Genomic DNA, 57671 nt, shown 5'->3' with positions numbered 1-57671 from the left:
CGCCCGCCCTGGGCCGTTACAGTGTGGACTATCTGATCGCAAACAGGACCTGGCCCACCGAGTGGCCCCTCTACAGCATTTTGGCTGTGCACGATGCCTGGATGCACACCGGGGATCTGACTCAGGCAGCGGCCCAGTACGAACGGCTGATGGGACTGCTGCCGGACAGATACCTGGACAAAGACAGCGGGTTGATTGTCAAGGACCCTGGCACTTCCAGCCAGATGGATGGAGACCTGGTCGACTGGCCGCCCGTTGAACGCGATGGATATGTCTTCGGTCGTGTCAACACGGTCATCAACGCACTGGCCAGTGCCGCCTATAAAGCCATGGCTCGTCTGTCACGGGCCTTGGGCCGTCGCAGCAGAGCTGCCCGTCTGGCAGAGGTGTCCCGAAAAATGCAGGAGGCCTTGAATGAGCGGCTCTACGATCCAGCGGTCGGCGCCTACCGGGATGGCCTGCTAGACGGTCCCGACGGGCCGGCCATCGATCACTGTGCCATTCATGCCTCGGCCTTTGTCCTGGCTTTTGCGCCTCCCTCGGATCCCGCTCGTCTGGAGGCGGTCGGTGCCTATCTGCGTAGTAGGGGGATGGCCTGCAGCGCCTATGTGGCCGCCGTGCTTTTGGACGGACTTTATCGATCAGGTCTAGGGGCTGATGCTCTGACTCTGCTCTCGGCAGGGGAGGGTATGCGCACCTGGAAGCATATGCTGGACCAGGGTGCTGGAGGCACCATGGAGGCCTGGGACCCATCGATCAAATCCAACACCACCTATTCGCACCCTTGGGGGGCCTCGCCTGTCTGGCTGATTTCCAGCGGGCTGATGGGGCTGCGGCCTTTGAAACCCGGGTACCGAGAATTCGTTGCCGCGCTCCAACCTGGAGGTCTGGGCAGGGCCGAGCTGACCATGCCCGTGCCCACTGGGGACATCCATATCTCCTATAGGATTACAGGAAAAGTGGATAGCAGGCCAGGGTTTGTCCTCCTGCCGGATATCGATCTGGACCTGGTGGTGCCGCAGGGCTGTCGGGGTCATTTGGTCCTCCCGCCTATATGTGGTGTCAGGCCGGGGGGTCAGGTCGAGGCCTTGCTGGACGGGTCGCCAATCATGCTGAAGGCCTTGGATGCCGCCAGTCGGGTGGCCGGTATTCGTTGCAGAGCGGGATCGTTGCTTGCGGATGCGCTGCCCTGCGGCCATCATCATCTGGTGCTGCCGCGCGCTCAGGCTTGACAGTCTTTTCTGATCTGTGTATTGTTAGCCCTTGCATACCAAAGACCGTTGGTCGGGACCTTGGGTCTCCTAAGTTCGGTTGATCGAGCCAGCACAGGTTGAGTTTCAAATCGGTCCTCGCGACCTGCTTTCTGCTCTGCCTGTCGGCAGGGTTTTCTTTTTGCCTGCCATGCTCAATCGTCCGGTTCCCTCCAGAGGTCTGTCTAGGAAGGAACGCCATGAAAAGGCCCGAAAAGGAAGAGGCTGTCGCCAGGCTGACGGACAAGTTCCGTGATGCCGATGCCATCATCCTCACCGAGTACCGCGGGCTCAGTGTTCCGCAGGTCGCCGATCTGCGGAACAAGCTAGGCCGCGATACTTCCTACAACGTGGCGAAGAACACGCTAGCCCGGATTGCGGCCAAAGAGGCTGGAATCGAGGGTCTCGATGAGATGCTTGCCGGCCCCTGCGCCATCACCTTCGTCAAGGGTGATTACGTCAATGCCGCCAAGACGCTGCGTGATTTCGCCAAGGACAACCCGGCACTGATCGTCAAGGGCGGCTTCATTGATGGAGCCGTTGCTGACGCGGATGCCATGGAGAAAATCGCGGATCTGGAATCCCGCGATGTTCTGCTCTCCCGGATGGCCGGCGCGCTCAAGGGCACCATGTCCAAGGCCGCCAACCTGTTCGTCGCTGTGCCTACCAAGGCCGTGCGCACGTTCGACGCCCTGCGCGAGAAGCAGGAAAAGGCCGCCTGAATTCACGGCCATCGGCCCGGATTCATACGGTAAACACAAAAAAAGATGTTCGGTGATCGGCCTACCAGTCAATGCCGGTCGCCACAAATGAAAGGAAGCCATTATGGCCAAGCTCTCCGCTGACGAGCTCATCGACGCGTTCAAGGAAATGACTCTGGTCGAGCTGTCCGACTTCGTCAAGAAGTTCGAGGACGAGTTCGACGTCGAGGCCTCTGCCCCTGTGGCCGTGGCCGCTGCCGCCCCCGGTGCCGCTGCTCCTGCTGAGGAGGAGAAGACCGAGTTCGACGTAGTCCTGTCCGCCATCGGCGACAAGAAGATCCAGGTCATCAAGGCTGTCAAGGCCATCACCAACCTGGGCCTGGCCGACGCCAAGGCTCTGGTTGACGGTGCCCCCAAGGCCGTCCTGGAAGGCGCCAAGAAGGAAGACGCCGACAAGGCCAAGGCCCAGCTGGAAGAGGCCGGCGCCACCGTCGAGCTCAAGTAGTCATCGGCTCTTCTGAGCCTTTCTATGTTGAAAAGCCCCAAACCGTTGATGACGGTGAGGGGCTTTTTCTTATACATCTTGTCGACCGTGCGTGCGGGGTGATCGCGCTGCTCTGAGCTGAGTTGCGCCGGTATGTATGGGCACATGCGCTCTGCAGTCGGGACCGTAGGGATGACCCTACAATTGCAATGATCGAAGTTGATCGAAACAGTTTGTTCATGATTGGATTCGCTGCTAAGCTAAGCCCTGTCCTATCGACCACGACGCCGATGCCCAGATATGACAATGAGAGAGCAATCATGACTATCACCTTCACCAACCAGTTCTGGACCGTGACCTCTGGTGACCTGACCGATCGCCGCCGGCCTCTGCAAGCCCCTCCAATGGGGGAGAAGCCCAAGGACGCCAGGCCCATCGTCATTGATCCCTGCCAGCGGCATCAGCCCTGGCTCGGGGCCGGAGCCGCCATCACTGATGCCGCGGCATCGCTGATTTGGGGCAGTCAATCCGCGCAGCAAAGACATGCCCTTCTGGACGAGATGTTCAACCCTGACAAGGGCGGCTTTTCGGTCATCCGCATTCCGCTGGGCTCCTGCGAGCCGTCCTCCCAGCCCTACTACACTTATGACGACATCCCCTTCGGCGAGCAGGACAGGGATCTGACCAGGTTCTCCCTGGGCGAGGGCGAGCCGGGTGCTCCGGACGCCACCAAGGACTACAAGTACATCATCCCCGTCGTCCAGGAAATTCTGTCCATCAATCCTGCGGTAAAGATCATCGCCTCACCTTGGAGCGCCCCGGCCTGGATGAAGAACACCGGCCATCTGTGCATGGGCGGTCATCTGCGCTTCGGCGAGTGGACCGGCAACGGCTATGATCCGCTTGAGGATTCCATTGAGGGCGTCTATGCCCGGTACTTCGCCCGCTACATCGACGAGATGGAAGCCATAGGCATCCCCATCTGGGCGGTCACTGTACAGAACGAGCCCTCCAATGCCGCCCCCTGGCCGGCCATGCTCTGGACGCTGGCCCAGCAGGCCGACTTCGCCCACCGCTTCCTGCGGCCTGCACTGGACCGTCGGCACCCCCAGGTGCGCATCTTCATCAACGATGACTCGGCGCATTGCCTGACCGGACCGGTCGACAAGGATGTCACCGCAGAGCAGGCTCGGTCCATCGACGGTCTTACCTTGCATACCTATGACAACGACTACCCGCATCTGGATTATGCCAACCGGGTCTATCCGCAGTGGCTCTATGGCATGACCGAGCGTCGCTGCATGCTGAACCAGACCCCGGAGGATGCCGCACACATCATGTCTGGCGTTATCGGCAACTGGCTGGTTCGGCATGGTTCCTCCTTCATCACCTTGTGGAACATGGCCCTGGACGAGCGTGGGCTGCCCAATCAGATCGGTGCCGACGGCAGACGCGGGGTGGTCACCATCGACCATGGCAGCGGCAAGGTTCGCAGGAACCTGGAGTATTTCATGCTCCGCAGCTTCGGCCAGGACGTGGAGCCGGGCTCAGTGGTGATCGACTCCAGCAACTACACCCCGGACGGCTGGAGTGGTTCGTTGGGCTCCGTGGCCTTCCTGGCACCGGACGGATCCATCGCCGCCCACATCTACAACCCCACAGGTAAGCCTGTCAAGGCAGCCGTCACCGTCAACGGCTGGGGGGACCGCTGGCAGAGCGTGACCGTGCCCGCCTGGGGGACCGTGACCATGCATGCGACGACGAGTGAGCGAATCAATGATTCGGCCGTGCCCGAGGATGAGGACTTCGCTCTACAGCTGCCTGCGCATACTGTGGACGACAAGGCTCCAGGACAGGACTGAGGCTCAGATTCTGCAAACCGGGAAAGAGCCCGGCGGAAGGAGAAATACGATTATGAAGGAGATTTGGACCGCGACGGCAGGGGATCTGTCCCAGCGGCGAGAACCTATAGCGACCCCGGAGAAGACGACTGGGCCCGAGGCAGCCGTTCCCATTGTCGTTGATCCCACCAGACGCTACCAGGACTGGGAGGGGGCTGGCGCTGCTCTGACGGATTCCAGCGCCTACCTATTCATGACGGCTATGGATGCCGACCAACGGCATCGGATTCTGACTGAGCTTTTTGATCCGGCTCAGGCGGGCCTGTCCACCTTGAGGATCTCCATGGGGTCCTGCGACTTCTCCAGCCAGCGCTACTACTCCTATGATGACCTGCCCGAGGGAGTACTGTCGGATGCGGGTATGTCCTACTTCTCCATTGGGCAGGGGAAGCCAGGCTCGCCCGAAGCCACCAGGGACATGAAGTACGTGGTCCCCGTCCTTCAGGAGATCATGGCCATCAACCCGGGCGTGCGGATTCTAGCCTCTCCCTGGAGCGCACCCGCCTGGATGAAGGACAGCGGCCGGCTGGACGGGGCTGGTCGTCTGCGGCTGGGGCAATACTGCGGCAACGGCTATCGTCGACAGGACACGGTCGATGCGGCCTATGCCCGCTATTTTGTCCGCTTTATCGAGGCCTATCAGAAGCTGGGGATCCCCATTGCAGCAGTGACCATGCAGAACGAGCCCTCAAACAATCCACCCTGGCCTATGACGATTTGGACCCCTGAGGAGCTGGTGCGCTGGGGTGTGGACTACCTGCGTCCGGCACTGGATCGTAGCTTCCCCGAGGTGGAGATCTTCTTCGGTGATGACGGCCTGAGGTTCTTCAGCCGTCCGGTCAGCGACTATATGACCCCTGTCGAAGCTCAGAGCTTTGCCGGTACGGCTATGCATACATATTCCGGCCTGCCCAAGTGGGTCGTGAATGCCACCAGGCAGTTCCCCGGATGGCGCTCGGTCATGAGTGAGCGGCGCTGCATGCTGGACGAGCAGGTGGACGAGGCCAGCCATGTCATGTTCGGAGAGATCGGCATCGGACTGGTCCGCCAGGGCGTGGGCATGATTGACCTGTGGAATCTGGCTCTGGATGAGCAGGGTCTGCCCAGCTGGGCGCGGACTATGGGCCGGCGCGGGGTCATCACCATCGATTCCCAAACTGGCGGTGTCAAGCGCAATCTGGAATACTTCATGCTCCGTAATTTCGGGCAGGATGTGCCGGTCGGCGCTCGCAGGGTGGCCTCCACTAGCTATACCCGCGACGGCCGGACAGGCGGTCTGGGCTCGGTCGCCTTCGTTCGCGACGACGGCGAGCTCAGCATAATCCTCTACAATCCGACCGGAGAGCCTATCCGGGCGGCCCTGACCGTCAATGGCTGGGGCGCCAGCTGGCGATCGGTGAGTGTACCGGCTTTCGGGACGGTCTCCTGTCATGTGTCAGACTCCGACCACGTAAACCGCAGTAGGGTGCCGGAGGATGACCAATTCGTTGTCCGTATGACTCCGCACCCAGCTGATGACCACGATGAGGGAGAGGACGACCAGGGCTGATTCGATGATGACGGCCGCTGATTGACTCTGATGGTTTTATCCGGAGCCAGGGCGGCCGCCATTTTATGCGGTTCACTTCGATGCCCAAGCCTTGCCTGCAGGGAAGGCTCACTGCTTCGGCATGTCTGCCAGTCCTTCATGTGTCCTTTATCAGTTAATTCGGCACGCAATCAATCCTATCTCTGGGTTTCATGACAGAATAGGCGATAGTACCGAGTGAAGGCGGCTGCAGATTTGGGAGGTCGAAAACGTGAGTGACGATCGGCGACCGGGGCAGGTGTGGATAATCAAGTTCAATGGGGTGGAAGAGACCCGGCTCAAGCCTGGCGAGACCGTCGAGATCGGCCGCAAGCCTCTGCGTCCGCTGCCCGATGACGGCCGGCGTCGTCTGGAGGTGACCGATCAGACTAAATCCATGTCAAAACGACATGCCATTTTCACCGTCGATCAGGACGGTTTGGCCACCCTGCGCGACATGGGTTCCACCAACGGGTCCTATCTGATCCAGTCCGACGGATCACTGGTCAGGTTGCCTGTGGATGCCGCTTACCCCCTGTCCAGCACCTCGGCTCGTTTCCAGTTCGGTGATGTTCCTGTCGATTTCGTGCGCATCAGCAATCCCGAAGAAGACCAGACCGATCCTTCGCTCCGAGTACCTGACCTCTTCTCATACTCCACACAGCCCCGTGGCACGGTGGAGCCTGATGCAGCTGACATGTCCGTTGACGACATTCTGGACATGCGCGCCGGCGAGCCCACCGGCATCTTCAAGGCCGACGGGGTCCGCAACCGGGTCACCGCCCTTCATGATATGGCCCTGGGTGCCGCCAAGACAGCCGATTCTTCCCAAGAGGCGGACGGAATTTCACAAGATCGTCCCAGGCCTGCCTCAGTTGCTCGCGACTCGGAGGATAGCGCGTCGCCGCCTTTCTCCGGAAGATCAGCGTCTGCGAATACGCGTGACTCGCAAGCGCGGTATTATGACGATCCTGATTCAGCAGAGCATGGCCAGACTGACAACGGATCGGCAGGTACTGGCTCGGCAGATGGGCAGGTAGCTGACTCTCGCAGAGCCTATGCCGACCAGCCGGATGACAAAGAATTCGAAGACCGCGAGGGTGGCCGGCGTGAAGGGGACTTCCAGGCTCAGGACTCTCGTGACGAAGACCGCCGACCCCTGCCGTGGCAGGAGGACGAATCCGAGCAGGGTCTGCCGCTGGTCGGCACCCAGGAGGAGGACAGGCAGCCGGTCGACCGTGACCTTTTCGCTGATGCTCGTCGCTCGCGTTCCGCTGAATCCGCTCCTGATCAGGAACGCTATGGCCAGAATGCTAGTGATGATCGTGGTCAACAGGATGAGAGCGTCTCTTCCGACTACAAAGGCCATGCAGACGGCCAGCCCAGACAAGGCCGGGGGGGCGAATCAGGCTCAGCACAGGGGTTCACCCCGCTGGGAGCTGTAGAGCTGGCACGCCTGTCCAAGGAGGAACCGGATCAGTCCCGGCTTCCTGATCCAGCGGAAAAGCCGGATGATGACCATCAATACCAGCCGGCCTTTGAGCCCGGATCCGTCTTCGAACGGGTTTCGAAGGGCGACTATGACCGTGGCCAGGAAGCCATAGAGGTGGATGGGATGAGTTCTGATGATGCCAAGCGAACCGGGGACTTCGCCATGCAGTTCGCCATGGCCAAGCATCGGCAGCTGCTGCCTTTCCTGGCCATGAACCCGGCCCTTTACGACGATCTTTACGCCTGGTTGGAGGCCCAGGGCGACCGGGACATCGATGCGGCCCTGCAAAACAATGAGGGGTATCACGAATATCTGAACGCCGTGCGGAAGTGAGTAGACGGATGAGCGAGACGGTAATGAGCACCGGGGGATCGGAACAGGGCAAACGTACCGAGGATGCACAGGCATCAGTGGCCGAATCCTCCCCCGACCGTGCGGCGGAAGAGGTCAAAGCTCCGCTGACTCCTCTGGATCGAATTCGAGGATGGCGCCAGGAATACCAGAACCAGGTGGGATTGACTCCTCTGGAGAGCGTATCGCAGCTGGCCGCGCAGATGGACCTGTCACATGCGCATCCTTCAGGCATTGCACAGCTTTTCGCCAGCGGCCAGGTCCATCTGGATGCACTCTTCCGAGACCGGGGCATGCTGCGCGCGGCCCACCGGCGCATGGAGCGGGTTCTGGACGATCAAGCCGCCAAGGAGCGTGCCAGCGGCTTTGCCCAGCTCTCCATGGTGGTAGGAGTGGCTGCCTGGCAGGGGCGCGACATGCCTGTTCTGCTCTACCCCGTGCGTATTGATGAGAGCACACAGGGAACCTCCAGAGCCTCCATCAGATTCACAGGCAAGGTGGATCTTAATCCTGCCTTGATATCGGCCATGCGCGAGCGAGGCATCACCCTGGATCCTGACCGCCTGTTTTCCGCCTCCCATTATCAGGGCGGCACGCCAGAAACTTCATCGCTGTTCAAGGACATGACGGCCCTGATCACGCCGCATATCAGCGACTTCACCATCGAACGGAAAATTGTCCTGGGGTGTTTCATCGAGCCATCGGCCCAGCTGCTTGGTGAAAGCCTCCGGATTCTGGACCGGATGACTGTCGGGTCCACCGGTAACGATCTGCTGGATGCTTTGGCAGGCGACCAGGCGGCTTCCGAGCGGCTCAAGGGCGGATCCGTGCCCGACTACAGTCCCTTCGATGCGGATCCTCACAGCGAATTCGAGTCCGGAGATGTGGCCAACCGGGTCCGTTATGCAGCCCAGCTGGTGGCGACCGGGCATAGCGTGCTTGTGGATGAACAGACCGGCCGCCACAGCGCCGACGATGCTTTGGCCATTGCCTCGCGTTGCGTCACCGCAGGCAGGACAGTGCTCTATGTGCCCTGTGTGGTGGAGGAGAAGCGGCGCTTCCAACACCGTCTGGAAGCTGCCGGGATGGCTGGCATGGCCCTTGACCTGACCGACGACCAACTGGGCCGCGTCCTGGATCAGCGTTTGATCGATGCGGTAGGCTTCAAACCCGGCAAGGCCAGCGAGCATTTTGATCAGGTGGCTGACGAGCTTGTGGGTGTCCGTTCCCGGCTGACCCGTTACCTGGGCGATCTTCATGGAGTGGATTCGGGCTGGGGAGTTTCGGCCTACCAGACGATTCAGAATCTGGCCAACATTGCCAACATGCCTACGCATCCTGCCACCCGTGTCCGTTTGGGTGCGGCCACGGCCCACAACCTGCAGCCCGAGTTGGATGCCTGGGCGGACAAGCTGGAGAGGGCTGCCGAGCTGGGCGAATTCGTCATCGGCCCCCAAGACACTCCCTGGTTCGGTGCCACACTGATCAACGATAACGAGGCCGTGGATGCTTACTCCCGTGTGGTTCGTCTTCTGCAGCGGCTTCTGCCGGACACCCGTGAGCAGGTCAAATCTACTGTAGAGACCTGTGGATTCCCCGTGCCGGCCACCGTCAAGGATTGGGGACGGCAGGTGGTGGTCCTCAAGAACCTGCGCCGTGTTCTGGATGTCTTCCAGCCCTCCATCTTCGAACGCGACATTCCCGCCATGATCGAGGCCACCAAGTCCAAGGCCGATCGCAAGGCTGATGGCACGAATCTGGGGTTCTGGGAGCGTCGACGTCTTGTCAAGGAGGCTAAGAGCCTGCTCAGGCCTGGTGCGCAGGTCGAGGATCTGCACGAGTCGCTGGTGGTGGTCTCAAAGCAGGCCGAGCAGTGGCGGACCTTCGTCCCCCACGGCGGCTGGCCGGTCCTGCCACCCAAGCTGGACGTCATCATTGACACTCAGGAATCTCTGATTCGTGACATGACAGCTCTGGACACCGTCCTGGACTCAACTCCGGCTGGCGGTGATCTGGAGACCATGGACCTCAACAAGGTGGAGGAGCGGCTCAAGGCCCTCTTTGACGACCATACAGCCCTGGATACTTTGCCTGAACGCTGCGCTTTGGAGGGTGAATTCAACAAGGCGGGTCTGGATGGCCTGGTCCAGGATCTGCGCAACCGACAGGTTGAAGGTAAGGCGGTACGGGCCGAACTGCAGCTGGCGTGGTGGACCACGGTCTTTGACGACATCATGCGTTCCTCGCAGATCATCTCCAACCAGGACGGTTCCGCCTTATCCAACGCGGCCGACCGCTTTAGCCAGGTGGATGCACAGCACGTGGCCAGCATAGGGCCCATGGTTGCCCAGGAGAGCGAAAAGCGTCTGTCCGAGCTGCTCTTCTCGCGCACACAGGAGGCCAATCAGCTGCACACCATGCTGGCAGGCAACCCTGGTGCCTCCCTTCCGGTCTTCCAACAGGCCCATCCCAGCATACTGTCGGCGGCCAAGCCCATCATCATCGCGACTCCTGCCACGCTGGCGACCAGAACCAATCCGACACAGCTGGCCGATACGGTCATCATCGACGCCGGGGCCCATATGCCTTCCATCCAGGTCCTGACTGTGCTGGCTCGGGCCCGGCAGGTGGCAGTCATCGCCCACCGGCCGACCGTAACCTCGGATGGCCTGTTGCAGCTGATCGACCGTCTGGTTCCGGTCACTGTCAAAGCCCGGCCTTCGCGCCGCTCGATTCGTCTGGACGCCTTCCTGAAGGATCACGGCTATGGGGATTTGTCGGCGCCTGTGCCCGATTGCCGGGAGCCTGGCAGGGTGACCCTGACCAGGGTGGAGGGTGCTGGCGTCCCGGTCATGGCCACGGGTCTGGTCGAGTCCAGCCAGCAGGAGGTCGCTGCTGTCGTCGACATGCTCAAGCGCAAGGCCGGATCTTTTTCCCTGGTACCGAACAGTTACCTGCTGACTGTGGTCACCCTGTCAGCTACCCATCGCTCGCGGCTGGGCGCTGAACTCAAGTCGGCAGCCGCCAAGGACAGGGTTTTCGCCAAGTTCCTGCGGCACGTACGCATTGTCGGCATTGACGAGGTCTGCGGTGCCCGGGCTACTGACGTGATCCTCACTCTGGGCTTTGCCAAGACCACCCACGGCCGTCTCCTGCAGCAGTTTGGCGATCTGGAAGGCGAAAGGGGCAAGGGCATGCTGCTGGATGCTCTGGTCTTGCCTGATCGGAATCTGGACATTGTCGCAGCTTTCTCTGCTGAGGATATGGAGGATGACCGTCTTCACCAGCCCGGGCCGCGTCTGCTCAAGGATCTGTTGACCTGGGCTGAGCATCCTGACGCGGAGCCGGTCCGGCCCGAGCAGGCCGAGCAGTCCACCAATGTGCTCTTCCGGGATTTGGCCCAGCGGCTGCGGACCCGAGGGTTGGATGTTGCCCTGGATTACGGTTATGACCAGGCACCTCGAATTCCATTGGTGGTGGGGCTCAAGAACAAGCCCTATGCCTTGGCCGTGCTGACCGACGATGCCGAGTTCATGCACACTCAGTCCACCAGGGAGCGTCACCGGTTCACCACCGAGGACCTGCAGTATCTTGGCTGGTCGGTCATGACGGTCTGGAGCGTTTCGGCCTTTGTCAACCCTGATAAGGAAGCCGATAGGATCGTCGCTCGCCTTGCCGATATCTACCATCAGGCGCGTTGATGGCGGATAATCAGCAAGACCGGGGAAATCAGGCCGGTAATCCTGCAGCTTCACGCCGACGTCGGCATCGCCGAGTGGTTCGCCCAGGCACGGAACGGTTCGATGTTGATGGCATCGAGGAGGATCCTCAGGATCAGGTCTGTGCCCAGGATCGTCTTGACGGGGATGACCGGCGGATCCTGGGTGAGCTGCCGCCGCATTGGGGACTCTTCCCCAATGAGCGTGGCGACTGACTACTGGTTCTAATTCTGTCCCGTCGGCAGACCGGTTCCGGCATCTTGACTGTCTGCACCTGTTGACTGGTGGATGTCGGCGGCGATCTGGCGCAACAGCTGCAGGCTCTGGTCCTGGGGGCTGGGTGCGTTGGGCTGGTCCTTGATGCCCGAGGCGGCCCTGCTCAGTTGCCGCAGCTTGTTGATGGGCATAATGATGCAGAAGTAAACAGCGATGGCGATCAAGAGGAAGTTGAGTAGGGCCGTCAGAATGGCACCGAAAGAGATGGTGGCGTTCCGGTAGCTGATGGTAAGGAGCCCCGACAGGTCCGGTTTGCCGAAGATCATGGCGATCAGGGGGCTGATCAGATTGTTGACGATGGCGTTTACCACGCTGGTCACCGCTGAACCCATGACCACGCCCACGGCCATATCCACCATGGATCCGCGCGAGATGAACTGCTTGAATTCGCCCAGCACACCCTTGTTGCTGATCTGCGAGATCTTGTGCACTGCTTCGGCGGTATCCTTGGCCGCCACCTGATTGATCGAGGCCATCCTGCATCCTTCCGTAGCTGATGTAGGGCATGGAGCGCCCATGCCTCCTTCTTCCTCCATTATCGCGGGCGCAGGATGGTTTCGGTTTTCCGACATGATTGGAGGGTGTCGGTGCAGAGGTTCTTTCGGGGCGAATGGCAATGACAGGGGTGGCTGGATCCAGCGACAACAAGAGCAGGGCCTGATTGGCATCCAGAGCGAAGATGGACTGGGATCCTTGCCGGCCTTGGTTGCTCTCCCGCCCGTCTGGATTGGATTGATTCCTGGGGACGGTCTGCGCTGGTTGCAAAACCAGTGCCTGCTCGGCTATCATGCAGCGTCCGCCACCCGAGGCCTGTCCAGGAGAAGGCGTCTGTACGTCGTTGACTTGTCGACTGTGGGAAAGCCCCGGCACCCTATCGGAACGGGGTTGGTCTCGCTTGGAGGATGGCGGCAGGGAACTGGATTGGGTGGGATGCGGGCCATTGTCGGCCGGGCAGTTCCCCGCGGCTAGCAAACTCACCTGATCGCCGGCCTGCAGGTCTCCCGGATCATCGGCCAGGCGGACGGTCACTGGGGTGGTCCCGGCCGGCTGTGCCGGTCTGTTGCTGATCATGGCCGTGGTCAGCGGTTGCCCTGTGCGGACGCTGACCATCAGCCTCCGTCCGCGTACTTGCCCAAATGAAGCGATCAGGCCGGGCAGCCGTTCCCTGCCATGCAGGATTCGTGACCGAACCATGGCAGGCTCGATGGCTGAGCCGCGTGCAATAGGCCGAGCGGCGACCAATACAGACAGACGGCCCTGCGCCTGGACCAGGATCTGCAGGGCACAGAAGACTGCCAGCCCCAATGCCAGGGCGGCCCCTACGCGCCGTAGCCGAAAAAGCCGTCGTCGGCGAGTCAGGGTGCTGGTGACCGTTGAAGGCTTGTTCTTCTTGGTGAAGATGGGAAAATCGACCATGCCCCCAGCCTGCCAGGATGTTGACCGGCGTATGGGTCCGCATGGTCGATGTGGTCGAATGTGCCTCTTGGTCTACTTGCTGCTTGTGGAGCTCGAAGAGGAGGAGGATGAGGCTCCGTCGGTCCGGTAGAAACCATGACCCTTGAACTCGATAGGCACTGCGGAGAAGACCTTGCGGACCTGCTGCTGCCCGCACTTGGGGCAGATGGTGATGGGTTCGTCGTTGAAAGACTGCTCCTTGGTAAAGTCGTATCCGCAGTTCTTGCAACGATAATGATAGGTGGGCACCGTTCTTTCCCTCCGCTGATGGTCGGTTCGCGCGACGATTGGTTCAACACCCAATATCCTAGTGGTGGCTTCGACCAGAAGAATCGGCACCGGGCCTCTCGTCAGTCTTGTCCATCACCATTATGGTCCGCTCTGTGTCTTCGTGATAGACCTGCGGCTGTGGGCGTGAAACCTTCAGGCGTCAGGACGGCATCCACAGGAAGATCATGGTCCAGATGGGGCAGAGGAGCTTCAACGAATTCGCCGGGCCAGCAGATGCCCACCACTGGGGTCTGCTCGGCGCGCAAGGCCAAAGCCCGGTCATACCAGCCGCCGCCCCGACCCAGACGAATGCCGGTATGGTCGATGGCCAGTGCCGGCACCAGGATCAGATCAGCCTGATTCAAAGCCTGCGCTGGCAGTGCCGGCATATCGGGTTCGTCCGGCCGCCAGCCGGGAATCCGCTTCATGCCATCCAGATCATGCTCTGATTGCAGGCATCCCCAGCCTACTTGGGTGCCCGTGCCCAGCATGGGAATGAGCACCTGGTATCCCCGGCCCAGCAGAAGGTCAAGACTGGGGTCCATGGCTATCTCCCCCCGAATGGAGGCAAAGGCGGCCACGGTCAGGCTCTGGTCGCTTCGGGAGCGTTCGACTCCGGGGAGCACATGGTGGGCCAGCAGATAGGCCAGCTTGCGGCCCGCATCCAGGCATTGGGCTTGATCGATGTGCCTTCGGTCTTCAAGCAGCCGGCCACGCCGATCTTGCTTGTCCATATCGATGCGTTCCTGCTCGTTCATGTCCTCAGTTCTACCAGTAGGGGCTCTCCCGGATGGACGCCTGTCTGCCTCAGCTGCCGTTCGGTGAGAACATGGAATCATGTCGGTTCTGCATACCTTCCGTCAGGTCTGGCAGGGTTCCCGGGCCCGCTCGGGCCATGCCCTGAATCTGCCTGATCGTCTGACCCCGCCCCCAGGCCATGGGGACTTCCTGCTGAGACCCATCCGCGAGGGTGATCAATCAGCATGGAATGCGGTTCGATGGAGGAATCGTGATTGGCTGGCTCCATGGGAATCGGGGGATCCCCGCCACGGACCTGGCATGACCTATGCTCAGTGGATGCAGGAACTGGAGCGTGCCCGGCAGGAGGGTACTTCGGCGGTCTTCCTGATGGAGTTTCATCAGAGCATCGTAGGGCAGATTTCCCTAGGCGCCATCCGCTATGGGTCCATGTGCACGGCAGTAGCGGGCTACTGGGTTGACCAGGATTGGATCGGTCACGGATTCGCGCCCCTGGCCTTGGCCATGGTGGCGAATTGGGTCTTCAAGGATAGGAGCGGGCCTCATCTGCACCGTCTGGAGGTGGCGATTCTGCCTGAAAACCAGCGGTCCCTGCGTGTAGTACAAAAGCTGGGCATGGAGCCGGAGGGGCTGCGTCGCAGCTACATGTATGTAAACGGACAGTGGCGGGACCACCTGACCTTTGCCTGGATCAGCGACCAATTCGATCCAGATCTGCTGGCCCGTTTATGAACCCCTGGGGCAGACATGGTCGACACGCTGGGTTTGACTTGCCGCTTGGGGCATACCGTCAACTAACGTAGTACCTATGGTTTATGAATCACTCAGCAGCATCATGGTTTTGGTGATTGCAGTGATTCTGGTGCTGGGTTGGCTGCCGTTTCGCACCGTCAAGGGCATGAAGCGGGCCTCGGAGCATCGCCAGGACAGGCTTTCCACCTCCCTGCACATGGTGGGTCGGGAAGACGGTATGAGGTTCTGCGACAGGCAGTCGAGGACGGTGAAAGGGTTGGTCATGCAGCAAGGGCAGCAGGATGGCAACCGGCTGAGTCAGGCCCAGCGCATCAAGCAGATCAGACAGTTGCGCCGCGCGGCCATACGCCGTCGTCGTATCCTGGTCCTTACCCTGTTGGTCATCACTCTGCTGGTGGCTGGGCTCTCTTACCTTGTAGGCTACAGCCCATGGTTCACTTTGATTCCTCTGGCCTTGGTGATAGTGGTGTTGGCCGCCGGCGCACATGCTTCGGCCCAGGCTCGGACTTGGGAGCGCAATTTGGCCCAGCGGCGTGCTAGGCAGCGTCGTCAGCAGGCGGCCAGTCTGACTAAGAGCAAGACCTCCGGCAGGCCTGTGCAGGCCAAGAATGAGGGCCGCACGGAAACTGCCACGGATGTGCTTGACCAGGGCGAGATTCGTCAAACGCTGGCTCAGGCCAAGGCTGATCAGCAGGCAGCACTCAAGGCCAGGCAGCACAATTCCGCCAAGCCAGCAAAGCCGTCAGCCGGCACCAGCAAGGCCAAGGGTTCGGCCGGGTCCGTAAAGTCGAACGAGAAGACTGCTGCTCAGACCGGACATACCTCGAACAGGCAGCCCGTCACCAAGAAGGCCTCTGAGCAGACCCCAGCCAAACAAGCGGGCTCTCAACCGGCGGCTTCCAAACCGGCAGCTGCCAAATCTTCAAAGGCCCAAAAGGCTGCCTCCAAATCTGCTACGCCCAAGTCGCCAATGGACAAATCCGCTGCCTCGAAGTCTGCAGTCCGGCCTACTTCTTCACAGTCGATGCCTGCCCAATCCGCCGCTGCCCATTCAGGCAAGTCCAGATCGGTCTCTGCGTCTATCGGCAAAGAGCACCAGGCCTCGTCAGATCAGGCCTCCAAATCCGCGGCATCGTCGTCCTCGGCAAAGGCCCAGGAGGATGCCACCAACGAACTCGAACGCATCAATCCCTCTCCGGCCTTGGATGCTTTCGACATGGCGGCAGGCCAGGATCTGATTTCCTTCTCCCTGGGATCGGCCCGCGGCGAGGAAGCGGACAAGGACGGCAAGAACAACGAAGATGAGGGTCCCCACAGCCTGGAGATCAAGTCAACCCGTCAGGTCTCCGTGGCCCGTCCCCCCGAAAAGAAGAAGGCCGATGGGCGGCCCGACGACTTCCATGAGAGGGAGATGCAGGCCCAGGTCGAAGCGCCTGACCGTAGCGAGAACTCCCTGTCCATCGGCGTGGAGGCCATATTGGCTCGGCGTCGTCCGTCAGCCAAGTCCTGAGGGGCCAATCGACAATCCATCTTTCACCACCAGCGTTAGCACTCAAGTTGGCAGAGTGCTAATTTCGCGCTACTATGACTTGTAGCGCAAAGGAATGCGTGGTGAGTGTTCGTCAGCCTCTCATCGACGTTCCGGCGTGGGTTCATTGGCTGTTCTCACAAGATGTAGGAGGTCCACAGTGTCGATTTCACTCACACCGTTGGAAGACAAGATCGTCATCAAGCAGGCTGAGGCGGAGACCAAGACCGCTTCCGGGCTGGTCATTCCTGATACCGCCAAGGAGAAGCCCCAGCAGGGCGAGGTGCTGGCGGCAGGCCCCGGCCGTCGTGACGACAAGGGCGAGCGCATCCCCATGGATGTCAAGGTTGGCGACAAGGTTCTGTACTCCAAGTACGGCGGCACCGAGGTCAACTACGGTGGCGAGGACTACCTGATCGTATCCGCGCGCGACGTTCTGGCCATCCTCAAGTAAAGAGGCGGTGATTAGTGGCCCCTGGTCCTGTGAAAGGACCAGGGGCCATTTGCGTCTCGTCAGGACCGTGCAGCGGACCAGATGCCGCAGGGACATGTGGCGGCCACTAGCATGGTGCCCATGTACTATCGTCATCGCGCCAGCATTGATTCCCTTCCCGGATACCGGCAGGGCAGCCCGGCACCAGCCGTTCCCGGGTTAACCAGTTACAAGATCTCCAGCAACGAGAACCCATACCCGCCCCTGCCCGGTGTGCTTCAGGCCGTCTCAGAGCAGGCCCTGGGCCATCTGAACCGCTATCCGGACATGCATGGCACTCGTCTGGTAGAGCGGCTGGCCCAGTTGCACGGGATGGATCCGGCATGCATCCAGCTGGGATGCGGATCCACTGAGGTCATCACGCAGCTGGTTGACCTGGTGGCCGGTCATGGCGATCAGGTGGTCTATCCCTGGCGCAGTTTCGAGGCCTATCCCATCATCGTCACCACGGCCGGCGCCACCGGGGTGCCCGTGCCCCTGGATAAGCAGGGGCGCCATGATATCGAGGCCATGATCGCCGCGGTCAATGACCACACCAGACTGGTCATTGTCAACAATCCCAACAATCCGACTGCGACCAACGTCGATCGCAATCAGGCCGAACGGCTCCTGCAAGCCCTGCCAGCAGACCTGCCGGTGCTCTTTGATGAGGCGTATATACAGTTCAATGACGACCCTGATCGAGCCGACGGATTGACGCTTATGCGCGAGCATCCCAATGTGATAGTGGCACGGACCTTCTCCAAGGCCTATGGATTGGCTGGTCTGCGGATCGGATACGCCGTGGCAGCGGAGCCGATCATTGCCGGTATGAACAAGGTGGCCCTGCCCTTCGGCGTCACCGATGTGGCCCAGACGGCGGCAATGGCCAGCCTGGACGCACAGGACCGCCTGGCCGAACGGGTCCAGGCACTCAAGCAGGAACGGGCCAGGATCCTGGCTGGTTTGCAGGAGCAGGGGTGGAAGATTCCTGAGCCTCGGGCCAACTACTACTGGCTGCCTCTGGGCCAGGCCGCCGCACAGGCTGATCAGCGCTTCCGCGACGCAGGCCTGTCGGTCAGGACCTTCCCCGGCGAGGGCATCCGCATCACTGTGGGGGAGCGGGAAGCCAACGACCGGGTCCTGGAAGTTTGCGCTGATCTGCGTCGGCAGGGTTTACCGCAGGATCCGATTGCTGACTGAAGGCCGCATACTGTCGCGAGCGTAAATGCCAATGATTGCTGTCTCCGTCCTTGTCTGGAATGTCACAGCAAAGGCTGTTTTGCTCTTGTGAGCTTGTGTCGTCTTGGATAAACCTATATATTGTGGTTGGCTGGCCTAGTCTATCCAATATATAGTGTTTACCAAGGAGCAACAGTCACTATGTCCTCAGCAGATGTGGATCGGCACGATCCTCCCGATGGTGCCTCCAAGCTGGTGTACTTCTCCAGCGTCTCCAACAACACCCACCGCTTTGTGCAGCGGCTGGGCGTGGAGGGGCCCATCCGCATCCCCCTGTACGAGCGGCGCCAGCCCATGCCCATTATGGATGCGCCTTACCTTTTGCTGGTGCCCACCTATGGCGGCGGGTCAGCCAAGGGGGCCGTGCCCAAGCAGGTCATCCACTTCCTGAACAATCCGGTCAACCGCGGACTGATCCGCGGAGTCGTCACCTCGGGCAACCGGAACTTTGGCAGCGCCTATTGCGCGGCCGGCCCTCTGATAGCCCGCCGGTGCGGCGTCCCTGAGCTCTATCGATTCGAGCTGCTGGGCACCGCGGAGGATGTTCAAGCGGTCAGGGCCATTCTGGCCGGAATGGGAGTGCAGCTCCAGCAGCAGTCGACTGATTCACGAAAGGCGGTTTTGTCATGAGCCAGCAGGAAAGCACGCAAGAAAGCACCAAGTCAGAGGCCGGCGTCTATGCCGACGACGAGATGATGCGCCAATCCATCACCCCGCCCCAGTACCGTGTCACCCCTGAGGCCAGGATTCGCCCGGTCAACTGGAACAACATCACCGACGAGAAGGATCTGGAGGTCTGGAACCGACTGGTTTCCAACTTCTGGCTGCCCGAGAAGGTGCCCCTGTCCAACGACATCCCATCCTGGAACACTCTGACCGATCATGAGCGCCAGACCACGGTTCGTGTCTTCACCGGACTGACCATGCTGGACACCACGCAGGCCACCATCGGTGAGCTGGTGCAGATCGATCACGCCCGCACCGAGCAGGAGCAGGCCATCTATACCAACATCGCTTTCATGCAGTCGGTCCATGCCCGCTCCTACTCCTCGGTCTTCTCCACGCTCTGCTCCAGCGAGGAGATCGACAAGGCCTACCGCTGGGCTGTGGCCAACGACGTCCTCCAGGAGCGCGTCCACACGGTCCTGCACGAGTACGTCAGCGAGGATCCCCTGAAGCGCAAGGTGGCCTCCACCATGCTCTCCTCGCTCATGCTCTATGCGGGCTTCTATCTGCCCCTTTACTTCTCCAGCCATGCCAAGCTGATGAATACGGCCGACATGATCCGTCTGATCCTGCGTGACAAGGCCATCCATGGCTATTACTCGGGCTACAAGTATCAGCGGGGTCTGGAGGAGAGGACACAGGCCGACCAGGCCATGCTGGAGAAGTTCACCAACGATTTGCTGGACAAGCTCTACGACCTGGAGATGGTCTACTCGGGGCAGATTTATGAGGGCTTCCCCTTCGTCGAGGACGTCTTCGCCTTCGTTCGCTACAATGCCAACAAGGCGCTGATGAACCTGGGCTACCCGGCTCGGTTTGCGGCCGACCAGACTGATGTCAGTTCGGAGATCCTGGCGGCCCTGTCGCCATCGGCCAACGAGAACCATGATTTCTTCTCAGGTTCGGGCTCCTCCTACGTCATGGGGCACTCCGAGTCCACTGACGACGACGACTGGGACTTCTAGGCGAGTTGGATCTGCTGTGATATTGGGCACAGAAAACCCTATATATGCTCACCGTTTTTAATATCAATAGCACATATAGTAGTTCAGGCTCGCGCTGGGCGGGTTCTGATCGGTCCGTCTTCAGGGCGGGCATCACCGTCAAGACAGGCTCTGGATGGCCTGATCAGGAGGAAGCATGGAGCAACAGCAGACCGCAGGAACTGATTCGGAGCTCAGCGCTCCCGAGTTCGCCGCCCAGGGTCAGCGCCTGGGGGCCGTGGTCTACTTCTCGTCGGCCTCGCGCAACACCGCCCGGTTCATCGCCAACTGCCATTTGGATGACGAGGGGATTGACGTCTTCCGCATCCCTCTGAGGCCCAAGGATCCGCCGCTCAACATTCGGCAGCCCTACATCCTGATCGTCCCCACCTATGGGGGCGGATCAGCCAAGAAGGCGGTCATGCCGCAGATCAAGCGCTTCCTGAACGACCCGGCCAACCGGGCCGGCATCCGCGGGGTCATCGCCTCGGGCAACACCAACTTCGGGGAGGCCTTCTGCATGGCGGGGGACATCATCTCCCGCAAGTGCAATGTGCCTTTCCTCTATTATTTCGAGCTCATGGGCACCAAGGAGGACCAGGAGAAGGTCCGCCGCGGGGTTGTGGATTTCTTCCGCAACCACCCCGAGTCCTGAGCCTATTTCATTACACGCACTATCACTGCAATACTCATGAAAGGACACCCGATGGGAGCAAACGAGGACACGTCCCTGGCACTGGATAGGACCGCATCCGAGGATGAGGAGACCTTCGATCCGGCTCACGACTACCATGCCCTGAACGCCATGCTGAACCTGTACGACAAGGACGGCAGGATTCAGTTCGACAAGGACCGCGAGGCCGAGCGCCAGTACATGGACCGGCACGTACGGCCCAACACCATGACTTTCCCCTCCACGGCCGAGAGGATTGCCTACCTCCTGGATCACGAGTACTACGATCGCAAGGTCTTCGAGAGCTATACCCCTGAGTTCCTGGACAGGATCTACAAGCATGCGGCCGAGAGCGGCTTTGAGTTCGAGACCTTCCTGGGCGCCTTCAAGTTCTATACCTCCTATGCGTTGAAGACCTTCGATGGCAAGCGCTACCTGGAGGACTTCCCCCAGCGCTGTGTGGCCGTGGCCCTGGAGCTGGCCGACGGGGATGAGCAGGCCGCCATGAAGTACACGGATGAGATCATCTCCGGACGCTTCCAGCCTGCCACCCCAACCTTCCTGAACCTGGGCAAGGCCCAGCGCGGCGAGCCGGTCTCCTGCTTCCTTGTGCGCATCGAGGACAACATGGAGTCCATCTCCCGCGGCGTCAACGCTGCCTTGCAGCTGTCCAAGAGGGGCGGTGGCGTGGCCCTGCTGCTCAGCAACCTGCGCGAGATGGGCGCGCCCATCAAGCACATCGAGAACCAGTCCAGCGGTGTGGTCCCGGTCATGAAGCTCCTGGAGGACTCCTTCTCCTATGCCAATCAGCTGGGTGCCCGCCAGGGTGCCGGTGCCGTCTACCTGTCGGCCCACCATCCTGACATCATGCGTTTCCTGGACACCAAGCGGGAGAACGCGGACGAGAAGATCCGCATCAAGTCCCTGGCCCTGGGCGTGGTCATTCCCGACATCACCTTCGAGCTGGCCAAGCGCAAGGAGCCCATGGCTCTCTTCTCGCCCTACGACGTGGAGCGGGTCTACGGCAAGCCCTTCGCTGACATCCCCATCACCGAGCATTACGAGGAGATGGTCAAGGACAAGCGGATCCACAAGAAGTACATCGACGCCCGCGACTTCTTCATGACCCTGGCCGAGATCCAGTTCGAGTCCGGCTACCCATACATCCTCTTCGAGGACACGGTCAACAAGGCCAACCCCATCGATGGTCGGATCACCATGTCCAACCTCTGCTCGGAGATTCTGCAGGTCCAGGAGCCCAGCACCTACTCCGAGAATCTGAACTATGAGCATATCGGCCGCGACATCTCATGCAACCTGGGATCCCTCAACATCGCCAAGGCCATGGACGGCGGCCTGGCCGACACGGTCGAAACCTCGGTGCGGGCCCTGACATCCGTCTCTGACCACACCAACATCGAGGCTGTTCCCTCCATCAAGCGGGGTAACGACGAGGGTCATGCCATCGGTCTGGGTCAAATGAACCTCCATGGCTTCCTGGCCCGCGAGGGCATCCACTACGGGTCCGAGGAGGGGCTGGACTTCACTGACATGTACTTCATGACCGTGGCCTACCACGCCTACAGGGCCTCACATGCCCTGGCCGTGGAGCGGGGGAAGGCCTTCGCCTCCTTCGCCAAGTCCGACTATGCCAAGCCTGCCGGCCAGGGGAACTACTTCGACAAGTACACTGAGGGCAGCCGTTCCTTGGAACCCAGGACCCAGCGGATCAAGGACCTCTTCGACCAGTACAAGGTCCACATTCCCACGGTTGAGGACTGGAAGGAACTCCAGGCGGCCATCCTCAAGGACGGCATCTACAACCAGAACCTCCAGGCCGTCCCCCCGACCGGGTCCATCTCCTACATCAACCACTCCACCAGCTCCATCCACCCGATCGCCTCCAAGATCGAGATTCGCAAGGAGGGCAAGATCGGGCGCGTCTACTACCCGGCTCCCTACATGACCAACGAGAACCTGGACTACTTCGAGGACGCCTACGAGATTGGCTGGAAGAAGATCGTGGACACTTACGCCGAGGCCACTCAGCATGTGGACCAAGGGCTCTCGCTGACCCTCTTCTTCCCCGACACGGCCACCACCCGCGATCTGAACAAGGCTCAGATCTACGCCTGGCGCAAGGGGATCAAGACCCTCTACTACATCAGGATCCGCCAGCAGGCGCTGGAAGGCACCGAGGTCGAAGGCTGCGTCAGCTGCATGCTTTAAGGCGCATGTTCTAAGGCATATGCAATCACTGGTCGGTGCCGTCTTTGAGGGCGGTGCCGGCCCTTTGGCATCCACGTCCACAGGTCGGGTCCGTCCATGCGGTAGACTGACGGTCCTGTCATGATCCGCTTCGCACTGTCGAACACCCATCCAACAAGGAGCAATCAACCATGGTCCCACCCATTTCCATTCCCCGGCAGCCGCTGAAGCTGATCGACCGGGTCTCCGCCATCAACTGGAACCGTCTGGAGGACGAGAAGGACCTGGAGGTCTGGGACCGTCTGACCGGCAACTTCTGGCTGCCCGAGAAGGTTCCCGTCAGCAATGATCTGCCCTCCTGGCAGGCCATGAGCGAGGAGGAGCACACCCTGACCATGCGGGTCTTCACCGGTCTGACCCTTCTGGACACCATTCAGGGGACCGTGGGCGCCGTCAGCCTGATCCCGGATGCGCTGACCCCCCATGAGGAGGCGGTCTACACCAACATCGCCTTCATGGAGTCGGTCCATGCCAAGTCCTACTCCTCCATCTTTTCCACCCTGGCCTCCACGCCACAGATCGACGCGGCCTTCGAGTGGAGCGAGCACAACGAGTTCCTCCAGCGCAAGGCCCAGATCGTCCTGGACTACTACGAGGGCGACAATCCCCTGAAGCGCAAGGTGGCCTCCACCCTGCTTGAGTCCTTCCTCTTCTACTCGGGCTTCTACCTGCCCATGTACTTCTCCAGCCATGCCAAGCTGACCAACACGGCTGATCTGATCCGCCTGATCATCCGTGATGAGGCCGTGCACGGCTACTACATCGGCTACAAGTACCAGAAGGGGCTGGCCAAGGTCTCCGACTCCGAGCGTCAGGCCATGAGCGACTACACCTACGAGCTCCTGGGTGACCTGTACGACAACGAGGTGGAATACACCGAGAGCCTGTATTCCGGAGTGGGTCTGGTGGAGGACGTCACCAAGTTCCTGCGCTACAACGGCAACAAGGCGCTGATGAACCTGGGCTATCCGGCACTCTTCCCCTCGGACAGCACCGACGTGAATCCGGCCATCATCGCCTCGCTGAGTCCCAACGCCGACGAGAACCACGACTTCTTCTCCGGCTCGGGCTCCTCCTATGTCATGGGCAAGGCCGTGGAGACCGACGACGACGACTGGGATTTCTGACCAGCCTGTCCCGCTCCGACGCGGAAGACACGACGTCGGAGCGGGACTTGCGGAAAACGAAAAAACATGTCATTATAGGCAAGTTGCCGTACGGAGCTCCGGTTCTAGTGCGACATGGCGGATTTCCCAAGCGGTCAAAGGGAGCTGACTGTAAATCAGCCGCGTAATGCTTCAGAGGTTCGAATCCTCTATCCGCCACGCCTCGGTAGCTCAGTGGCAGAGCACTTCCTTGGTAAGGAAGAGGTCGTGAGTCCGATTCTCACCCGAGGCTCTCTGGCGGGGTAGCTCAGCTGGCTAGAGCGTACGACTCATAATCGTAAGGTCAAGAGTTCGAGTCTCTTCCTCGCTACTGTGGCCGACATACGTCGGTCATGCAACGACTATAGAGGTGAACCATGGCAAAAGCCGCAGATATCCGTCCTGGCATTACGCTGGCGTGCACCGTGTGCAAGGAGCGTAATTACATTACGACCAAGAACCGTCGTAACACTCCTGACCGTCTGGAGCTCAAGAAGTTCTGCCCCCGTTGCGGCAAGCATACCCTGCACCGGGAGACTCGCTGAGTTCTTCCTATCGTTTGGCTTCATCAGGACCCGACCACTTGGTCGGGTCCTTTTTTATACAAGAGGCTCTTCTTTATGCAACTCTGCATATATGCCTGTTCCCCATTACCCGGGATGTGTTGGGAGCAGAATGGGTTTTATGATGTAGAGGACGCAGCTTTTAGCGAGTGTTCTGGTAGGCGGCTGCAAAGGCCTGATCCAGGTCGGCGACCAGGTCATTCGGGTTCTCCAGACCTACGGAGATCCGAATCAGGTCGTCGCCCACACCGGCACTGAGGCGGTAGGGGCCTGGAACCTCCCTGTGGGTGATCCTGGCCGGGTCCACAATCAGGGTGCGACAGTCGCCGATGTTGGGCATGTAGCTCATGAGATGCACTGAGTCCACGATGCGCTTCACCTGCTCATAGCCCCCTTTGACCTTGAAGGAGAGGATCGTGCCGACGCCCTTGGGCAGCAGAGTCGAAGCCAGGCGGTCCTGTTGGTCCGCATCGCCCTGGTGCCGACCCTCCGGAATGCCTGAGTAATTGACCTGTTCCACCTGGGGAATGGTCAGCAGGTGGCGGGCCAGGATCGCTGCCGTCTTTACCTCGGCGGCGACACGCTGGGCCAGGGTCTCAAGGCCGGTCAGTTGCAGGTAGGCGGTGAAAGGACTCATGACCGCCCCGAAGGTGTGCAGGTATTTGGTATGGATCCTGTGCAGGAAGGCCATCTTGCCGAAGGCATCCAGAAAGCTGACCATGGACCCGTGTCGCTCGTCGCTGATGATCAGTTCGGGCCGGCTCATTTGCGGAAAGCGGCCGTTGCCCCAGTCGAATCGCCCTGCATCCACGATGACCCCGCCCAGGGCGTTGCCGTGGCCGCTGATCCCCTTGGTGGTCGAGTGGACGACGATGTCGGCGCCGAAGTTGATTGGATTGAGCAGGTAGGGTGTGGGCACCGTATTGTCGATGATCAGGGCCAGCCCATGCCGATGGGCCAGGTCGGCCAGGCCGGGTATGTCGGCTATGGCTGTGGACGGATTGGCCACGGACTCGGCGAAGATGGCCCTGGTGTTGTCCTGGATCAGGGATTCCACCTCGTCAAGGTCGTTGATGTCATCCACAAAATCCGTTTCGATGCCAAAGTTGGGAAAGAAGGTCTTCATGGCATCCACCGAGGTTCCATAAAGATCGACCGGTGAAATTAGTCTCCCGCCGCTTTCGGCTGCGCACATGAGGGCTGACGACACGGCGGCCATGCCCGAGGCCATGGCCACAGCCCCCTTGCCCCCCTCCAAGCTGGCCAGGCGATCCTCCAGGACCTTGACTGTGGGATTGGCCAGGCGTGAGTAAGAGAACCCTTGAATTGCACCGGCGGCCAGGGCATCTCCCCGGTCGGCGGTGACCATGTCGAAAGCGGCCGACTGGTAGATGGGGACGCTGGCTGCGCCTCCGCCTTGGCTTTGACAGTCATAGCCGTCATGGACGGCTTTTGTCGCGAATCCTTTGCTCATGCGGATGTGTTCCTCTGAATATGGTCTAGATGCTCGCGTGCTTCACGGAATATCAAACTCGTTTTCAGATTTCGAGACAACAGTGCCTCTATAGACGTTCCTTATAGGAGGTTATTCAGCCACAGTCGTCTTTGTCGGCATGCATCGGCTGACTGGGGTTAATTCAAGAGAACCTGCCTATGTGTGGCTGTATTTTGCTTTTGCCTGCCGTAATTCACTGAATCGGGCCAGTGGGTCGAGAAAGCGGATGAAGGCAGCAGATATCAGATGGCTGGAATATAAGAAGGGCTCCAGACCAACCCTGTCACTCGCGATGATACAGTGAAAGACATGCCAGAAGCAGTCACGGTCAACACCTCAACTCCGACATTTGCTGATATCACCACCATGGGTGTGGGAGGACGTATTGCAGCCTTTGTTCAGCCACGCGACAGGGTCGGACTGATCGAGGCTGTGGAGGGCGCGGATTCCAAGGGGCTGCCTCTCTGCCTGATTGGCGGCGGATCCAATCTGCTGGCCTCTGACCAGGACTTTCCCGGCGTGGTTGTGCGTGACACCCGCCAGGACATCAGCGTGCCTGACGAGGTGGCTCCGCCTGAGGGCGGCGTTCCCGTCGTTCACATCAATGCCACAGCTGGGACCAATTGGGATGACCTGGTCTCCTACTGCGTGCGCATGCACCTGGTTGGAGTAGAGGGTCTATCAGGCATCCCGGGGACTGTCGGGGCCTCGGTTGTCCAGAACATTGGCGCTTACGGCCAGGAGGTTGGGCGTCTTGTCGACTCGGTCGAGGTCTGGGACCGCCAGGACAAGGTCACTGCCTATCTACGTGCCTCTGATCTCGATTTCGGATACAGGACCTCCCTGCTCAAGCAGACCATGTACCAGGCGCCTGCCGTGCCCGATACGCGGTTCTTCCCCACTCCCCGGTACGTGGTGCTTTCTGTCACACTGGTTTTGCGACACGGGTCTGCCGCTCAGGTGGGTTCCGTCCAGCTTGCCAAGGCTCTAGGTGTGGAAGTTGGGGCAACCCTGCCTCTGGAGCGGATTCGACAGGCGGTCCTGACCGTCAGAGCAGGCAAGGGGATGCTGGAGGATCCCTACCGGTACCTGACTGATTGGATGGGGTCCTGCCGCCGAACCTCCGACTTGGAAGAGGCACTGGAGGCAGTCCAGGGTGACCTTCACGGCCCTAGGGGCGAGCGGGCGCTGCTTGACCGTCATAGCTGCGGGAGTTTCTTCACCAATCCGATCATCAGTCGTGAGGCCGCGGATGCCCTGCCGGCGGATGCCCCTCGCTACCCTGTCGAAGACTCGGCCTTGGTCAAGACCTCAGCAGCCTGGCTGATCGATCATTCAGGTTTCCACAAGGGATTCGCTTTGGAGCAGGGGTCGGCTGCTGCCCTGTCTGACGTGCACACACTGGCCTTGACCAACCGGGGAGGTGCCGGATCAGACGACATGGTGGCCCTGGCCCGTGCCATCCAGAAAGGCGTGGATTCCACCTTCGGCATCCGACTGATTCCCGAACCTGTCACCCTGGGTATTGATTTGGCCTGGTAGCCCCTGCTTCAAGCTTCGTTTTTCAGACCCTCAGATCAATGCAAAGATCTGAGGGTCTGTTTTTTTAATAATGCCGGGACAAGCAACAGCTGGCAACATATTCCTCCGCCATCCCTCTATCACATAGCTTGAAAACAGCAATGGACGAATCGGACAGGCACCCGCGTTGATGCAGGTTGAGACAGGCCCGTCGGGTTCATCTGTCCAGGTCATGGAAGGAATGGTATGGCGGTTTCCCACGACATAGTGGTCAGCGGCGTCCGTCCCGGCAAGGTCCTCCTGGTCGGCGAGGGTATGGGGCTCTTCGCGGCAGGCGAGGAGGGACCCTGCAGCGAGGTCGGATCTTTCAGCGCCTCGGTGGCCGGTGCTGAGCTCAATGTGGCAATCGGTCTGGAGCGGTTGGGTCAGCATCCGGTCTATATGACTCGCATAGGCCAGGATCCAATAGGCGAACGGATCCTGTACTTCATGCGGCAGAACAACCTGGACACCTCCTTGGTCGGCAAGGATGCCACTCGTTCCACTGGCTTTATGATGAAGTCCAAGGTAGAGCAGGGAGACCCCAAGACTTACTACTTTCGCAAGGGATCGGCGGCTTCGGCCTTGGGCCCTGCCGATGTCAAGGCCATCGATTGCAGCGGAATCTCGCTGATGCATATGACCGGAATCCTCCCAGCGCTTTCGGAAAGCACACTGGAAGCCAGCAAAGCGCTGGTTGAGCTGTCTCGGGCCAATCAGATTTTCGTTTCCTTTGATCCCAACGAACGTCCGGCTCTCTGGAAGAGCGACAGGCAAATGAAGCAGACGCTCCTGTCCTTGAGCGCCAAAGCTGATCTGGTCCTTCCAGGCATTTCCGAGGGCAGGCATCTATTCGGGCTGGACAATGTCCGCGATATCGGTCAGGCCTTCATTGACAATGGCGCCCGTTATGCGGTGGTCAAGGACGGGCCTGATGGAGCCTACGCGACGGACGGTCACGATGGTGTCTACGTTCCGGGTTTCAAGGTTGATGCGGTGGTGGACACAGTCGGTGCCGGCGACGGTTTCGCAGCCGGTGTCTTGTCGGCCCTGCTTGAAGGCCAACGCATGTCCGAAGCCTTGGAGCGCGGGTGTGCCGTTGGCGCCATGCAGACCCAGGTGGTATCCGACAACGAAGGCTTGCCCGACAAGTCCCGGTTGAATGACTTTATTGCCGGACGCCAGCGGGCGGTGGTCAGACAGGTTGGCTGAGCCGGTTTATCTGGGCGGCGATCAGAAGCCCTCCATAGACAGGCGATGGATTCGATTCAACAAGTTCAATTCCACAAGAGAAGGAAGCAGGCATGAGCGAGTTTGACAAGACGGACGTACCGGAGGAGCGGATCGGATTGATTGATCTGATCAGAACAATCAAAGTGGTCCCCCTGGTGACCCTGCATTCACCCGAGGAAGCGGTTCCTCTGGCCAGGGCCCTGGCTTCCGGTGGAGTACCCATCGCAGAGGTCACCTTCCGATCGGCTGCCGCCCTGGACGGGATGCGGGCTATTCACGATCAGGTGCCTGAGGTGACCCTGGTGGCAGGAACTGTGCACACGGTCGACCAGGCACGCCAGGCAGTGGAGGCAGGTTGCAAGGGTGTCGTCTCCCCGGCATTCAGCGATGCTGTGGTCGACTGGTGCATGGGCTCCCGGATACCGGTCTTGCCTGGAACGGCGACTCCCAGCGACATCGAGAAAGCCTATGATCTTGGTCTGCGTTTTACCAAGTTCTTCCCAGCCGAGGCTTACGGTGGCGTCAAGACCTTGAAGGCACTCTCCGGCCCCTTTGCCGAGATGAGCTTCCTGCCCACCGGCGGAGTCGGGTTCGGGAACGCTCGTGAATACATCGACCTGCCCAACGTCTTTGCTGTGGGCGGGAGTTTCCCTGTACCGTCCAAGGCCCAGCGCCAAGGCGATTGGAAAGCCGTTGCTGATGCCTGTGCGCAGGCCAGGCAGGTGGTGCAAGGCTGAGTGTCTGAGTCCCGGGCTGGTCATCGGTCGCCAAGTTCGATGATCTGGCCGAATCTCCTGTATGGGCGGGATGACGCAAGCGGACGGAAAGGAAGCATCGTGGAAAGATTACAGGAAGCAGTGGCCGTGCATCTGGGGCTGACCAGTACAGAGGCAGCTCAACGACCCATCAGGATCATCCAGTTCGGTGAGGGAAATTTCCTTAGAGCATTCGTTGATTGGATAGTCCAGCAGCTCAACAACAAGGGCTTGTTCGGGGGGAACGTTGCAGTTGTCCAGCCCCTTGAAAACGGCAGAGTCCATGTCTTGGAGGACCAGGAGCGGCTCTATACAGTCATTCTGGAAGGCCTCAAGGATGGAAAGCCCGTCCGTAGCCATGAGCTGATTGACTCTATCGGCAAGACAGTCGACCCCTACAAGGATTGGGATGGTTTTCTGGCTCTGGCCGATGATCCTGATACGCAGATCATCATCTCCAATACCACTGAGGCAGGCATTGCCGTCAACGATGGGGATAAGGTCACAGACCAGCCGCCGGCAGGATATCCGGCAAAGTTGGCTCATCTGCTCAAGCGTAGGTTCGACAGGTCCCTGCCGGGCTACCTGATTATGCCCTGCGAGCTTATCGCCGACAACGGTTCGGCTCTGCATCGTGCTCTGATAAATGTCGCCGAACGGTTCGGATGGGGCAAGGATTTCATCGACTGGCTTGATCAAGAGAACACTTTCGTATCCACTCTCGTGGATCGGATAGTTCCTGGCTACCCGCGCGAAGATGCCCAGGAGCTTTGGGAGATGCTGGGATACGAGGATCAGAATATGGTCAAGGCCGAGTCCTTCCTGCTCTGGGTCGTAGCCGGTGACCAGACCGCCCAGCGCAGGGTTGATGAGCTGCTTCCCGCGCGGAAGGCCGGAATCGACCTGGTGACCTGCGATGCTGTACAGCCCTACCGTGAGCGCAAGGTTTATTTGCTCAACGGTCCTCATACCACCATGGCCCAGGTGGCTCGGCTGGCCGGCTTCAAGACTGTAGGACAGGTCATGGGCGATAAGACCATGCGCTCTTTCATCACACGCGAGATGGAGGAGGAGATCATCCCCGTCCAGACCCTGCCCAAGGAGGAGTTGGAGAACTTCGCTGCTGCTGTTCGCGAGCGGTTCGACAACCCCTTTGTCCAGCATTCTTTGGATTCCATAGGGTTGAACTCGGTCTCCAAATTCGTCTCCCGTCTTCTCCCGCTGGTCACGGCAAACGTAGAGCAGGGACATGGGCTTCCGGAACGCATCGTCCTGGCACTGTCTTGTCTGGTGTGGATTTATGGCGGCAAGGCCGGTGATGCTGTGAAGATTCAGGATGATCAAAAAGTTATCGATGCTTTTCGCAAGGCTGCTGGTCAGAAGGATTTTGTCAATCGGATTCTTGCTGATGCTTCAATTTGGGGCCATGACCTGACCAGGATCGCAGGGCTGGCGGAGGCTGTCCAGAAGAACCTGGACGATTTGGCCGACCAGGGTGTCCAGCCCCTGATTGACCGATTGGCGTGAGCCAACAGTGCAAACGAGGGGTCAGCTGCTTCGAAGCAATTTGATTCTCGCATTTGCATGTATGTCGGCTTTCCCAGATTGAAAAAACTTCCCACAGGGCGCGGCCTTGACGGGAACATTGAATAAGCGTCTGATGCCAGGTCGGGTTTGCGATTGACCCGGACTGGCATCAGACGCTTCCTTCTTATTGTTCAGGATTTCTTTTGCTTTATCAACGGTTGTAGCGGTAAGCGTCCCAGACTCCAAGCAGATACTGGATGCCCATGGCGCGGTCATAAAGGCCGTAGCCTGGTCGCGGTCTACCGGCTTCCGTGTTCTCGCTCCATAGATGGCGTCCGTGGTCGGGGCGGATGTAGCCCTGGTAATCGGCCTCGGCGTAGGCCTTCATGATGCCGACGGTGTCCACGTTGCCCTCGCTTGCACGGTGACCCACCTCATAGAACGAGCCCTGCTCGTCGGTGAACCGGATGTTGCGCACGTGGCTGAAGTAGATCCTGTCCATGAAGGTCTTGACTGCATCCACGGCATCGTTACCCCGTCTGGATGAGAAGGATCCCAGACACAGGCACAGTCCGTTGCAGGGGCTGGGATTCAGATCCAGCACTTGTTGGATCCCCTCCTTGCTGGAGACCACGCGCGGCCAGCCGAACAGGTCGAATGCAGGGTCGTCGGGGTGGACGGCCAGCTTGACCCCGTAGCGCTCGCAGGTGGGGATCACGGCATCCAGGAAGTACTTGTAGTTGGCGTACATCTGCTCGTGGCCCATTCCCTGATAGGCCTCCATCAGTTCAGGCAGATGGGCAAGCCGTTCAGGTTCCCAGCCGGGCACAGTCAGGGATCCGGCCCCCTTCAGGGTTTCGTCGATGATGCCCTGTGGGCTGAGCTGGTCCACCTGATGCTGGTTGTAGTAGAGGGCGGTGGACCCGTCTGGGCAAGGGTGGAACATCTCCGTGCGCAGCCAGTCGAAGACCGGCATGAAGTTGTACGTAACGACTTTGACCCCGGCCTTGCCCAGGTTGGCTACGGTCTCGATGTAGGCGTCAATGGCTTGGTCCCGGCTGATTCCGAGGACCGTCGAACCGGTCTTGATGGACTCGTGAACGTTGACGGACTCAACCACGTCAGCGTTGAAGGTCTTGGTTATGCCTGCCGCTCGATCCCTGGCGGACAGCCCGGTGATTGTGGCCATGGCCTCTTCGATTTCGTCCGGCTGCCAGACCTCGCCGGCCTGTTTATGGTGCAGGGACCAGACAATGGTCTCCACCCCCGGAATCTGACGAATATCGTCCAGGCTGATGGTGTCGTTGCCCTGGCCATACCAGCGGAATCCCATGTGCATGATGCTCTCTCCTTACATTCGGATCGGACGGACCCGGTCATTGTGTGCCTTGTTCTGTCAGTAGGCTGCCGATGTCACCAGGCGCTTGCAGCCTTGTGAAGGGTGCTCGCTACAGCGCCATTGCCTTGGCACATGGCGGTCAGGAAGGTCTCGATTTTGTCGGCCAGCGGGGTGGCGTTCAGATCAATTCCGAAGATGGATGTGTCGGCCAGGATGGATTTGACCGTGGTCGCCAGAGTCTCCTTCTCGGCTGACCCGTTGAGTGGGATGTCGACCAGAATCCTTTGAAGCTCCTCCAGGCGCGGGTCTGGGCTCAGCTTGACCGGCCGTCCGGCATCGTCGGTTCCATTGCCATCCGAACCGATCAGCAGCCGCAGCCAGGCGGCGATGATCAGCGGGATGGCCTCCAGATCGGCTGTGTCAAGGTCCTTGTCCCGGGTGTACTTGCTGATGGTGATTCCGTATCTGACCGGAATCTTCTGGGAGGTGTCGGCGCAGATGCGCGCCGGCGTATCGGGCAGACCAGGATTGGGAACCCTGATCTCAATAACTTGGCGGAGGAACTCCTTGGGGGAGAAGATGCCCGGGTCCTCGACCACAGGCAGTCCTTCCACATACCCCAGACGGGTGACCAAGGCCTTGAGGTCCGGGTCGGCGATGGTCTTTGACATGGTCGGATACCCCAGGAGCATCCCGAAGACGGCCAGGGCCGTGTGCAGGGGGTTCAGGCAGGTGGTGACCTTCATCTGGTCGGCGGCGTTGACCGTGTCCTTGTCGGCCATGTAAACCCCTGCTTTCTCCAGAGACGGGCGGCCTGCAGGGAAGTCGTCCTCAACCACCCAATACCAGGTTTCCTCAGTGTTGGCATATGGGGCCATAGCGGTTCCGCCCCTGGTCCGGAAAGGTTCCGCGTCGGCGACGCCCAGAGCCTTGAGGCGGCGACCCACCTCCTTGTCAGGGTTGGGAGTGATTCTGTCGATCATGGTCAGCGGGAAGGTGATCTTGTTCTTGTCTCTGAGGTAGTCGCCGAAGCCTTTTTCGGCCAGACCCCTCCCTATCCACTCGTCAGCCATCTGCCTGACGGCTTGGCCGAACCGCTCCCCGTTTCGTGAGAAGTTGTCGGTGCTGACCAGGGCCAGGGGAAGTGCACCGGCTTGGAAGCGCTCCAGCAGGAGGGCCGTGATGACTGCGATGGCGCTCTTGGCTTTATCGGGTCCGCCCTCGAATTCCGGAGCGATCCATGGTAGCGGCTGGCCCTGGGAATCGACCAGGGCATAGCCTTTCTCGGTGATGGTCGTGGTGACCATCTGCAGGCTGGGATTGCGGAAGACCAGCCTCAGATCATGCAAGGGCTTCGGATCCTCGCCCAGCGGGTAGGCGCCTGCAACGGAGGCGACCAAGGATGTTTTCATGGATCCGTCCGCCCTCAGGATGACCTGAAGATAGCGGTCGTCGAAGGGGGTGTAGGCCTGGTCTACGATGGCAGGGTCGAAGGATTCGGCCACCAATATGCCTCGGTCGGTGGCGCCTGACTCCAGAAGTTGTTGGGCAATGGGGGCGTGGACTGCCCTGAAGAGATTGCCGGCCCCAAAGTGGACCCAGGCAGGCGAGCGCTTGGTGGCCTGGCGCATGGCTTCGATGTCGTAGGTTGGCAGGGTCACGCCGGCCTTCTGCCAGGCTGCAGACTCATTATGTATATCGTCACTAAGGTGAAGCATCGGTGCCTTCCTTTATCAAAAGAAACATATCTCGGAGACCAGGCGTAAACGCTTGTCCATCCTGCTTCCGAACCTATCAAGTTGGTGCCTGTCTGCTTTCGTAGTTGCAGTTTGTTTCTCATCAGACTGCTGTCGGCTGCTACAGGACTGGGAAGTCACTTATACTTGGAAGCTGGAAGTGCTCGGCACCGTTGGCGTGTATTTCATGCGATATGGGGCAGACCAAGGAAGGCTGATACGAATAGATGAAGACCGGAGCAGATTCGGGTGGCGATGCCTCCACGGACAACCGCCATATCACCATATATGATGTGGCTCGTCAGGCCGGGGTGTCCCCCTCAACGGTCTCGCGTACCTTCTCGCGCCCGGATCGGGTCAGTATTTCTACGGCTCGAATGGTTCAGAAGGTCGCTGATGAACTGGGCTATCACAGCGATATCGTCGACAGCCGGTCAGGCTCGCAGGGCCGGGGGCTGGTTGCGGTCATCGTGCCCGACCTGGGCAATCAGTTTTTCACCGGTGTTATTCGCAACATCCAGGACGAGTGCGAACGCTTGCGCTTTGAAACCCTGATTCTTGATACCCGGGAGTCCATCACCCGGGAGCGCAGGATCGTCGATACGGTCGCTCCCGTGGTCTCGGGAATCATCCTGGTCTCCCCAAGGATGCCCGATGCCATGATCCGCAAGTGCGCCCAGCTGCGTCCTTTGGTCAGCGTCAACCGTGACGTTCGTGGCGTATCCAGCATCAGCATCGACGTGGCCAAGGGGGCCTGTCAAGCGGTCGACTACCTGTACTCATTGGGTTATCGGAGTCTCACCTATTTGGATGGTCCGGCGGCCTCATGGTCGGGAGGCATCCGGTGGCGGCATATCTTCAATGAATGCGACGCCAAGGGGATGAGCGTCAAACGTTCGCTGCCTTGCGCTCCTACCTTTTACGGAGGCTATTCCTTCGCAGAGAAGTATATGGACGACCCTACAGGAGCGGTCATCGCTCATAATGATCTGATGGCAATCGGCCTGATTGCGGCCCTCAGACGGCTTGGTTGCGAGTGCCCTCGTGATATCTCTGTCATCGGGTTCGACAACGACACCATGTCCATGGTGAGCAGTCCGCCTCTGACCACCATTCATATGTCCCTTTCAGTCCTCGGGCGGGGGGCTGCCGACCTTCTTATGCAGCGTCTTTCCGGAGCCAACCTGTCCGTAGCCCCGACGGTTCCGGCCCGTCTGGTCATCAGGCAGAGCACGGGTGCCAGGTCGATCAAACCTGTGGATCGAAACAGGGCAGCGAAGGAATCTCGGTCATGAGCGGTCATAACCGTTCCGGGCGCGTGACAATCAGAGAGGTGGCTGACAAGGCCGGCGTCTCGCCCTCCACGGTATCGAGGGCATTCGCTCGGCCTGATAGGGTCAGTGCGGCCACAACCAAGCGGATATTCGCTGCAGCCGACGCACTGGGGTACTATACGGAGCCGGTCGATACGGTTCCGTCCAGGACGTTGCGGGGCATGATTGCCATCATCGTTCCGGACATCGCCAACCAGTTCTTCTCTGACATCATCCGTTCTGTACAGCACGAGTTCAACCTGGCTGGATTTGCCCTTATCGTCGCTGAATCCGAGGAAAGTGCCAGCAGAGAGCGGGCGGCTTTCAACAAGATCGCCGCTTATGTGGACGGGGTAATTCTGACCTCCTCGAGAATGCCTGATGCCATGATCCGCAAGTGCGCCCAGACCAGGCCCATCGTCGTGGTTAACCGGACCGTGCGTGGGGTGCCCAGTGTGGCCATCGATATTGGCACTGGTATCCGTCAGGCCGCAGAGCTACTGGTTTCCATGGGGTTTTCTCGAGTGACCTATCTGGATGGGCCCTCTTCGTCATGGTCGGTGGGAGTCAGGTGGAATCACACCTGCGAAGAGTTTCGCAAGCGTGGGGTGACTGTTCGACGAATTTGGCCGGGTCTTCCCACCTTCGTCGGAGGGTATGCCCTGGCCAAGCAGTACCTGAATGATCCTACAGGCGCCGTCATTGCCCACAATGATCTGATGGCCTTGGGTTTCATGGCTGCCATGCGTCGTCAGGGTATTCGCTGCCCGGACGACTATGTGATCATCGGATTCGACAATGACACTATGGCGCAGGTCAGTGATCCGCCATTGTCCAGCGTGGGTAACACCCCGCCCAAACTGGGTAAGACAGCAGCCGGCATTCTTCTGGATCGGCTGAATGGCCGAACCAATCTGGCGCAGAGCATCATGATTCCCTCTCGCCTGATCGTCCGGGAAAGCACGGGTAAGGCTACGTCAGGTTCCTGATCAGGGAAGGTTTCGACAAATCATGGCAACATCGAGACCGTCTCTTTTCAAGCGCGCATAGGCTGACTCATGGTATATGTGAGTTCCGATCGTGTGACTGTTTCGCCTGTCCGTTGGTCTGTACAGGGGAATTTTGGGCATGACGGAAATTCGAATGCCGGACTTGCCGTTTTCGACTAAGGAGTTTGTAGTGGCTTTCCTGGATGACGATTTTCTTCTCAGGACGCAATTGTCTCGGGAGTTGTTCCATGAGGTGGCTGAGAATCTTCCTCTGGTGGATTATCACTGCCATTTGCACGCCAAGGAGATCTATGAGGATCCCAACTTCGATAATATTGTCGATGCTTGGCTGACAGATGGTCACAATTATGGAGACCATTATAAGTGGCGGCTGGAGAGGGCCAATGGCATTCCGGAACGGTTGATCACCGGAGACGGGGACCCCTGGGACAAATTTATGGCTTATGCCCAGACCATGGAACAGGCTGTGGGTAGCCCAGTCTATCTGTGGACGCACATGGAGCTGCAGAGGTACTTCGGCATCCGCGAACCCCTGACCACCAAGACCGCCAAGTCCATCTTTGATCAGACGAATGAACAGCTGGCCACCCCGGACTTCTCGCGAAGAGCACTTCTGCGTCGCATGAACGTCAAGATCGTCTGCACCACGGATTCCCCTGAGGATAATCTGGAGTATCACGATCAATTCGCCAAGGAGGGGGAGTCTTTTAGGATGATTCCTGCCTTCCGTCCGGATGCGGCCCTGAATCCGACCGCCGAAGGGTATGGCGATTGGATCGGCACAATGGAGTCGGTCTGTGGCAAGCCGATCAATGACTTCAGCGGACTGGTCGACGCTCTGCGTGATCGGGTGGAGTACTTCCACCAGCATGGTTCCAGACTCTCAGACCATGCTGTCGATGTGGTGGAATTCACTCCGGCGACTGTTGAGAATCTGGATGCCATTTTCAGCAAGGCCAGGGCCGGACTAGACCTGGACAGGCATGAACAGGCCCAATATCGTGCGGCTCTCCTTCTTGAGCTGATGCGAATCTACAAGGACAAGGGCTGGACCATGCAGCTGCATCTTCAGGCCAGCCGCAACAACAACTCGACGGCTTTCCGAAAGCTTGGAGCCGACACGGGTTACGATTCGATGGCCGACAATTCGGTTGCCGCCCCCCTTGCCGCCCTGCTTGACCAGGCGCAGAGTTCGAACATTTTGCCCAGAACCATCGTCTATTCCCTCAATCCCAACGACTATATGGCCATAGCCACTGATTTAGGCTGCTTCGGAGGCGATGATCGGGGCCAGCTTCAGTTGGGCAATGCCTGGTGGTTTAACGACACCGTCACCGGGATGCGTCGGCAGCTCGAAGTTTTGGCTGAAACCTCGCTCCTGGGCAATGCGGTAGGAATGACCACGGACTCCCGCAGCTTCCTGTCCTTCCCCAGGCATGAGCTCTTCCGCAGAGTGCTTTGCGGGCTCTTGGGCGACTGGGCCGCCCAGGGCGTCATACCTGATGACAAGGAGTATCTGGCTCCTCTGGTCCGTGCAGTCTCCTACGAGAACGCCCTGGCCCTTTTTGAGAGCTAAGGCCCAAGTAGTCGGCAGGGTTGACTTGCGCTATACGATTGTGCAGCGGACAGGTCGATTCGCAGACAACAAGGGTGTCGGGCAAGATGGCTCTCGGGTCCACGATTTGGCCTGACTCTGTCTTGCCTACGCCATCACCGGCCACGCCGATCACTGTGGATGTTCAGGGTTCCACCGAGCAAGGCGTTACGCTGGACGAGACTCTGGTGCTTTATCGTAGAGCGCGGATGGGGCCAAGTTCTCCTTCAAGGTCAAGGATCAGCCTCAGCATGGTCTGCTTACCATTCGTAAGGACGGCGCCTTCTGGCTTCTGTTGCAGGAATCCTTAGGGGGCTGGCGTTCTTCATTTGCTGCGCAAAGGTTGGCAACAAAGTGACCGGTATCTTAGAAGGCTCGTTAGCTTGAAAGTATGAGTGAGGCAAAGAGGCATTGCATGATTCCAGAGGGCGGTTCCACAGGATTCGTCTCCACCTGCGGCGACGGTAAAGCCACTGGTTTGAAGCATGACTATATCAACGATATACCGGCGCGGACCGGTCAGGACACAATCCTGCTTAATCCTACGGATATGGTGGCTGTCGCTGCCAGGAATCTGGAGCCCGGCGAAAGTGTCCTGGTAGAGGGTCGTGGCGAAGTGACGGTGCTTGACCAAATTCCCCGTGGACACAAACTAGCGCTTCAGGACATTTCCAAGGGTGAGGACGTCATCAAGTATGGCTATGCCATCGGCCATGCCAAGGAGGCTATCACCACAGGACAATGGGTCCACACGCACAATCTGGCCACCAACCTGGGCGCCGACCTGACTTACCGTTATCAGCCGGTTACCGACACGGTCAAGCCGGGCAGTCCGACTGGGACTTTCCATGGATATCGGCGCGCCACAGGTAAGGTGGGCATCCGTAACGACCTCTATATCGTCCCAACCGTAGGTTGCATCAATAGTCTGTGCAACGCCATGGCACGGTCTTTTTCAGCCCGCCATCCTGACAACGGATCTTTTGACTCGGTGATTGTGGCGCGTCATCCTTATGGATGCTCCCAACTCGGAGGCGATCTGGTCTACACCAGGCGTTGTCTTCAGGACATCGCCACCCATCCCAACGCTGGGGGTGTGCTCCTCGTTGGTCTGGGGTGTGAAAACAATCAGATGGAGGACATGCTGAGCACCCTGGGCGAGTATGACACGAACCGGGTTCGTTGGATCGTATGCCAGGATGTGGAGGACGAGCTGGACGAGGCCGATGCCCTCCTGGACCAGATTAACGAGGCGGCCAAAGGTGATCACCGTGAAGAGGTGCCACTGTCCGAACTCAAGGTCAGTGTTAAGTGCGGCGGGTCCGATGGAATGTCAGGCATCACGGCCAACCCGCTGGTCGGCCGGTTCGCTGAATGGGTGGTTACTCAGGGCGGTTCCGTGGTCCTGGCCGAGGTCCCTGAAATGTTCGGGGCCGAGCAGGTCCTGATGAGCCAGGCACACGACGAGCAGGTCTTCCATGATATCGTCGACCTTATCAACAATTTCAAGGGGTTCTTCCGCAAATACGGCGAAGTCATATCCGACAATCCCTCTCCTGGCAACAAGAAAGGCGGAATCACCACTCTGGAGGATAAATCCTTGGGTTGCATCCGCAAAGGCGGTCGTTGCGAGGTCGAGGAGGTGCTCAACTATGGCGACCATATCTCCAGACCTGGGCTCTCCCTGCTGCAGACGCCAGGCAACGACCTTGTCTCCAGTACGGGAATGGCTGCGGCCGGAGCGCAAGTGGTCCTCTTCACTACTGGCCGGGGCACTCCCTTCGGAACTTTCGTGCCTACTGTGAAAGTAGCTACCAACACGCCTCTGGCCACCAAGAAGCATCGTTGGATTGACTTCGACGCCGGCCGTCTTTTGGATGAGCCCGGGGATCAGGTTTTCAACGATTTTCGTAAGAAAGTCCTTGCAGTGGTCAACGGTGAGCAGACCTGCAATGAGCGTAACGGCATGCAGGACATTGCCATATTCAAGGATGGCCCGACTGAATAGAGTGCGGGTTGCACCCAATGGGCACCCTGGTCGAAATGGCTGGGGTGCTTTGTTGCCTATTGGCGGATTACTGTGCCTTGATCAAGTTGTCGATTCCGGAAGGCTTGCCAGCGGGTAATATGCCGAAGGTAATATCCCGAAATGAGCAAAGTCCGGAGTTGTGTGCCCCTATCTCCTATAGTGATGGGCCGGAGGAGTTTGCGGCACAATAAGTCACGATTGGGAGCAGGATGGAATTATTCAGAAAGAAATCCGTTGAACAGACCCTGGCGGAGACCGGGGAGGAGGGTAGGTCGCTTAAGCGGACGCTGACCACCTGGGACCTGGCCATTATGGCCGTCGCAGTGGCCGTGGGCGCTGGCATCTTCTCGGTGGGGGCCCAGGCGGCGGCCTTCCATGCGGGGCCGGCCGTCATCATCTCCTTCGTCATCGCAGGCATTGTCTGCGCAGCGGCCGTCATGTGCTACGCGGAGTTCGCCTCCATGATCCCGGTTTCAGGCTCGGCCTACACCTTCACCTACAACACCATAGGCGAACTGGTGGCTTGGATCATCGGCTGGGACCTGATTCTGGAGATGCTCATGGCCGCCTCGGTCATCTCCAAGTACTGGGGCGTCTACCTGAATGACTTCATCCATCTGATGGGGGGCACCTCATTCAGCTCCAGCTTCCATCTGGGCGGCCTGGATGTGGACCTGGCCCCGCTGGCGGTCGTCACCCTCTTCACGGTTCTTCTGGTTCTGGGTACCAAGCTCTCGGCCCGGTTCGACGGCGCCTTGACCGTCCTCAAGATCGGCATCGTGGTCTTCGTCATTGTGGTGGGCTTCTTCTATGTCAAGTTGGACAACTACCGGCCCTTCATCCCGCCTTCCGAGCCCGCTTCGGCCGTTCCAGGGGCCAGCGTGCCAGGAATCATGGGTCAGCCGCTCTGGCAGTGGGTTTCCGGCATGCAGCCCACCATCTACGGTGTCCCCGGCATCCTCTCAGGCGCCGCCCTGGTCTTCTTCGCCTTCGTAGGCTTCGATATCGTCGCCACAACATCCGAGGAGGCCAAGGAGCCCCACAAGACCATTCCCCGCGGAATCGGTCTGGGCATGCTGATTGTCATCACCCTGTACATCCTGGTCGCCATCGTCACCACCGGCATGGTCTCCTACAAGGATCTGGCCAAGGCCAAGAACCCATCCCTGGCAACCGGTTTTGAGATGGTAGGGGCTCCTTGGGCCGCCAAGATCATCTCCTTCGGCATCGTGGTGGGTCTGACCACTGTGGTTATGGTGCTCCTGCTAGGGCTGACCCGCATCGTCTTCGCCATGAGTCGCGACGGGCTTCTTCCCCGTGCCCTGTCCCGAACCGGCCGTCATGGCACGCCTGCCCGCATCCAGATCCTGGGTGGCATCGTGGTGGCCGTGGTGGCCTCCTGTTTCCCTATAGACGTCTTGTCCGACATGGTCAATATCGGCACGCTTTCGGCATTCCTGCTTGTGGCCATTTCTCTGCCCATCATGCGCAAGCGTCGGCCGGATCTGCCCCGATCCTTCAAGATGCCCGGCAACCCCTGGGTCCCCATTCTGATTGCTCTGGCCTGCCTCTGGCTCATGCTCAACCTGACCGTACTGACCTGGATCCGGTTCGTGGTCTGGTTGGCTGCAGGCCTGGCCATCTACTTCGGCTATTCCTACCGGCACTCCCTGCTCGGTCGCCATCAGCTCAGCGGGAAGATATCCGAGGCCACTCAGGCTGGTCTGGACTGACCTGGAGCGTCGGCGCTGGAGTGTAAGGTGAGTACTCGCATACTCAGGAGGTAACCCATGACCTACGTCATCGCTCAGCCCTGCGTGGACGTCAAGGACAAGGCCTGCGTGGACGAATGCCCGGTGGACTGCATCTACGAGGGCGTCCGTTCGCTCTACATCAACCCCAACGAGTGCGTGGACTGCGGCGCCTGCGAGCCGGTCTGCCCGGTGGAGGCCATCTTCTACGAGGACGATCTGCCCGAGGAGTGGACTTGGTATAAGGACGCAGCGACTGATTTCTTCGCCCAGGTGGGGGATGCCGGCGGTGCTGCCGCGGTCGGCCCCTATGATCACGATCCGGAGGGTGTTGCAGCACTGCCACCCAACAAGTAGTCGATTAAGGCTGACGAGCCGCGGAAGGGAGCCATCCCACCGCGGCTTATTTATAAGAGAAAGGCGGGCCATGGGTTTTCACTCGTTCGAATCCCCCTATGATTGGTCAAGGATTGAATCTTACCGGCGGCGTGCTGAGCAGTGCCCCGGCGGTCTGGTCGACCTCTCGGTGGGTTCACCGGTGGATTCTGTGCCCAGGTCGGTCAAGGAGGCCTTGGCGGCGGCTGCGGATGATGGCCAGGCGCGAGGCTATCCAAAAACTGCCGGTGATGGTCTCCTGAGGCAGGCTGCGACCGACTGGTTCCGTCATCGCCGTGGGGTCGATCTTGATGCCGTGGGCGCGGATCTGGTGCCTACGGTCGGGTCCAAGGAAGCGGTGGCACTCATGGCCTCCCTCCTGCATCTGGGACCGGGGGACCGGGTGGTGCAGCCGAAGGTATCCTATCCCACTTATGCCATCGGAACCCAGCTGGCTGGAGCCCAGGTGACGACCGTGGATGATCCTGTTGATACGGATTCATGGGTGGATCTGCCTGGCGTGCGAGCAGTATGGATCAATTCGCCAGGCAACCCCAGTGGGCAGGTCATTGACCGAGCCGGGTTGGCTAAGATCGTACGGGCGGCTCGTTCTATAGGGGCCACGGTCTTGAGTGACGAGTGCTATGCCATGCTGGATTGGTCAGAACATACCCAAGTCGGGCAGAATGCGCCGATCCCGGCCTCACCCTGCATCCTGGAACCTGAAGTCTGTGGCGGCGATGCCAGCGGCATACTCTGTCTGTATTCGATGAGCAAGCAGTCCAACATGGCCGGGTACAGGGCGGCCCTCGTGGCCGGCGATGCTCATCTGGTGAAGGTCATGACCGCCTATCGCAAGCAGGTGGGACTGATTGTGCCAGGTCCGGTACAGCGGGCCATGCGAGCCGCTTTGGAGGACGGAGAGGCTGTTATGGCCCAGCGCGAGATCTACGCCCGTCGTCTTCGGGCCTTGGCTCAAGCTCTGACATCTTACGGATACGATGCCGTCATGCCACAGGGTGGACTTTATATCTGGGCGCAAGCCCGTTCGGGCGATTGCTGGGCCGATATGGCCGACCTGGCCCGTATGGGGATTCTGGCCAGTCCTGGGGAGTTCTACGGGGATAGTCACCGTTTGCGATTCTCGTCCACCATATCCGACGACCAGTTGGAGCTGGCCCTGGATCGTTTGCATACAGGCGCTTAGAGACCCATGCTGACCGAACCCTTGCCGTAGCGGTTCCTGATGGAGTCCATGGTGGCCTCTGCCTGATCCAGGCGCTGGGACTCGCTGCCGGTGTGACGTTTGCTCTCGCGCATGATGTCGTCCAAGGATGGCTGGATGGGGGTATCTTCCACACGGCTCAGACCGGATGCGCTGACACCGGCTAGGCGGATCAGCCTGGGCAGGGAGGTGTCCATGGGAACACCCTCGGGCAGCCCCAGCATGGCCTTGAGCAGTCCGACAGCCTGCGGATAGATGCGATTGGCTGAGTTGACCGGTGTCTCCAGGGTATGGGCCTTGGTCATATAGCGCAGGTCATCAAAGCGCAGTTTGACGGTGATGGTCCGAGCGATCAGGTCATGCGCTCGCAGTCCGGTGGCCACCTCGTCGCTGCAGGCGCGCAGGAGGTCGCAGACCTGCTTCATGCTGGTGGTGTCGTGCAGGAAGGTGCGTTCCGCGCCCAGGGATTTCTCAGGTGCTCGTGGCTTGACCGGATCGTCGTCCAGGCCGTGGGAGGCCTGTGCCAGCATCCGTGCTGTGACGGTCGAACCTGTGGCCCGAGCCAGATCCCGCTCGCTCATGGTGGCCAAGTCGGCCACATCTTTGATGGCCCAGGCGTTGAGTCGCTTTTCCAGGGCCGGTCCGATGCCGGGGATGCCGCGCAGGGGCATCAGCTGGACGAACTCGGCCTGCCGGGCCTTGGGGATCAGCAGCATGCCGTCAGGCTTGGCATTGGTGGAGGCCATCTTGGCTACCAGCTTGTTGGTGGCGATGCCCACCGAGCAGGTCACGTGGAATTGGCGTGCCACGCTGGCTCGAATCCACCGGGCTATGGCTGTGGGCATACCCCAGCGCATGAGCGCCCCGGACACGTCCATGTAGCATTCGTCTACGGAGACCTGCTCGATCTGATCGGTGATTTGTGAGAAAACCGTATCAAATATCCGTCGTGAAATGCCCCGATAATAAGTCATGTCGACCGGGAGGAAGACCCCTTGAGGGCACAGTCGCTTGGCGCGTGCCAGGGGCATGGCCGAGTTGACGCCAAAGGCTCTGGCCTCATAGCTGGCCGCCGACACCACCGAACGCTGCCCGGTGCCGATAATGACCGGCCTTCCCTGCAATTGCGGGTGTCGTGCAACCTCACAAGAGGCGTAGAAAGCATCCATGTCAATGTGCAGCACCGTGCAGCCGGTCTCGTCATGTCCCCAGTCCTTCTTGGCGGCTGCAAGCCTTGGTGCGGTACTCATGGCTCCATGATAGAAGGGGCCCCCGGAGGAACATGCGATAAATTATTCTCGAATGTAAATTCTTAGAAAAGATTCAATATTCTGGTTTTTATCCATGAAAAATGGATAGATATGTCTCTGCCTCATCCGATTCTGTTGCTCCGGCGAGTCAGGTCAGTCAATCATGGTATTCTATTGTTTTGTTCTCGAAAACTGTAGGACTAAGGTCCCAGATCGGGAGCCAGCATGGAGACGTGCCTGAGTGGCCGAAAGGGGCACCCTGCTAAGGTGTTGACTGCGCAAGCGGTCCAGGAGTTCGAATCTCCTCGTCTCCGCCTGATGGCCGGTGATTGTTGATTTTGCACGATCACCGGTCTTATTTATTGCCATTGGTGTCTAATCCCTTGTCCTTTGCAGGGATTCGGCCTGGGAGGATCCAAATCTGTGAGTGGCGGACCCGATGGTGCCTGGCATAAGCCTGTCTGGCAGAGCAAAGCACAACTAGGCAATGGCTGCATGCCACCTCCCTCCGATCATGTGCTAGATGGAGCTTGGTCTCCGGACAGGGGAATCAGTCTGCGGCCTTCACCCAGTGCACTGGGCTGGACACGGCCCTGCAGAAGGTCGTCCAGCCGACCATTGAAGGCTGGCACCGCCGTGGGCTCCAGGTCGTAGGTCAGTCGCACCCGGTCAGTGAAGTCCTCGCTTTCCATGTGTCCCCCAGAGGTGCGGATCAGACGGCGGAGGGAGTCGTACTCCGGGTAGTCCACGGTGATCATGAAGCGCTCCGTCGGGAGCACGCGTGCCGATCTTGCTGCCTTGAGTGCCAGGGAGGCTGCTGAGGAATAGGCTCGGATCAACCCCCCTGATCCCAGAAGGATCCCCCCGAAGTATCGGGTCACGGTCAGGACGCAATCGGTCAGTCCCTGTCGACGCATGACCTCAAGTATGGGCTTGCCGGCCGTTCCTGAGGGTTCTCCGTCATCGCTCATGCGCTCGCTGGTGCGGCCCTCGGGTCCCCAGATCGCGCAGTGGCAGACGTGCCGGGCTTTGGGATGCTGTAAGCGGACCTCTTGGACGAAGGCCATGGCCGCATCTTGGTCCTCCACATGGCAGGCCTGGCCGATGAACTCGGACTTCCGCTCGGTCAGAGAGCCTGTGGCCGGTTTCTGCGGCGTATCCAATATGGTGAGCAAATCGGTTTGCCTCCTATGTCTATCGTCTCCTCGGTTCCTGCGCTATCTCCATGCTAGAGGGGATTCCGGGCCGAGTCTGATATCAAGGAGGCGACCTAAGCTGGCCGCATGACCAATCCTCAGGACCAACCGGAAACCGAACCTCCGTCAGCCGGCAAGCCCCATGAGGCCCTGACCGTATTCTATGAAAGGCTCAGGCACTCCACGGATACGGCCGAGCTGCACGAATTCGCCCGCAGTCCACTGCCCGACAGGTCAGACCAGGCTGCTTTCTCCCGCTTCACGGCATTGCTGGAGGCGGTGGCTGGCAATGAACACACGCCGGTGGAGGACAGGGTCTACCTGGCGCAGACCATGCCCTTTCCCAACATTCTGGTCAAGCTCTCCCAGGATTCCAGCTCCGAGGTCCGCCGGGCGGTGGCCGCCAACAAGGACGACAAGAACTGGCTGGCAGGTTTGCTCACCAAGGATGACGACGCCGGAGTCAGGGCTGCCGCGCTGACCAACCCTATGACCTCCTGGAAAATGCGTCTGGAAGGCGCCCAGGACGAACGAACCGATGCCGAGACACTAGACTTCCTGGGAGCTTTGGGCACCCGCGCGGAGCAGGATGCCCCCCATGTGCTGGCCGCCATGGTGCGCCGGGCCGTGGCCCTGAATCCCAACACGGGACAGGCGACCCTTGAGGCCCTGAGCAAGGACCCGGACGGTCAGGTGGCACGGGCGGCTGCCTCCCGTTGAGACAGGAGCGGACGCGAATTTTGACGAACGGCATACAGGCGTTACAATAATGGATTGTTGTGTTTCCCTAAGGGGTCCTCAAAGCGCTTTTCCCACTCGCCGTCTAGGACTTTAAGGGAGCCCACGGAATACATGGCTTTCGGCCGGCATGGCAGCATGCGGCGCGGAGAGCCTGAAACACAATGCAAGGAAAAGGTTGAATCGTGAAGACTTTCACCCCGAAACCAGCCGATCTGACACATGACTGGTATATCGTCGACGCCTCCGGTGTGGTGCTGGGGCGCCTGGCAGCTCAGGTGGCCGATCTGCTGCGCGGCAAGAACAAGCCCACCTATGCGCCCTACGCCGACTCCGGCAACAACGTCATCGTCATCAACGCCTCCAAGATGGTGCTGACGGGCAACAAGAACGACAAGGTGCTCTACACTCACTCCGGTCGTCCCGGCGGCCTGCGTCGCGACTCTTACGGGCAGTTGATGGAGCACAACCCAGAGCGCATCATCATGACGGCGGTCAAAGGCATGCTGCCCAAGAACAAGCTGGCCAAGGTCCAGCTGACCAGGCTGCGGGTCTTCGCAGGCGAGGAGCATCCTCACACCTCGCAGCAGCCCATTGAGTACAAGATCCATCAGGTCGCCCAGCAGGCCAAGTAGGACCAGAGGAGATAATCACCATGGCTGAAAACAACAACAGCTCCGCGGTTCTTGAGGCCGAGGAGACCAGCGCTTCCTACACTTCCGAGACCAACGCCGGTGCGGGCACCGGCACCTCCGCAATCGAACCGGGCTACGGTACTGGCCGCCGCAAGGAGGCAGTCGCCCGCGTTCGTCTGATCCCGGGCTCCGGCAAGTGGAGCATCAACGGGCACACCCTGGAGGAGTACTTCCCCAGCAAGCTGCACCAGCGCGAGGTCAACTCGCCTATCGTGCTGCTCAAGCTCGAGAACAAGTTCGACGTGGTTGTTCGCGTCGATGGCGGCGGCGTGACCGGCCAGGCCGGCGCAGTCCGGCTGGGCGTTGCACGCGCCTTGAACGCCATCGATAGGGACGCCAACCGTCCTGCCTTGAAGAAGGCCGGGTTCCTGACCCGTGACGCCCGCGTGGTGGAGCGCAAGAAGGCTGGTCTGCACAAGGCCCGTCGCGCCCCGCAGTTCTCCAAGCGCTGACGTTCTCAGTTTCTTTGATCCCCGAGGTTCTCATGGACCTTGGGGATTTTTTCATGCCTGGATTCATGCCTGGCAGGTCCAGTCTGAAGCGAACGGCAAAGCGCACGTTCGGGTGCGGAAAATGACCAGAAAAACCACGAATTCCCACACGACACGCTTCAAGCGAACGTTCGCTCATCCTGGGGCTCAATGGTGCCCCCTCGGGTCTATATTGTGACTTTCGTCACGTTATGACGGAAGCCTTTTATGGATCTACACGGTCTGGAGACTGTCTGCTGGTCCTGATCGGAATCCGTGGAACATGAGGAGGGCCAATATCTTGGCTGAAACGCAGAAGCAGAAGCATGAGCATCAAGTGAAGGAGCCGCCAGTCGGCAGGGAAGGCAGCCCGGCCGACAGCAGTGAGCTGGCCCGCTTGGAGGTGGATGCGTTAGTTGTCCGCGCACAGGCGGCTCTGCGCGCCTTTGAGAAGCTCGACCAGGAACAGGTGGATCGGATCGTGGCCAAGGCATCCATTGCGGCCCTGAACAAGCACCTGCATTTGGCGCAGATGGCCGTGGACGAGACCGGGCGCGGCCTGGTGGAGGACAAGGCCACCAAGAACATCTTCGCCTGCGAGCATGTGACCAACTACCTGGCCAGGCAGCGCACCGTGGGCATCATCAGCGAAGACGACGTGGACGGCATCATCGAGGTGGCCGAGCCGGTGGGAGTCGTGGCCGGGGTGACCCCGGTGACCAACCCCACCTCGACTGCCATCTTCAAGTCGCTGCTGGCCTTGAAGACCCGCTGTCCCATCGTTTTCGGTTTCCACCCCTACGCCCAGCGCTGCTCGGTGGAGGCGGCCCGGATCGTCCGCGACGCCGCCATCGAGGCAGGCGCTCCGCAGGATTGCATCCAGTGGATCGAGCACCCCTCAGTCGAGGCCACCGGTGCCCTGATGCAGCATCCCGGTGTGGCTACCATTCTGGCCACCGGCGGCACTGGCATGGTCAAGGCCGCCTACTCCTCGGGCAAGCCGGCATTGGGTGTAGGAGCCGGCAATGCCCCGGCATATGTGGACCGCAGGGTCAACGTCCCCAGGGCCGTCAACGACCTTATCCTGTCCAAGCATTTCGACTACGGCATGATCTGCGCCACAGAGCAGGCCGTCATCGCCCATCAGGATGTGCATGACCGTGTGATCGAGGAAATGAAGCGGCGCAAGGCTTACTTCGTCAATCCTGAGGAGAAGGCCAAGCTGGAGGAGTACATGTTCGGCGTGCGGGCTCATGCCGGTGCCGATGCCCCTGCTCCCAGGCTCAACTCCGAGGTTCCGGGCAAGTCTCCTCAGTTCATCGCCCATCAGGCCGGCTTCGAGATACCCGAGGATGCGACCATCCTGGCTGCCCAATGTGACCAGGTAGGGCCTATGGAACCTCTGACCCTGGAGAAGCTGGCTCCGGTTCAGGCCGTGCTCAAGGCGAGCAACAAGGAAGAGGGTTTCACCCTCTGCGAGCAGATGCTGCGCTATGGTGCCGGGCACACGGCAGCCATCCACACTGAGGATGAGAGGCTGGTGCGCGAGTATGGCCAGCGCATGCACGCCTGCCGGATCGTCTGGAACCAGCCCAGCTCCCTGGGCGGCATCGGCGACATCTACAATGCCATCGCCCCCTCCCTGACCCTGGGCTGCGGCTCCTACGGCGGCAACTCGGTGTCGGGCAACGTTCAGGCGGTCAATCTGATCAACGTCAAGCGGATCGCGCGGAGGAACAACAACATGCAGTGGTTCAAGGTGCCGGCCAAGACCTACTTCGAGCCCAACTCAGTCCGCTACCTGCGCGACATGTTCGGCATCCGCCGGGCCGTCATCGTATGCGACAAGGTTATGGAGCAGCTGGGGATCGTCGACAAGATCATCGATCAGCTGCGCGCCCGGTCCGAGCCGGTCACCTTCCGCATCATTGACTACGTAGAGCCGGAGCCCAGCGTCGAGACGGTGGAGCGCGGCGCAACCATGATGCGTGACGAGTTCGGCCCCGACACCATCATCGCCGTGGGCGGCGGCAGCCCCATGGACGCAGCCAAGATCATGTGGCTGCTCTATGAGCACCCGGAGATCTCCTTTGCCGATGTTCGGGAGAAGTTCTTCGACATCCGCAAACGGGCCTTCAAGATTCCGCCCTTGGGCACCAAGGCCAGGCTGGTCTGTATCCCCACCTCTTCGGGGACGGGTTCGGAGGTCACCCCATTCGCAGTCATCACCGACCATAAGACCGGCTATAAGTACCCCATCACCGACTATGCCCTGACTCCCAGCGTGGCCATCGTGGATCCGGTTCTGGCCCGTACTCAGCCCAAGAGGCTGGCCTGCGACTCGGGCTTCGATGCTCTGACCCACTGCATGGAGGCCTTCGTCTCGGTCTATGCCAATGACTACACCGACGCCATGGCCCTGCATGCCGCCAAGCTGATCTGGGACAACCTGGAGCCGGCCGTGGGCGCTGCCGGCGGTGAGGCCAAGACACGCGCCCAGGAGAAGATGCACAATGCGGCGACCATGGCAGGCATGGCCTTCGGTTCGGCCTTCCTGGGCATGTGCCACGGCATGGCGCATACCATCGGAGCCCTCTGCCATGTTGCCCATGGACGCGCCAACTCCATCCTCCTGCCCTATGTGATCCGCTACAACGGACGGGTCCCGGACGAGCCGACCAGCTGGCCCAAATACAGCGAGTATGTGGCCCCGGAGCGCTACAGGCAGATGGCCCATGTGCTAGGCATCGGATCATCTACCCCCGAGGAGGGTGTGGAGCTCTTGGCCTGTGCCGTTGAATCCTACAGGGACGAGCGCTTGGGCATGGATGCCTCCTTCCAGGCAGCCGGAGTGGACGAGGACCTCTACTGGCAGTCCCTGGATCAGATCGGCATGCGCGCCTATGAGGACCAGTGCACGCCCGCCAACCCCCGCATTCCGTTGATTGAGGACATGAAGGACATCGCCGTGGCCGCATACTATGGGGTCAGCCAGGAGGAGGGCCACCGGATGAGGGTCGCCCGTCAAGGTGAGGATGTTGCCCAGGAGGCCTCACAGCGGGTCTGACAGGGCTGCAATTGAGTCGAGGATTCCCCTGGAAGCGGCGCGACACGCCCGGATTCTTCTAGGGGAACCCTCGTGCTTTAATAAGAAAGTTGCCTGTTTTGGGCTCGCATTTTGTCAATCACAATAGCGGGTGCAGCGAGGAGTCCCATCCCCACGGGATTCTCCATGGCTGCGCATGGATCCGGCTGAGGCCTGTCGGGAGGAATGTCTCCTTGTGGCCGTCGTTCCGTGCCCTCGAAACAGACTGGGTAATCAGTTCATAGATCGCTAGAAAGGGCGGACGGCAATGGCGGGACAGAAAATCCGCATCAGGCTAAAGTCCTATGACCATGAGGTCATCGACCAATCGGCGAAGAAAATCGTCGAGACGGTGACGAACGCGGGCGCAACTGTGGTTGGCCCCGTTCCGCTGCCGACTGAGAAGAACGTGTATGTCGTCATCCGTTCTCCTCATAAGTACAAGGACTCCCGCGAGCACTTCGAGATGCGCACCCATAAGCGCCTGATCGACATCGTGGATCCCACGCCCAAGGCAGTGGATTCGCTGATGCACATCGATCTGCCGGCGGACGTCAACATCGAGATCAAGCTGTAGGGGAGGAGGAAACCGCATGGCTGAAGAGCAGAGGAACCGCAAGGCTCTCCTGGGCCGCAAGCTGGGCATGTCCCAGGTCTGGGACGAGAACGGCTTCTTCGTCCCGGTGACCCTGGTGGATGTATCCACCAACGTGGTGACCGCGGTCAAGAATCAGGAGAAGGACGGCTACCAGGCCATCCAGATCGGCTACGGACAGATCGACCCCACCAAGGTGACCAAGCCGCTGGCTGGCCACTTCGCCAAGGCTGGAGTGACCCCGCGTCGTCATCTGGTCGAGGTTCGCACCGCCGATGCCGACAGCTATCAGCCCGGCCAGGAGTTGGGCCTGGACCTGCTGCCCGAGGGCAGCGAGGTCGACGTGACCGGCACCACCAAGGGCAAGGGCTTTGCCGGCACCATCAAGCGCTGGGGCTTCAAGTCCTACCGCCGCACCCACGGCTCGCACAAGAACGAGCGCCGTCCCGGTTCAGTGGGCGCCTGCGCCACGCCCAGCCGCATCCTCAAGGGCAAGCGGATGGCCGGCCGCATGGGTCACGACACCTCGACCGTCCAGAATCTGACCATCGTCTCCGCAGATGCCGAGAAGGGCGTCATCGCCATCAAGGGTGCCCTGCCCGGGCCCCGCGGCGCCATCGTCCTGGTTCGTTCGGCAGTGAAGGGAGCCTGAAACCATGGCTAAGTTGACTCTGAACATCACCGACGCCCAGGGCAAGAACACCGGGACAGTGGATGCACCCGAGCAGATCTTCGGCATTGCCGAGGAGGATGTCCGCTCACACGTGCCGCTGATCCACCAGGTGGTCGTCGCCCAGCTGGCTGCAGCCCGCCAGGGCACGCATTCGGTCAAGACCCGGTCCACCGTCTCCGGCGGCGGCCGCAAGCCTTGGAAGCAGAAGGGCACCGGTCGTGCTCGTCAGGGCTCCATCCGCGCTCCCCAGTGGACCGGTGGCGCCATTGTCCACGGCCCGCAGCCGCGTGACTACTCCCAGCGCACCCCCAAGAAGATGAAGGCCGCAGCCCTGCGCTACGTCCTGTCCGATCGGGTCAACGCCGGACGTGTGCACGTGGTCGACTTCGGCATCGGCGAGACCCCGTCCACCAAGGCAGCCAAGGCAGCCCTGCTGCCCCTGGTCGACAACAGATTCACCACCGTCGTGCTGTCCCGTGAGAACATCAACGAGTGGCTCTCCGTCAGGAACCTGCCCACCGTCCATGTCCTCTTCGCCGATCAGCTCAACACCTACGATGTGGTCACGGCAGAGGATGTCGTCTTCAGCAAGGATGGCTTTGATGCCTTCCTGGCCGTCAAGGGCGGCGCCAAGTCCGAGACCGTCAAGGAGGCCTGATTTTTATGGCAGCTATTCATAAGCCAGCGCACGACATCATTCTGCGCCCGGTCGTCTCCGAGAAGAGCTACGCCAACTCGGACCGCGGCCAGTACACATTCGTGGTGGACCCTGATGCCAACAAGGTTGCCATCAAGCAGGCCATCGAGCAGATCTTCAACGTGAAGGTCACATCGGTCAACACCCTCAATCGGCAGGGCAAGCGGACCCGGACCCGTACGGGCTGGGGTCGCCGCGCCGCCGAGAAGCGCGCCATCGTCAAGGTGGCCGAGGGCCAGTCGATCGATGTCTTCGGTACCAACAACTGAAGGCTAGCCGAGAAAAGTTAAGGAAGAACTAGATTATGGCTATCCGTACATACAAGCCGACGACCGCGGGCCGTCGCAACGCCTCGGTTTCGGACTTCGCCGAAATCACGCGCTCCAAGCCCGAGAAGTCGCTGGTCCGCAAGCTGAGCAAGACCGGCGGACGCAACTCCTATGGTCGCGTCACCAGCCGCCACCGCGGCGGCGGGCACAAGCGCCAGTACCGTCTCATCGACTTCCGTCGCTGGGACAAGGACGGCGTGCCCGCCAAGGTGGCTGAGATCGAATACGATCCCAACCGCTCGGCCCGCATTGCCCTTCTGCACTTCGCAGACGGCGAGAAGCGCTACATCATCGCCCCGCAGGGCATCAAGCAGGGTGACGTCATCGAGACCGGTCCCCAGGCCGACATCAAGCCCGGCAACAACCTGCCTCTGCGCAACATCCCCACCGGCACCATCGTCCACGCCATCGAGCTGCGGCCTCTGGGTGGCGCCAAGATCGCCCGTTCGGCCGGTGCTGCCGTCCAGCTGGTGGCCAAGGACGGGGCTTACGCCCAGCTGCGTATGCCCTCCGGCGAGATTCGCAACGTCGATTCCCGTTGCCGTGCAACAGTGGGCGAGGTCGGCAACAACGACCACGCCAATGTCCAGCTCGGCAAGGCTGGACGTGCCCGCTGGATGGGCCGCCGGCCCATCACCCGTGGTGAATCCATGAACCCGGTCGACCACCCGCATGGCGGACGCACTCGTGGCGGCAAGCCGCCAGTGTCTCCCTGGGGCAAGGGCGAGGTCCGCACCCGTAGGCCCAAGAAGGCCTCCAACAAGATGATCGTGCGTCGTCGTCCAAATGGTAAGAACCGCAAGTAAGGGAGTGTCGGAAAGATGACTCGTAGCATCAAGAAGGGCCCATTCGTCGACGCCCACTTGCAGAAGAAAGTCGACGAGCAGAACGAGAAGGGCACCAAGAACGTCATCAAGACCTGGTCCCGTCGTTCCATGATCACCCCGGACTTCATCGGGCACACTTTCGCTGTGCACGATGGCCGCAAGCATGTCCCGGTCTTCGTCACCGAGGCCATGGTCGGCCACAAGCTCGGCGAGTTCGCCCCCACCCGGACCTTCAGGGGTCACGTGAAGGACGACAAGAAAGCACGCCGCTGAGGCGAGGGAGAGTAGAGACACATGGAAGCTAAGGCAATTGCACGTCACGTTCGCGTGACGCCTCGCAAGGCTCGCCGCGTCGTCGACCTCATCCGAGGCAAGCAGGCGACCGAGGCCGTGACCATTCTGAAGTTCGCCCCACAGGACGCGGCCGTTCCGGTCCGCAAGTGCCTGGAGAGCGCCATCGCCAACGCGCGTGTCAAGGCGGACAAGGCCAACCAGCCCTTCCGCGAGAACGAGCTGGTGGTTCGGGAGACCTACGTGGACGAGGGCACCACCTTGAAGCGGTTCCGCGCCCGCGCCCAGGGTCGTGCTGCCCGCATCAACAAGCGGACCAGCCACATCACCGTCGTGGTGGCCGACAAGGAAGGAGCCCGATAATGGGGCAGAAGATCAACCCGTTTGGGTACCGACTCGGCATCACTGAGGAGCACCGCAGCAAGTGGTACTCCGACTCCAACAAGGCGGGGGAGCGTTACAGCGACTTCGTTCTTGAGGACGACAAGATCCGCAAGGAGATGAACAAGGATCTGGAGCGCGCAGGCGTCTCCAAGATCGTCATCGAGCGGACCCGCGACCGTGTGCGCGTCGACATCCACACCGCCCGGCCAGGCATCGTCATCGGTCGTCGCGGAGCCGAGGCCGAGCGCGTGCGTGCCAAGCTGGAGAAGATCACTGGCAAGCAGGTCCAGCTGAACATTTTCGAGGTCAAGAATGCCTCCATTGATGCCCAGCTGGTGGCTCAGGGCATCGCCGAGCAGCTGACCAACCGCGTCACCTTCCGCCGGGCCATGCGAAAGGCTCAGCAGGATGCCATGCGGGCCGGCGCCAAGGGTATCAGGATCAAGCTTTCCGGCCGCCTGGGCGGAGCCGAGATGAGCCGTTCGGAGTTCTACCGTGAGGGCCGTGTGCCCCTGCAGACTCTGCGCGCCCTGATCGACTACGGCTTCTTCGAGGCCAGGACCACCTACGGCCGTATCGGCGTCAAGGTCTGGATCTACAAGGGCGACATGACTGAGCGTCAGTTCGAGGAGCAGCAGGCTCAGCAGAATAACCGCCCCGGTCGGCGCGGGGATCGTCGTCCTCGCCGTGGCGTCCGTCCCTCCGAGGGACGGACTCGCCGCGAGCAGGATGCAGCCAAGCAAAACAGCGGTGTGGCCGCGCCGCCGGCGGCGGCTCAGGAGCAGACCGCCTCGGCCCCCGTCGCAACCGAAGCAAAGGAGTGAGCCGTGCTTATCCCAAAGAGGACTAAATACCGCAAGCAACATCGTCCGGGTCGTTCGGGCATGTCCAAGGGCGGCAACGAGATCGCTTTCGGCGATTACGGCATCCAGGCTCTGGCTCCGGCCTACCTGACCAACCGGCAGATCGAGGCGGCCCGTATCGCCATGACCCGGTACATCAAGCGTGGCGGCCGCGTCTGGATCACGGTCTTCCCAGATCGTCCCCTGACCAAGCACGCCCTGGGATCCCGAATGGGTTCCGGCAAGGGTGCGCCCGAGTTCTGGGTGGCCAACGTCCGTCCCGGCCGGGTGCTCTTCGAGATCGGCGGCGTGAGCGAGGATGTGGCCCGCGAGGCCCTTCGCCGCGCTACTGACAAGCTTCCCATGAAGTGCCGGATTATTGCACGTGAAGGCGGTGACATCTGATGTCAGTCGGAACAGCCGAGTATTCCATCAAGAATCTGAATGAAAAGACCAATGCGGAGATCGAGGATTTCCTGAAGAAGTCCAAGGAAGAGCTGTTCAACCTGCGCTTCCAGTCGGCCACCGGTCAGCTGGAGAACACCTCCCGCCTCAAGGCCGTCAAGCACGACATCGCCAGGATGTACACCGTCCTGCGTGAGCGCGAGCTGGGCATCAGCCAGGAGCCCGCCGAAGCAAAGGCCGAGAGCAAAGCTGAGGAGAAGTAAGCATGGCTGACAAGCAGGAGCGCAACTTCCGCAAGGTTCGCAGCGGCTACGTCGTGTCCGACAAGATGGACAAGACCATCACCGTAGAGCTGGAGCAGCGTTCGACCCACCCCCTGTACGGCAAGGTCGTCCGCAGCAACCGCAAGGTCAAGGCCCATGATGAGAAGAACGAGGCCCATGTGGGCGACTTCGTGAGTATCATGGAGACCCGTCCTCTGAGCAAGACCAAGCGCTGGCGTCTCGACTCCATCGTCGAGCGCGCCAAGTAACAAGTTCGGCCAGGCTCCGCATTTCATCCCGCCCTGGCGCGGGGTGTCTGCGGAGAACCAGCGCGGCTAAGGAGAATCAATGATTCAGCAGGAATCGCGGCTTCAGGTCGCCGACAACACGGGTGCCAAGGAGATCCTGGCCATCCGCGTGCTCGGCGGGTCGAAGCGACGCTATGCCGGCATTGGCGATGTGATCGTCGCCACCGTCAAGGATGCCATTCCCGGCGGGTCGGTCAAGAAGGGCGAGGTCGTCAAGGCGGTTGTCGTCCGTACCGTAAAGGAGCACCGTCGCCATGACGGCTCCTACATCAAGTTCGACGAGAACGCGGCGGTCATCCTCGGCACCGGTCGTGAGCCCCGCGGCACTCGTATCTTCGGACCGGTCGGTCGTGAGCTGCGCGACAAGCGCTTCATGAAGATCGTGTCCCTGGCACCGGAGGTGATCTGAAGTGGTAGCCAAAATCAAGACAGGCGACCAGGTCAAGGTCATCCGCGGCAAGGATCGCGGCAAGGAGGGCAAGGTTCTGCGGATTCTGCCCAATGACCGCCTGATCGTCGAGGGTATTCAGATCGTCAAGAAGCATGTGCGGGCCACCCAGCAGGGTCAGGAGTCGGGCATTGTCCCGACCGAGGCGCCCATCCATCGCTCCAATGTGATGGTCATCGACCCGGAGACCAAGAAGCCGACTCGCATCGGCGTGAACATCAAGGAGGAGGCGCGTGACGGCAAGGTCAAGGTCGTGCGCACCCGCTTCGCCAAGAAGTCAGGCAAGGAGCTGTCATGAGCGATACCACCGTTGAAGCACCGGCAGTCCCTCGTTTGCTGCAGCAGTACCGCGAGAACATCGTGCCCGAGATGGAGAAGGAGTTCAAGTTCTCCAACCCCATGCAGGTGCCCAGGATCGAGAAGGTCGTGGTCTCCATGGGCGTGGGTGCCGCGGCACGCGACTCCAAACTGATCGAGGGTGCAGTCAAGGATCTGACGGCCATCACCGGCCAGAAGCCCAAGATCACCAAGGCCAAGAAGTCCGTGGCGCAGTTCCACCTGCGTGAGGGACAGGTCATCGGCGCTTTCGCCACCCTGCGTGGCGTGCGCATGTGGGAGTTCCTGGATCGACTGCTGACCCTGGCTCTGCCCCGCA

55 protein-coding genes, 4 tRNA genes and 1 pseudogene (2 of these 60 cut by a window edge) are annotated in these 57671 nt (G+C 60.3%); 51 read left to right on the top strand and 9 right to left on the bottom strand.

Annotation, left to right across the window (positions count from 1 at the left end; genetic code table 11):
* The 8 genes from CI603_RS07540 to CI603_RS07505 form a co-directional block, all read left to right on the top strand.
* Nucleotides 1-1232, top strand: the 3' portion of a protein-coding gene (locus CI603_RS07540; protein WP_121913626.1) for an alpha-L-rhamnosidase N-terminal domain-containing protein. It extends 1480 nt beyond the left edge of the window; 1232 of the gene's 2712 nt are visible here — the last part of the coding sequence; its start codon lies off the left edge, out of view; the stop codon is at nt 1230-1232.
* A gap of 218 nt (nt 1233-1450) precedes the next feature.
* A complete protein-coding gene (gene rplJ, locus CI603_RS07535; protein WP_015022404.1) occupies nt 1451-1972 on the top strand; it encodes a 50S ribosomal protein L10 in 522 nt (173 codons plus the stop codon).
* 103 nt (nt 1973-2075) lie between these two features.
* Complete coding sequence (gene rplL / locus CI603_RS07530; protein ID WP_045924837.1) at nt 2076-2456, top strand: 50S ribosomal protein L7/L12; 381 nt, start codon at nt 2076-2078, stop codon at nt 2454-2456.
* A gap of 299 nt (nt 2457-2755) precedes the next feature.
* Nucleotides 2756-4297: a glycoside hydrolase family 30 beta sandwich domain-containing protein gene (locus tag CI603_RS07525; RefSeq protein WP_121913625.1), complete on the top strand. Its 1542-nt coding sequence runs from the start codon at nt 2756-2758 to the stop codon at nt 4295-4297.
* 52 nt (nt 4298-4349) lie between these two features.
* Entirely contained in the window at nt 4350-5885 is a 1536-nt protein-coding gene (locus CI603_RS07520) for a glycoside hydrolase family 30 beta sandwich domain-containing protein (protein ID WP_121913624.1), read from the top strand.
* Nucleotides 5886-6135: 250 nt separating this feature from the next.
* Complete coding sequence (locus CI603_RS07515) at nt 6136-7728, top strand: FHA domain-containing protein (RefSeq protein ID WP_259465513.1); 1593 nt, start codon at nt 6136-6138, stop codon at nt 7726-7728.
* An 8-nt stretch (nt 7729-7736) separates the two neighbouring features.
* On the top strand, nt 7737-11447 hold the full coding sequence (locus CI603_RS07510) for a helicase (RefSeq protein WP_121913622.1): 3711 nt from the start codon (nt 7737-7739) through the stop codon (nt 11445-11447).
* Complete coding sequence (locus CI603_RS07505; protein ID WP_121913621.1) at nt 11447-11680, top strand: hypothetical protein; 234 nt, start codon at nt 11447-11449, stop codon at nt 11678-11680. Before CI603_RS07510 ends, CI603_RS07505 begins: the two co-directional genes overlap by 1 nt.
* A 9-nt stretch (nt 11681-11689) precedes the next feature.
* Here the strand turns inward: CI603_RS07505 and CI603_RS07500 are convergent, their stop codons facing one another.
* The 4 genes and pseudogenes from CI603_RS07500 to CI603_RS07485 all read right to left on the bottom strand — a co-directional run bounded on the left by CI603_RS07500 (nt 11690) and on the right by CI603_RS07485 (nt 14224).
* Nucleotides 11690-12100, bottom strand: a complete 411-nt coding sequence (locus CI603_RS07500) for an MscL family protein (RefSeq protein WP_390895337.1) — start codon at nt 12098-12100, stop codon at nt 11690-11692.
* Nucleotides 12101-12818: 718 nt separating this feature from the next.
* Nucleotides 12819-13157, bottom strand: a pseudogene (locus CI603_RS09285) (SAF domain-containing protein); the annotation flags it as partial.
* A 72-nt stretch (nt 13158-13229) separates the two neighbouring features.
* Nucleotides 13230-13445, bottom strand: a complete 216-nt coding sequence (locus tag CI603_RS07490; protein ID WP_044097723.1) for an FmdB family zinc ribbon protein — start codon at nt 13443-13445, stop codon at nt 13230-13232.
* Between the two features lie 101 nt (nt 13446-13546).
* Entirely contained in the window at nt 13547-14224 is a 678-nt protein-coding gene (locus CI603_RS07485; RefSeq protein ID WP_183122279.1) for a 5-formyltetrahydrofolate cyclo-ligase, read from the bottom strand.
* A 79-nt stretch (nt 14225-14303) separates the two neighbouring features.
* Here CI603_RS07485 and CI603_RS07480 point away from each other — a divergent pair, with 79 nt between their 5' ends.
* From CI603_RS07480 to rpmG, 13 genes are all read left to right on the top strand, one after another.
* On the top strand, nt 14304-14957 hold the full coding sequence (locus CI603_RS07480) for a GNAT family N-acetyltransferase (protein ID WP_121913619.1): 654 nt from the start codon (nt 14304-14306) through the stop codon (nt 14955-14957).
* A 103-nt stretch (nt 14958-15060) separates the two neighbouring features.
* On the top strand, nt 15061-16488 hold the full coding sequence (locus CI603_RS07475; protein WP_121913618.1) for a hypothetical protein: 1428 nt from the start codon (nt 15061-15063) through the stop codon (nt 16486-16488).
* Between the two features lie 178 nt (nt 16489-16666).
* Nucleotides 16667-16960 carry a co-chaperone GroES gene (groES, locus tag CI603_RS07470; RefSeq protein ID WP_015022393.1) on the top strand — a complete coding sequence of 98 codons (294 nt, stop codon included), beginning with the start codon at nt 16667-16669 and terminating at the stop codon, nt 16958-16960.
* A gap of 120 nt (nt 16961-17080) precedes the next feature.
* Nucleotides 17081-18181: a histidinol-phosphate transaminase gene (locus CI603_RS07465; RefSeq protein ID WP_183122285.1), complete on the top strand. Its 1101-nt coding sequence runs from the start codon at nt 17081-17083 to the stop codon at nt 18179-18181.
* Nucleotides 18182-18361: 180 nt separating this feature from the next.
* Nucleotides 18362-18850 (top strand): class Ib ribonucleoside-diphosphate reductase assembly flavoprotein NrdI, encoded by a 489-nt coding sequence (gene nrdI / locus CI603_RS07460; protein ID WP_121913617.1) that lies wholly within the window; start codon nt 18362-18364, stop codon nt 18848-18850.
* A gap of 65 nt (nt 18851-18915) precedes the next feature.
* Nucleotides 18916-19911: a class 1b ribonucleoside-diphosphate reductase subunit beta gene (gene nrdF / locus CI603_RS07455; RefSeq protein ID WP_046323878.1), complete on the top strand. Its 996-nt coding sequence runs from the start codon at nt 18916-18918 to the stop codon at nt 19909-19911.
* Nucleotides 19912-20086: 175 nt separating this feature from the next.
* The gene (gene nrdI / locus CI603_RS07450) at nt 20087-20584 is read left to right on the top strand and encodes a class Ib ribonucleoside-diphosphate reductase assembly flavoprotein NrdI (RefSeq protein ID WP_015022389.1); all 498 of its coding nucleotides are present in this window, start codon (nt 20087-20089) and stop codon (nt 20582-20584) included.
* A 51-nt stretch (nt 20585-20635) separates the two neighbouring features.
* A complete protein-coding gene (gene nrdE, locus CI603_RS07445; protein WP_110425749.1) occupies nt 20636-22831 on the top strand; it encodes a class 1b ribonucleoside-diphosphate reductase subunit alpha in 2196 nt (731 codons plus the stop codon).
* A 170-nt stretch (nt 22832-23001) separates the two neighbouring features.
* Nucleotides 23002-23997, top strand: a complete 996-nt coding sequence (gene nrdF / locus CI603_RS07440; protein WP_015022387.1) for a class 1b ribonucleoside-diphosphate reductase subunit beta — start codon at nt 23002-23004, stop codon at nt 23995-23997.
* 116 nt (nt 23998-24113) lie between these two features.
* Nucleotides 24114-24195 (top strand) — tRNA-Tyr (locus CI603_RS07435).
* Between the two features lies 1 nt (nt 24196).
* A tRNA-Thr gene (locus CI603_RS07430) sits at nt 24197-24268 on the top strand.
* A gap of 4 nt (nt 24269-24272) precedes the next feature.
* Nucleotides 24273-24346, top strand: a tRNA-Met gene (locus CI603_RS07425).
* A gap of 46 nt (nt 24347-24392) precedes the next feature.
* Complete coding sequence (rpmG, locus tag CI603_RS07420) at nt 24393-24560, top strand: 50S ribosomal protein L33 (protein ID WP_015022386.1); 168 nt, start codon at nt 24393-24395, stop codon at nt 24558-24560.
* Between the two features lie 160 nt (nt 24561-24720).
* Here the strand turns inward: rpmG and CI603_RS07415 are convergent, their stop codons facing one another.
* Nucleotides 24721-26052 (bottom strand): O-acetylhomoserine aminocarboxypropyltransferase/cysteine synthase family protein, encoded by a 1332-nt coding sequence (locus CI603_RS07415; protein ID WP_121913616.1) that lies wholly within the window; start codon nt 26050-26052, stop codon nt 24721-24723.
* A 330-nt stretch (nt 26053-26382) separates the two neighbouring features.
* Here CI603_RS07415 and CI603_RS07410 point away from each other — a divergent pair, with 330 nt between their 5' ends.
* The 4 genes from CI603_RS07410 (at nt 26383) to CI603_RS07395 (ending at nt 31148) form a co-directional block, all read left to right on the top strand.
* Nucleotides 26383-27615 (top strand): FAD-binding protein, encoded by a 1233-nt coding sequence (locus CI603_RS07410; protein WP_121913615.1) that lies wholly within the window; start codon nt 26383-26385, stop codon nt 27613-27615.
* 225 nt (nt 27616-27840) lie between these two features.
* Nucleotides 27841-28845, top strand: a complete 1005-nt coding sequence (locus tag CI603_RS07405; RefSeq protein WP_121913614.1) for a sugar kinase — start codon at nt 27841-27843, stop codon at nt 28843-28845.
* A gap of 92 nt (nt 28846-28937) precedes the next feature.
* Nucleotides 28938-29603 carry a bifunctional 4-hydroxy-2-oxoglutarate aldolase/2-dehydro-3-deoxy-phosphogluconate aldolase gene (gene eda, locus CI603_RS07400; RefSeq protein ID WP_052733372.1) on the top strand — a complete coding sequence of 222 codons (666 nt, stop codon included), beginning with the start codon at nt 28938-28940 and terminating at the stop codon, nt 29601-29603.
* Between the two features lie 99 nt (nt 29604-29702).
* Nucleotides 29703-31148 (top strand): tagaturonate reductase, encoded by a 1446-nt coding sequence (locus CI603_RS07395; RefSeq protein WP_121913613.1) that lies wholly within the window; start codon nt 29703-29705, stop codon nt 31146-31148.
* A 211-nt stretch (nt 31149-31359) separates the two neighbouring features.
* On the opposite strand, the gene CI603_RS07390 is transcribed toward CI603_RS07395, so the two are convergent.
* Nucleotides 31360-32487 (bottom strand): mannonate dehydratase, encoded by a 1128-nt coding sequence (locus tag CI603_RS07390; RefSeq protein WP_121913612.1) that lies wholly within the window; start codon nt 32485-32487, stop codon nt 31360-31362.
* A gap of 74 nt (nt 32488-32561) precedes the next feature.
* Complete coding sequence (locus CI603_RS07385; protein WP_121913611.1) at nt 32562-34205, bottom strand: mannitol dehydrogenase family protein; 1644 nt, start codon at nt 34203-34205, stop codon at nt 32562-32564.
* Between the two features lie 245 nt (nt 34206-34450).
* Here CI603_RS07385 and CI603_RS07380 point away from each other — a divergent pair, with 245 nt between their 5' ends.
* The 7 genes from CI603_RS07380 (at nt 34451) to dapC (ending at nt 43502) form a co-directional block, all read left to right on the top strand.
* Entirely contained in the window at nt 34451-35518 is a 1068-nt protein-coding gene (locus CI603_RS07380; RefSeq protein WP_121913610.1) for a LacI family DNA-binding transcriptional regulator, read from the top strand.
* Nucleotides 35515-36525, top strand: coding sequence for a LacI family DNA-binding transcriptional regulator (locus CI603_RS07375; RefSeq protein ID WP_121913609.1), 1011 nt, complete (start codon nt 35515-35517; stop codon nt 36523-36525). The genes CI603_RS07380 and CI603_RS07375 overlap by 4 nt, the downstream gene beginning before the upstream one ends.
* 139 nt (nt 36526-36664) lie before the next feature.
* Entirely contained in the window at nt 36665-38122 is a 1458-nt protein-coding gene (uxaC, locus tag CI603_RS07370) for a glucuronate isomerase (protein ID WP_259465512.1), read from the top strand.
* A 433-nt stretch (nt 38123-38555) separates the two neighbouring features.
* Nucleotides 38556-40148, top strand: coding sequence for a UxaA family hydrolase (locus CI603_RS07365; protein ID WP_220702268.1), 1593 nt, complete (start codon nt 38556-38558; stop codon nt 40146-40148).
* A gap of 230 nt (nt 40149-40378) precedes the next feature.
* Entirely contained in the window at nt 40379-41902 is a 1524-nt protein-coding gene (locus CI603_RS07355) for an amino acid permease (RefSeq protein ID WP_046323312.1), read from the top strand.
* 57 nt (nt 41903-41959) lie between these two features.
* Nucleotides 41960-42277: a ferredoxin gene (gene fdxA / locus CI603_RS07350; protein WP_015022367.1), complete on the top strand. Its 318-nt coding sequence runs from the start codon at nt 41960-41962 to the stop codon at nt 42275-42277.
* A 70-nt stretch (nt 42278-42347) separates the two neighbouring features.
* Nucleotides 42348-43502 carry a succinyldiaminopimelate transaminase gene (gene dapC, locus CI603_RS07345; protein WP_121913606.1) on the top strand — a complete coding sequence of 385 codons (1155 nt, stop codon included), beginning with the start codon at nt 42348-42350 and terminating at the stop codon, nt 43500-43502.
* Here dapC and dinB read toward each other — a convergent pair.
* The gene (gene dinB, locus CI603_RS07340) at nt 43499-44770 is read right to left on the bottom strand and encodes a DNA polymerase IV (RefSeq protein WP_110425736.1); all 1272 of its coding nucleotides are present in this window, start codon (nt 44768-44770) and stop codon (nt 43499-43501) included. The two genes, dapC and dinB, sit on opposite strands and share 4 nt — an antisense overlap.
* A gap of 227 nt (nt 44771-44997) precedes the next feature.
* Here dinB and CI603_RS07335 point away from each other — a divergent pair.
* Nucleotides 44998-45084, top strand: a tRNA-Ser gene (locus CI603_RS07335).
* Nucleotides 45085-45282: 198 nt separating this feature from the next.
* On the opposite strand, the gene CI603_RS07330 is transcribed toward CI603_RS07335, so the two are convergent.
* Entirely contained in the window at nt 45283-45945 is a 663-nt protein-coding gene (locus tag CI603_RS07330; protein WP_121913605.1) for a YigZ family protein, read from the bottom strand.
* Between the two features lie 108 nt (nt 45946-46053).
* Between CI603_RS07330 and CI603_RS07325 the strand changes: the two genes are divergently transcribed.
* The 18 genes from CI603_RS07325 to rplE all read left to right on the top strand — a co-directional run.
* On the top strand, nt 46054-46686 hold the full coding sequence (locus tag CI603_RS07325) for an AbrB family transcriptional regulator (RefSeq protein WP_046323308.1): 633 nt from the start codon (nt 46054-46056) through the stop codon (nt 46684-46686).
* A 203-nt stretch (nt 46687-46889) separates the two neighbouring features.
* Nucleotides 46890-47339 (top strand): 50S ribosomal protein L13, encoded by a 450-nt coding sequence (gene rplM, locus CI603_RS07320; protein ID WP_046323307.1) that lies wholly within the window; start codon nt 46890-46892, stop codon nt 47337-47339.
* A 20-nt stretch (nt 47340-47359) separates the two neighbouring features.
* Nucleotides 47360-47851, top strand: coding sequence for a 30S ribosomal protein S9 (gene rpsI, locus CI603_RS07315; protein WP_046323306.1), 492 nt, complete (start codon nt 47360-47362; stop codon nt 47849-47851).
* Between the two features lie 355 nt (nt 47852-48206).
* Nucleotides 48207-50936, top strand: coding sequence for a bifunctional acetaldehyde-CoA/alcohol dehydrogenase (gene adhE / locus CI603_RS07310; RefSeq protein ID WP_183122284.1), 2730 nt, complete (start codon nt 48207-48209; stop codon nt 50934-50936).
* 286 nt (nt 50937-51222) lie between these two features.
* Complete coding sequence (gene rpsJ / locus CI603_RS07305; protein ID WP_006295278.1) at nt 51223-51531, top strand: 30S ribosomal protein S10; 309 nt, start codon at nt 51223-51225, stop codon at nt 51529-51531.
* Between the two features lie 16 nt (nt 51532-51547).
* Nucleotides 51548-52201: a 50S ribosomal protein L3 gene (gene rplC, locus CI603_RS07300; RefSeq protein WP_015022359.1), complete on the top strand. Its 654-nt coding sequence runs from the start codon at nt 51548-51550 to the stop codon at nt 52199-52201.
* A gap of 4 nt (nt 52202-52205) precedes the next feature.
* Nucleotides 52206-52880, top strand: coding sequence for a 50S ribosomal protein L4 (gene rplD / locus CI603_RS07295; protein ID WP_015022358.1), 675 nt, complete (start codon nt 52206-52208; stop codon nt 52878-52880).
* Between the two features lie 5 nt (nt 52881-52885).
* On the top strand, nt 52886-53188 hold the full coding sequence (gene rplW, locus CI603_RS07290) for a 50S ribosomal protein L23 (RefSeq protein ID WP_015022357.1): 303 nt from the start codon (nt 52886-52888) through the stop codon (nt 53186-53188).
* A 35-nt stretch (nt 53189-53223) separates the two neighbouring features.
* Nucleotides 53224-54054, top strand: coding sequence for a 50S ribosomal protein L2 (gene rplB / locus CI603_RS07285; RefSeq protein ID WP_015022356.1), 831 nt, complete (start codon nt 53224-53226; stop codon nt 54052-54054).
* Nucleotides 54055-54069: 15 nt separating this feature from the next.
* The gene (gene rpsS, locus CI603_RS07280; protein ID WP_015022355.1) at nt 54070-54348 is read left to right on the top strand and encodes a 30S ribosomal protein S19; all 279 of its coding nucleotides are present in this window, start codon (nt 54070-54072) and stop codon (nt 54346-54348) included.
* 21 nt (nt 54349-54369) lie between these two features.
* Nucleotides 54370-54729 (top strand): 50S ribosomal protein L22, encoded by a 360-nt coding sequence (gene rplV / locus CI603_RS07275; RefSeq protein ID WP_015022354.1) that lies wholly within the window; start codon nt 54370-54372, stop codon nt 54727-54729.
* Nucleotides 54729-55574, top strand: a complete 846-nt coding sequence (gene rpsC / locus CI603_RS07270; RefSeq protein WP_029678066.1) for a 30S ribosomal protein S3 — start codon at nt 54729-54731, stop codon at nt 55572-55574. Before rplV ends, rpsC begins: the two co-directional genes overlap by 1 nt.
* A gap of 3 nt (nt 55575-55577) precedes the next feature.
* Nucleotides 55578-55997 carry a 50S ribosomal protein L16 gene (gene rplP / locus CI603_RS07265; protein ID WP_015022352.1) on the top strand — a complete coding sequence of 140 codons (420 nt, stop codon included), beginning with the start codon at nt 55578-55580 and terminating at the stop codon, nt 55995-55997.
* Entirely contained in the window at nt 55997-56260 is a 264-nt protein-coding gene (gene rpmC, locus CI603_RS07260; RefSeq protein WP_015022351.1) for a 50S ribosomal protein L29, read from the top strand. The genes rplP and rpmC overlap by 1 nt, the downstream gene beginning before the upstream one ends.
* Before the next feature lie 2 nt (nt 56261-56262).
* Nucleotides 56263-56529, top strand: coding sequence for a 30S ribosomal protein S17 (rpsQ, locus tag CI603_RS07255; RefSeq protein WP_015022350.1), 267 nt, complete (start codon nt 56263-56265; stop codon nt 56527-56529).
* A 79-nt stretch (nt 56530-56608) separates the two neighbouring features.
* Complete coding sequence (rplN, locus tag CI603_RS07250) at nt 56609-56977, top strand: 50S ribosomal protein L14 (RefSeq protein WP_015022349.1); 369 nt, start codon at nt 56609-56611, stop codon at nt 56975-56977.
* 1 nt (nt 56978) lies between these two features.
* The gene (gene rplX / locus CI603_RS07245; RefSeq protein ID WP_015022348.1) at nt 56979-57314 is read left to right on the top strand and encodes a 50S ribosomal protein L24; all 336 of its coding nucleotides are present in this window, start codon (nt 56979-56981) and stop codon (nt 57312-57314) included.
* Nucleotides 57311-57671, top strand: the 5' portion of a protein-coding gene (gene rplE, locus CI603_RS07240; protein ID WP_121913604.1) for a 50S ribosomal protein L5. 212 nt of this gene lie beyond the right edge of the window; only the first 361 of its 573 coding nucleotides appear in the window; it begins with the start codon at nt 57311-57313; its stop codon lies beyond the right edge, outside the window. Before rplX ends, rplE begins: the two co-directional genes overlap by 4 nt.

Origin of the sequence: Bifidobacterium sp. wkB338, from assembly GCF_003688325.1 — a bacterium.
Lineage (GTDB): Bacteria > Actinomycetota > Actinomycetes > Actinomycetales > Bifidobacteriaceae > Bombiscardovia > Bombiscardovia polysaccharolytica.
This window is presented reverse-complemented; position numbering and strand designations above follow the sequence as displayed.

Coding starts and splice junctions, on each gene's coding strand:
- rplJ (WP_015022404.1), top strand. CDS start 1,451: ATGAAAAGGCCCGAAAAGGAAGAGGCTGTCGCCAGGCTGACGGACAAG.
- rplL (WP_045924837.1), top strand. CDS start 2,076: ATGGCCAAGCTCTCCGCTGACGAGCTCATCGACGCGTTCAAGGAAATG.
- CI603_RS07525 (WP_121913625.1), top strand. CDS start 2,756: ATGACTATCACCTTCACCAACCAGTTCTGGACCGTGACCTCTGGTGAC.
- CI603_RS07520 (WP_121913624.1), top strand. CDS start 4,350: ATGAAGGAGATTTGGACCGCGACGGCAGGGGATCTGTCCCAGCGGCGA.
- CI603_RS07510 (WP_121913622.1), top strand. CDS start 7,737: ATGAGCGAGACGGTAATGAGCACCGGGGGATCGGAACAGGGCAAACGT.
- CI603_RS07505 (WP_121913621.1), top strand. CDS start 11,447: ATGGCGGATAATCAGCAAGACCGGGGAAATCAGGCCGGTAATCCTGCA.
- CI603_RS07500 (WP_390895337.1), bottom strand. CDS start 12,100: ATGGTGGATATGGCCGTGGGCGTGGTCATGGGTTCAGCGGTGACCAGC.
- CI603_RS07485 (WP_183122279.1), bottom strand. CDS start 14,224: ATGAACGAGCAGGAACGCATCGATATGGACAAGCAAGATCGGCGTGGC.
- CI603_RS07480 (WP_121913619.1), top strand. CDS start 14,304: ATGTCGGTTCTGCATACCTTCCGTCAGGTCTGGCAGGGTTCCCGGGCC.
- CI603_RS07475 (WP_121913618.1), top strand. CDS start 15,061: ATGGTTTTGGTGATTGCAGTGATTCTGGTGCTGGGTTGGCTGCCGTTT.
- CI603_RS07465 (WP_183122285.1), top strand. CDS start 17,081: ATGTACTATCGTCATCGCGCCAGCATTGATTCCCTTCCCGGATACCGG.
- nrdI (WP_121913617.1), top strand. CDS start 18,362: ATGTCCTCAGCAGATGTGGATCGGCACGATCCTCCCGATGGTGCCTCC.
- nrdF (WP_046323878.1), top strand. CDS start 18,916: ATGCGCCAATCCATCACCCCGCCCCAGTACCGTGTCACCCCTGAGGCC.
- nrdI (WP_015022389.1), top strand. CDS start 20,087: ATGGAGCAACAGCAGACCGCAGGAACTGATTCGGAGCTCAGCGCTCCC.
- nrdE (WP_110425749.1), top strand. CDS start 20,636: ATGGGAGCAAACGAGGACACGTCCCTGGCACTGGATAGGACCGCATCC.
- nrdF (WP_015022387.1), top strand. CDS start 23,002: ATGGTCCCACCCATTTCCATTCCCCGGCAGCCGCTGAAGCTGATCGAC.
- rpmG (WP_015022386.1), top strand. CDS start 24,393: ATGGCAAAAGCCGCAGATATCCGTCCTGGCATTACGCTGGCGTGCACC.
- CI603_RS07415 (WP_121913616.1), bottom strand. CDS start 26,052: ATGAGCAAAGGATTCGCGACAAAAGCCGTCCATGACGGCTATGACTGT.
- CI603_RS07410 (WP_121913615.1), top strand. CDS start 26,383: ATGCCAGAAGCAGTCACGGTCAACACCTCAACTCCGACATTTGCTGAT.
- CI603_RS07405 (WP_121913614.1), top strand. CDS start 27,841: ATGGCGGTTTCCCACGACATAGTGGTCAGCGGCGTCCGTCCCGGCAAG.
- eda (WP_052733372.1), top strand. CDS start 28,938: ATGAGCGAGTTTGACAAGACGGACGTACCGGAGGAGCGGATCGGATTG.
- CI603_RS07390 (WP_121913612.1), bottom strand. CDS start 32,487: ATGCACATGGGATTCCGCTGGTATGGCCAGGGCAACGACACCATCAGC.
- CI603_RS07385 (WP_121913611.1), bottom strand. CDS start 34,205: ATGCTTCACCTTAGTGACGATATACATAATGAGTCTGCAGCCTGGCAG.
- CI603_RS07380 (WP_121913610.1), top strand. CDS start 34,451: ATGAAGACCGGAGCAGATTCGGGTGGCGATGCCTCCACGGACAACCGC.
- CI603_RS07375 (WP_121913609.1), top strand. CDS start 35,515: ATGAGCGGTCATAACCGTTCCGGGCGCGTGACAATCAGAGAGGTGGCT.
- uxaC (WP_259465512.1), top strand. CDS start 36,665: ATGACGGAAATTCGAATGCCGGACTTGCCGTTTTCGACTAAGGAGTTT.
- CI603_RS07365 (WP_220702268.1), top strand. CDS start 38,556: ATGATTCCAGAGGGCGGTTCCACAGGATTCGTCTCCACCTGCGGCGAC.
- CI603_RS07355 (WP_046323312.1), top strand. CDS start 40,379: ATGGAATTATTCAGAAAGAAATCCGTTGAACAGACCCTGGCGGAGACC.
- fdxA (WP_015022367.1), top strand. CDS start 41,960: ATGACCTACGTCATCGCTCAGCCCTGCGTGGACGTCAAGGACAAGGCC.
- dapC (WP_121913606.1), top strand. CDS start 42,348: ATGGGTTTTCACTCGTTCGAATCCCCCTATGATTGGTCAAGGATTGAA.
- dinB (WP_110425736.1), bottom strand. CDS start 44,770: ATGAGTACCGCACCAAGGCTTGCAGCCGCCAAGAAGGACTGGGGACAT.
- CI603_RS07325 (WP_046323308.1), top strand. CDS start 46,054: ATGACCAATCCTCAGGACCAACCGGAAACCGAACCTCCGTCAGCCGGC.
- rpsI (WP_046323306.1), top strand. CDS start 47,360: ATGGCTGAAAACAACAACAGCTCCGCGGTTCTTGAGGCCGAGGAGACC.
- rpsJ (WP_006295278.1), top strand. CDS start 51,223: ATGGCGGGACAGAAAATCCGCATCAGGCTAAAGTCCTATGACCATGAG.
- rplC (WP_015022359.1), top strand. CDS start 51,548: ATGGCTGAAGAGCAGAGGAACCGCAAGGCTCTCCTGGGCCGCAAGCTG.
- rplD (WP_015022358.1), top strand. CDS start 52,206: ATGGCTAAGTTGACTCTGAACATCACCGACGCCCAGGGCAAGAACACC.
- rplW (WP_015022357.1), top strand. CDS start 52,886: ATGGCAGCTATTCATAAGCCAGCGCACGACATCATTCTGCGCCCGGTC.
- rplB (WP_015022356.1), top strand. CDS start 53,224: ATGGCTATCCGTACATACAAGCCGACGACCGCGGGCCGTCGCAACGCC.
- rpsS (WP_015022355.1), top strand. CDS start 54,070: ATGACTCGTAGCATCAAGAAGGGCCCATTCGTCGACGCCCACTTGCAG.
- rplV (WP_015022354.1), top strand. CDS start 54,370: ATGGAAGCTAAGGCAATTGCACGTCACGTTCGCGTGACGCCTCGCAAG.
- rpsC (WP_029678066.1), top strand. CDS start 54,729: ATGGGGCAGAAGATCAACCCGTTTGGGTACCGACTCGGCATCACTGAG.
- rpmC (WP_015022351.1), top strand. CDS start 55,997: ATGTCAGTCGGAACAGCCGAGTATTCCATCAAGAATCTGAATGAAAAG.
- rpsQ (WP_015022350.1), top strand. CDS start 56,263: ATGGCTGACAAGCAGGAGCGCAACTTCCGCAAGGTTCGCAGCGGCTAC.
- rplN (WP_015022349.1), top strand. CDS start 56,609: ATGATTCAGCAGGAATCGCGGCTTCAGGTCGCCGACAACACGGGTGCC.